Origin of the sequence: Salmonella sp. 32120201201600049SM (genome assembly GCF_017572835.1) — a bacterium.
Lineage (GTDB): Bacteria > Pseudomonadota > Gammaproteobacteria > Enterobacterales > Enterobacteriaceae > Salmonella > Salmonella enterica.
In genome coordinates this window covers 1-57360 of record NZ_JAGESA010000006.1, presented here as the reverse complement: position 1 = coordinate 57360, position 57360 = coordinate 1, and the positions used below count along the sequence as shown (strand labels likewise).

Here is a 57360-nt window from a genome sequence, read left to right as displayed (position 1 = left end):
GGCCTCACGCTTAATGGGCCGGGTGCGGAGGCGTTTGAACACACTGTCACGGTTATTCAAAACAGCGGGACGGGAAGTCCGGGCGTGATTTTTGGCAACGACCTGACCATTCGGACGCAGTCGGCGAATGCCGCGAATAATGGTAGAGACGTCGATGGCATCCGTACTCACGGCGCAAATACTCCGGATAACCCGGTATTTATTATTACCGGTGACCGTACCAACATCTACGTGGATGGTCAGGATGGTGACGGTATTAACGCCGGATATAACTCACTGGGCCAGGGTTGGACCGGATCGGCCAATATTTACGTCGGCGACGATCTGTATATCAAAACAACAGGTAGCCAGGGACGTGGAATTACAGCTAACGCCATGCGGGATGCGTCACGTGCCAAAAATACGATTGTCGTCGGCAATCGTGCACATATTGTTACTACCGGCGACAGTTCGGAGGGGCTGCGTACCGGACAAAGCGGTTCTTTGATTCGTCTGGGTGACGATGCAACCATCGAAACCTCCGGCGCATCCTCAACGGGGATTTACGCAGCATCCTCCTCCAGAACCGAGCTTGGCAACAACGCTACTATTACGGTGAACGGTGCCAGCGCACACGCGGTATATGCAACTAACGCTACCGTTAATTTGGGAGAGAATGCCACTATTAGCGTTAACAGCGCCAGTAAGGCTGCATCCTATAGTAAGGCTCCTGCCGGTTTATATGTCCTCTCCCGAGGCGCCATTAATCTGGCAGGCGGTGCGGCTATTACTATGGCGGGCGATAACAGTAGCGAAAGTTACGCCATCAGCACGGAGACTGGCGGCATTGTTGACGGTTCTTCAGGAGGACGTTTCGTCATCGACGGTGATATTCGTGCTGCTGGCGCCACCGCTGCCAGCGGTACGCTACCGCAGCAGAACAGTACGATTAAGCTCAATATGACGGACAACTCGCGGTGGGACGGGGCATCATACATCACCAGCGCTACGGCGGGCACAGGCGTTATCTCTGTACAAATGAGCGATGCGACCTGGAATATGACCAGCAGCTCAACGCTCACTGACCTGACGCTGAATAGTGGCGCAACCATTAACTTCAGCCATGAAGATGGCGAACCATGGCAAACGCTCACCATCAATGAAGATTATGTAGGCAACGGCGGTAAGCTGGTCTTTAATACTGTGCTCAACGATGATGATTCCGAAACGGACAGGCTGCAGGTTCTCGGCAATACTTCAGGCAACACATTTGTTGCAGTAAATAATATTGGAGGAGCCGGGGCGCAAACCATTGAAGGTATTGAAATTGTTAACGTTGCTGGCAATTCCAACGGTACTTTCGAAAAAGCAAGCCGTATTGTTGCCGGAGCCTATGACTACAACGTGGTGCAGAAAGGTAAAAACTGGTATCTGACCAGCTACATTGAGCCGGACGAACCGATTATTCCTGATCCAGTAGACCCTGTTATCCCTGACCCTGTCGTTCCCGATCCGGTGGACCCTGATCCAGTAGACCCGGTTATCCCTGACCCTGTTATTCCCGATCCGGTGGCCCCTGATCCAGTAGACCCTGAGCCAGTAGACCCGGTCATCCCTGATCCGACAATTCCTGACATAGGGCAATCTGACACACCGCCGATAACAGAACATCAGTTCCGTCCGGAAATGGGTAGCTACCTTGCCAACAACTATGCGGCAAATACGCTGTTCATGACGCGTCTCCATGACCGTCTGGGTGAAACCCAGTACACCGACATGCTGACGGGTGAGAAGAAGGTCACCAGCCTGTGGATGCGTAACGTCGGAGCCCATACTCGCTTCAACGATGGCAGCGGGCAGCTAAAAACCCGCATCAACAGCTATGTGTTACAACTGGGAGGCGATCTGGCACAGTGGAGCACTGACGGTCTTGACCGTTGGCATATTGGTGCAATGGCAGGTTATGCCAACAGCCAGAACCGCACGCAGTCGTCCGTGAGTGACTATCATTCCCGTGGTCAAGTCACCGGTTACAGCGTCGGCCTTTACGGCACCTGGTATGCTAACAATATCGATCGGTCTGGGGCTTATGTGGATACCTGGATGCTGTACAACTGGTTTGATAACAAGGTCATGGGTCAGGATCAGGCCGCTGAGAAATATAAATCCAAAGGAATTACCGCCTCGGTTGAAGCCGGTTACAGCTTCAGGTTAGGTGAAAGCGCGCATCAAAGCTACTGGTTGCAGCCCAAAGCGCAGGTGGTATGGATGGGCGTGCAGGCTGACGACAATCGCGAAGCCAATGGTACCCTCGTCAAGGATGATACCGCCGGTAATCTGCTAACCCGCATGGGCGTAAAAGCCTATATTAACGGCCACAATGCTATTGATAACGATAAATCTCGAGAGTTCCAGCCATTCGTGGAAGCGAACTGGATCCATAATACGCAGCCTGCCAGCGTGAAGATGGACGATGTCAGCAGCGATATGCGTGGTACGAAGAATATTGGAGAACTGAAAGTGGGTATTGAAGGACAAGTTACCCCGCGCCTGAACGTATGGGGTAACGTGGCGCAACAGGTGGGTGACACAGGTTATAGTGATACCCAAGGAATGCTGGGGATGAAATACAGTTTCTGATTCAGGTAACAACAGAGCCGCTGATCTTCAGCGGCTTTTACCCGGAAACGCTTTCATTTGGCTGATACGTTCCATGAACGGCTCCCAAAACAGCTTAATGTGTACAGAAAAATATCGGGCGTTTCCCGATGGTGAACATAAAGCCACGATGGCCCTGAGTCAGGATGGTGTAACTGATACTTTTCCCTGGATAGACATAAAAATCGGGTAAAACCGTCTCGATAACCGCATCGGACAGTGTTTCGTCACGCGTGACTTTGTTGATATCCGTCGATATAAAATGGGTGCTGTCTTTATTTTCACTCCATACATAGGAAACATCACGGCGGATCACGCCGCTCATTTTATTATCGACGTAATATGTTCCGCTGATGGAAACCACCCCAGTGCGTTTTTTCAGCGAATACATAAAGTCCAGCGTCAGGTTAGCCTGAGTATTGTTATAAAACACAATCACAGGCGCCGTACATTTCTCTGGATCCCGGTTCTTTTCCGTATACAAATGAAAAAGATGCCCAAGCCCTACTCCCAGAAACAGTAGCGTCAGGCAGGCTAACATCAGTGCCTTTTTACCCATGTGTCACCCCGCGGAAAAAAAGCGTCACGCAGCCTGTATCACCGCGCGTTTTATAAGGTTGCTGACAAATCAATGCCGTAACCGCTGGGGTGCGACTGCTGGAAGGGAAATAGACCCATGGGTATTTCTGACAATCCATACCGGTTTTTAGAATCATTGACTTATAGCTTGCAAAGCGGCTACCGCTTTCGATATCTTCATTCCGCGAGAAAAAATGACAGCCCTGAGTTGTTTCAACCAGCGTGTAGCGATCGTAAAAATCCTTATCAGGAACGGTTTGCCAGCTTATAGTGCCAAGCAAAATACCGACAGCAAATGTCCCGGTCATCCAAAGTACAGGTACATAATGTTTAAACCAACGCCCTGACATACGCGGTGGCGTCTCACCCTTTTTTTCTATTGTCTGAGCGAAGTCTTTGCGGATGGTCATGAGGCTCACGCCAGGCTCAATCTGAAAGCCTCTACGCGGAACCGTGATTATCAGCGTATCTTCATTTTCGCCAACGGTACGTAATCCGCGGCGAATAATGGAGATATTCTGATAAAGCGTATTTGCCGACACCACCATGCCGTCTTCTTCCCACACTTTTTGAAAGAATGTTTGTTGTGAGACGACGGAGGGGGCGTTTTCCAGCAGAAGGCGCAAGCAGCGGCTGGCGGGCGTTGTCAGAATAATGTTGAGATCTGGCCTCGATAATGACGCCAGGCGATTCATTTCTGGATTAAATTCAATATTATCGTTAATTATCCATAACATCGCATTGTTACCATGCCAAAACATAACGTAGTTGGAGAGGGTTAATAGACACCACTGAGTATAGTCTGATGCTGTGGCTGCGTAGCAGGACATGGATTGTCCCCTGCACATACCGATCATATAGAAGAGCGAGAGGCATAAGACATTAACAGGTAAGCGTAGACACCGCTTTTCTCATTATAGCAGACTCAGGGGTGAAAGTACGTTTGGTTTTCTTGTTCGTTAAGTCTCCTGTTTTGTATTGAGGTGAGAATATCACCTTTAATCAAGTGGCCAAATTTACTGTGCCACTACGCTTTAATATCTCATAGATAAATCATGAGAAAATATATCCTGACAATCTATATCATATGAAGGACAGGGTTTTATTGAACGTGTTCTCTATAATGGCTTGTAATATCCAAAAAAGCGCATTCGTTATGTAGGGATAGTTTCCAATTTATTAAGAGTTACAGTAGCCATACTTAATAGCAGCACGCTTCCCACTTAATATTTAAGCTGTGCTTTATATTATTTAAATATAAATGAGTTAACTCTTAATTGAGTTATTTCAAACTTATACTAAATAAGTTTAAAACTATCTATCAGAAACAATTTGTAGGGATATAGTCTGTTTTTTCAATAAATAATCCTCTCTGCCATGTAAAATAGAAACATTTATTCATAATATGAATATTGTTGTGATAACAGATTCGCGTGAAAGTAAATCGACTGAAGGTGATGCCGATGAATATTTCTTCAGAAAGAACTCAATAAGGTAATCCAGGATCGGCAACAGATTACTGTCATCAGCTTAAAAACGGAAATCGCCCCGGCGATTAATGACTTTAACACTGATAGTGACTATCAGTGAAAGGCAACAACAAGGAATGAATTATGTCTACACCCGCGAATTTTAACGGTCAACGCCCTGCCATTGATGCTAACGACGCAGTAATGCTGCTGATTGACCACCAAAGTGGCCTGTTTCAGACCGTCGGCGACATGCCGATGCCGGAATTACGCGCGCGCGCCGCGGCGCTGGCTAAAATCGCTACCTTATGCAATATGCCGGTCATTACTACCGCATCCGTACCACAGGGACCAAATGGTCCGCTGATTCCGGAAATCCATGCGAATGCACCCCACGCGCAATATGTCGCGCGTAAAGGGGAAATTAATGCCTGGGATAATGCCGATTTTGTACAAGCGGTAAAAGCGACAGGCCGTAAAACGCTGATCATCGCCGGTACTATTACCAGTGTCTGCATGGCTTTCCCAGCCATCAGCGCCGTCGCGGAAGGGTACAAGGTATTTGCGGTAATTGATGCCTCCGGCACGTACAGTAAAATGGCGCAGGAAATTACGATGGCCCGCGTGGTGCAGGCGGGCGTAGTACCAATGGATACCGCGGCGGTAGCCTCTGAGCTGCAACGTACCTGGAATAGGGAAGATGCCGCAGAATGGGCGGATGTATATACCAAAATATTCCCGGCCTATCAGCTACTGATTGAAAGTTATACCAAAGCGCAGGAAGTAGTAAAAAATAATGAACTGCTGGATTCTCAACGCGCATAAATAACGCCCTGAAGCGGCTAAATAGCCCCATTTAATGGGGCTATTTTACTTGCCATTTTGGTCCTGGGCAGAAAATCCTCACGTACTACGTGTACGCTCCGGTTTTTGCGCGCTGTCCGTGTCCAAACTGGCTGCGCCAATAACGCCTGGTGGGATAGGCTCTTAATCAAATACGCCATTAATAATCGCCGTGACCACCGCGGTACTGAGCGCGATCAGCACCAGATTATCCCCAACGATTTTCCACTCATAGCCCGGATAATAAGGTAATTGTCCCAGCATAGACGCCGGCACCGTTTTTTTAGCGATTCCCGGCGGCAGCGGTTTTCCTCTCGCCAGATTTTTCGCAATCCCCGGAGGTAAAGACTGATAACCCGTCAGCCCTAAATTCACTGCCAGTTGCCTGGCGACAGCGTAGCTAATGTCCGACTCGACGTGATCCGGTTTGCCGCCATTTTTACGGTGTTCCGTTTTTTGCCCGGCATTTCCTTTATGTCCGTTACCGTTATTACCCTGATTAGCCGCGTTATTACCATGTCCGCCGCCATTGCCATTTCCCGGATTCGCCAGCACAGGCGTAGCGCTCAGGGAAAACGTAATCAACGTCGCCAGGACGGCGGTTAAACCACGACGATTATTCATGATATTGCCCTTCTGATGTGGGATACCATGAAAATAGCGCCCCGCCATAAAAAGAACAACTACATCGATTCTTATTTTAAGCGGGGCTCGCCAACGGCAGCTTATCGTATCCAGATAGTCAGTAAAATCAGGATGATTGCTATCAGGACAACCTGATAAAAAATTTTGTCCAACCCTCTTTTTTGCATGGCGTCACCTCGTTAGAAAACGATTTGCCAGAGGGCTAAACACAACACCAACAGGCTAATCAGTAAAAATATCAGCGCGATGATTTTATCGGGTGAGCGATTCATCTGGGCGATCCTCAAACATTATTAAAACCACTGGCCAAAGCGTTTGATATAAAAGCGTTTCATGCCTTGCGCCACCAGACAGTAGCTCAATAGTGTCGCCACCAACCACGGGAAGTAGCTCAGCGGCAGCGGCTCCAGTCCAACCATCGCGCCCAGAGGTGAGAATGGAATATAAATGCCTATCGCCATAATCAAGCCGGTCGTCAATAATACCGGCAACGTCGCCCGACTTTGGATAAACGGTATTTTCTGCGTCCTTAGCATATGCACGACCAGTGTCTGCGAGAGCAGCCCCTCAATAAACCAGCCGGACTGAAAGAGCGCCTGCGCCTCTACGTTATTAGCCGCAAAAACGTACCACATCAGCGCAAAGGTTGTGATATCGAAAATAGAAGACGTTGGGCCAATCCATAGCATAAAACGACCAATATTTTTCGCGTCCCATTTCCGCGGCTTACGCAGGAACTCTTTATCCATTTTGTCCCACGGCAACGACAACTGCGAAATATCGTACATCAAATTCTGGATCAACAGATGAATCGCCAGCATCGGCAGAAACGGAATAAACGCGCTGGCTACCAGTACCGAAAAAACATTGCCGAAATTAGAGCTGGCGGTCATATTCAGATATTTAATGATATTGCCAAAGGTTTCCCGCCCTTTGATAACGCCTTCCTCAAGCACCATGAGATCTTTTTCCAGCAGAATAATATCTGATGACTCTTTAGCAATATCGGCGGCGCTATCGACGGAAATTCCCACATCCGCATCACGAAGCGCGGGCGCGTCGTTGATCCCATCTCCAAGAAAACCAACGGTATGACCATTTTTCTGTAGCGCTTGCAAAATACGCGTTTTTTGTAACGGCGTCAGCCGGGCGAATACTGCGCGTTTCTCCACTTCAGACGCCAGTTCGGCATCCGACATCGCCTCAACCTGGGTTCCGGTCAGGATATCGTGCGTATCAATACCCACTTCCAGACAGATACGCGCCGTCACGACCGGATTATCGCCGGTGAGGACTTTGACCGCCACGCCGTTATCCCGCAACGCGGCAATCGCTTTTCCGGCGCTCTCTTTCGGCGGATCGAGAAAAGTGAGCATCCCTTCGATGGTAAGTTCGGTCTCATCCTCCACACTTAATGTCGGATTGTTCCCGGAACCATCCAGCTTACGTGTCGCTATCAGCAATACCCGGAATCCCTGAGCATTGTAATCTTCGGTTTTCGCCAGCAGCAGCTCGCGGCGTGTTTCCGTCAGCGCCACCACACGATCGCCTTCGCGAAGATGGGTGGCTACCATCATCATCTCTTCAACGGCGCCTTTGCAGATCAGGCATCTGTCTCCATGCTGCGCATCCTCCACCAGGACCGATACCCGGCGACGTACAAAGTCGAATGGCAGTTCATCGCGTTTAATGAAGCGCGCTTTTGTCGATGGTGCGATTCGACCCTCGCCAAAACGCAGTATGGCGCGATCCATCACATTCCGGGCGCCGCTCTGGCTGCTACTATTCAGCCAGGCCAGCATCAATACCCGGCCGCTTTTTACACCGCTCACATCCAGATGATGCTCCAGAAAAATATTGTCCTGGGTTAAGGTGCCGGTTTTATCTGTACACAGCACATCCATCGCGCCGAAGTTTTGAATAGCGTTCAGGCGTTTGACGATCACTTTGCGCCGCGACATCGCAATCGCGCCTTTTGCCAGGTTGGAACTGACAATCATGGGCAACATTTCCGGCGTCAACCCCACCGCAACTGCCAGCGCGAACAGCGAAGCCTCTACCCAGTCTCCCTTACTGAAACCATTGATCAGCAGGACAACCGGCACCATGATCAGCATAAAGCGTATCAACAGCCAGCTCACGCTGTTGACTCCGCGATCGAAAGCCGTCTGGGTACGCGTACCCACAATGGATTTCGCCAGCGAGCCGAACCAGGTACGGCTTCCCGTCGCGACCACGACCGCTTGCGCTCTGCCGCTGGTTACATTGGTTCCCATCAGACAGATATTGCCCAAATCTAGCAGGCTTTTATCTTTATCAGGCAATTGCTCGCTGTCTTTACCTGCCACATCAGCCATAACATCGTATTTTTCTACGGGTAATGATTCACCACTAAGAATTGACTGACTGATAAAGAGATCGCGCGACGCCAGCAGTCGAACGTCGGCGGGCACCAGATCGCCTGCGGCCAGAAAAACCACATCGCCCGGCACCAGTTCTTCAATGGGAATCTCTTCCTGCACCGCGCCTATATTGCCCGGCCCACGACGCAACACCGTGGCGGTGGTGCGAACCATCTTTTTCAGCGCCTGTGCTGCTCTGTTAGTGCGAAACTCCTGCCAGAAACGCAATAACCCGCTCAAACTGACCATCGTCAGAATAATCAGCACGCCAGTGAGATCGGTCTCTTCGCCACGGCGTAACGGGAGCCAGTAATCCGTGATGAAACTGACCCCTGCCAATGCCATCAGAACGTAAATAAACGGGTTATTGAATGCCTGCAGAAGCTGAATCAGCGCCGGAGGAACTTGCTCATGCGCCACTTCATTGCGCCCATACACTTTCAACCGTTCGCTGGCCTCTTCTATCGTGAGGCCCTGACGATGGCTGTTCAGCCGCGCCAGTGTCTCCTCCGGGCTATGAAAAGCTTCCGCTTCGATCGGAAATACTTTTTTATGCTGCTTATCATTTTCTGACGCCGGGCGATTGAGTTTCCGGTTTTCAATGTTCATGTCAGTCATGATGAATCCCCAAAATTAAGGTGTAGTGTTTCCTGCATATCACGCCCAGGGAATAGCGAACTCACGATTTGAAGGTGAATGCCCCGGGAGAATTATCTATGCATAAAAAAGGTTATTGCTTACTCACTATTTTGAGTGGGTTTTATTTTATCGACTCGGGAATATCCATCATTCCCTCCTTATACGTCTGGCGTAATGTTGCAATTGAATAAAAAACTATTATTGACTATCAATGCTCCAGTGAATTGCGGTGATATTATCGTTATCACCTATTCTGGATATAATCAGTTCTCGCGTTTTACGATAATCAGCATGACCCACGAGCTCGGCACGAATTTCTTTATAGCCCTGTTCCTGAGCGGGGACCGAACCTAACCCTTGTAAACAGATCGCGGCCTCTTTTACGATATTCAGTAACCACTGACGAACCGCGCTCTCATCTTCTTTATTACAGGTTACTTTCAGGATATAACGTTTTTCTCCCTCGGCGGATACCGGGAGTTGATTTATACGCTGCGCCGCTTCACGCAATAAAATATTGGCACAAAGAATAATGATCGTCGCCGCCAGCGCATTTTTGAACTGCCCTAAGCCGCATAACACGCCGATGCCCGCCGAACACCATAGCGTTGCCGCAGTGTTCAGTCCGCGCACATTCATCCCTTCGCGCATGATGACGCCCGCCCCCAGAAAGCCAATACCAGAGACAATCTGCGCCGCAATTCTCCCGGGGCTGTCTGGCGATGTCGTCATGGAGCTCAGAATAAAAACGGCGGCGCCTGTCGCCACCAGCGCATTAGTGCGTAATCCCGCCATACGTTGACGCCATTGTCTTTCCGCGCCAATCAGTGCGCCCAACAGCATAGCGGCCAGTAAATTCAAAATATAAGGAAACATTAACATACGTTCCTCCATTTTTTCTGGAAGAATAAGTACGTGCTATATTTAGCACACGACAAATTTCTGCCCTGAGGCAATTAGCGTCGTGTTAACGGCGGAGGAAATAAAGCGTGTTTAAACATGAACATGACGATTACCTCGCGACAATGCGCGTGTTGTAACATTATTGGGATGACAATCGTCACAAGGGGAGATTGCTGCCCACCGGTTCGGCAAGCAGCGCAGGAATAGCGTGCGTTAACTTGCCAGATGATTTACGTAAAAGTGACTGTCCAACATATTACTCCTGCATGAATTTGCGCTTATTATAGTCAGTCAATATGTTCTGTAAAGTGCAAAGGCGGGGATAGTGACGATTTGTTTAAGTTTTTTTGATATTTTCCTATGACAAAAAAATGACAATATTATGTCAATAACAGGCTCGTCTGAAATCATTAAACAATAAATTCCTGCTTAATGCTGGCGATAGCTCTGTTATGATGCCTGCACGTAAAAAAATAAAACAACATGACGAGGAAAAAATGGGTTCCACCAGAAAAGGGATGCTCAACGTCCTGATTGCCGCCGTATTGTGGGGGAGTTCAGGCGTTTGCGCGCAGTACATCATGGAGCAAAGCCGTATGTCGTCACAGTTCCTGACGATGATACGTTTGTTATTCGCCGGGCTGATACTGGTGACCTTCTCCTTTATGCACGGCGATAAGATATTTTCGATTCTTAAAAACCGCAAAGATGCTCTGAGTCTGCTGATTTTCTCCGTGGTGGGCGCGCTCACCGTTCAGCTAACCTTCCTGCTTACGATTGAAAAATCCAATGCCGCCACCGCGACAGTGCTGCAATTTTTATCGCCGACCATTATTGTCGCGTGGTTTGCATTAGCGCGAAGAACACGACCAGGCATTCTGGTCTTAACCGCCATTCTTACATCGCTTATCGGCACCTTTTTACTGGTGACTCACGGCAATCCAACATCGCTGTCGATCTCTTCAGGCGCGCTGTTCTGGGGTATCGCCTCCGCATTTGCCGCCGCCTTTTATACGACCTGGCCTTCCAGGCTAATCGCCCAATACGGCACGCTGCCAGTGGTCGGCTGGAGTATGTCCTTTGGCGGCCTTATTCTGCTGCCCTTCTACGCTAAAGAAGGAACGCACTTTGCGGTGAGCGGCAGCCTGATTCTGGCCTTTTTCTACCTGGTGGTGATCGGTACGTCGCTGACGTTCAGCCTGTATTTGAAAGGCGCGCAACTGATTGGTGGCCCCAAAGCCAGCATTTTAAGCTGCGCGGAACCGTTAAGCAGCGCCCTGCTGTCGCTACTGCTGTTGGGGATTAGTTTTACCTTGCCGGACTGGCTGGGCACGCTGCTCATTCTCTCGTCAGTGATTCTGATCTCCCTCGATTCCCGTCGACGCGCGCGGGCCGCTTAACGCTGTTGATAATCACGATGACCGGGCGGAAGAGGGAAAAGTTTAATGGCGCTTTGCCTTAATCTCTTCGTCAGAAAGCCCGGTAATCATCAGCACAATCTCTCGCTCGATCCCCTGTTCCAGCATCGTATGCGCAATACGCAAGGCTTCCTCCTGCTTACCTTGATGTATACCTTGCTGTATGCCTTGTTGCACGCCTTCACGCTTACCTTTTCTGCGCCCCGATTCACGTATTCTGTCTACGATCGTCATTAATCTCTCCTTGTGTTGGGGAACACGACGCGCCACCTCGCGGATAAACTTGCCAAAACGAGGCGTGCTGCCATGCTGTATTAGCAAATAATTAAACAGCGCTTTTAGCTGACTGTCATTAGCGTTTCCCGTAATCAGAAGTACCGCTAAGCGCTCGACCAATCCCATCAGGTCGCGTTGACGTATATGCTTTTGTACCAGCTCCAGCATCGCGATACGTCGATGCTGCATAATCTCGTTATCCGGCACCACCGTAATGTCTACCAGTGGAAATGCCGTCGCATAAAGCTGACGCGCCAGCGCAGGATCGTCAAACTCATCCAGCCAGCACAGCGAAAAGGGATACGGGCTTTTCGCGCCATGGTAAAACAGCATGGGAATCACCAGCGGTAACGTTTTATGGCCAGCATCCAGATGGCGCTGCATCGCGGCAGTCGCGTAACGCATTAACCGGAACGCCATATGCGCGTCCGGCGTACTCTGATGCCCTATAACGACATAGATATAACCGTCGCCTTCACACGTTTTTAGTGACCAAAGGACATCGGAATAAAACGCGCGTAAATTTTTCTCGATAAAACTGTCCGGCGCCAGTTTCAACGTCGTCAGATCGCAACGTATTCTTAGCGAATGGGGAAGATGAATATTGAGAAAATCCCGCGCGGTATCCGGATGGCGTAAAAACGTTTTGAATACCGCATCATGAGGCGTGGACGTGGGGCTTTTTTTCATGGCGATCCGTCACCTGAGGAATAAGATGACGCCACTGTACTCGCCAAAAATACAGACAGCATTCAGGAAAATTTACCCCTGCGAGGAGGCTCGAAAGGGAATCACTGACGGCTGCAATACGTACATTTTTGCCCAGCCTGCTACGCATTATCGCCCAATAGCGTAACGCTAACCGGGCCTACAAATACACGTCATCTGTAGGCCAGGTAAACGTAGCGCTCTTCGGCGATAAATCTCACACCAGCGCTTTGACTATCTCCATCAACCGAATGACGTCTTCGGGGCGCGTATTGCCGGTTTGCGGATCGATAATCGAGCTGTAAACATGCGGCATGACGCGCGGCACGCCTGCTTCCAGGCAGGTTTGCAGGATAATACCGAAATTATCCAGTGAGATACCGCCGGTCGGCTCGATGAGCGTCATGCCATGGCGGGCGGCGGTTGTCGCCAGCGCATAGAGTTCCGGTAACGACTTTTCGCCGCCCATCGGGAAAAACTTCGCCGCATGTGCGCCCATATCCTGCATCATGCGTACCGCCGCTTCACAGGAAACGCGGGCTGGCGTTCCCTGGCTGCTGCTGACGCCGGTAGAAATCACCACCTCGCCAGGCGTTCCCGTCGGGCTGACCAGGGCGTTGATATGCGTTTGCTCGCCGCCCGTCGCCGCCAGCGCGCCCGCCGCGAAGCCGCTGCCGGTAAAGGTCTGGTTGACATGGGCCGGGTGAGTATGGGCGGCAATCATCGCCGCTTTGTAGTACTGCGCCGGGTCGCCTGCGCCCAGACCCACTGAGATAGACGGCACCTCCGCCATCCAGCGTTTCACCTCCGGCACGCCCTCTTCTACCGTAGCGAACTGCGCGGAAAGTACGCCAATGACCGCATGGCCTTCGGCGGCTTCATAGATAGCCTTCGCGTTGGCGATATCCTTTGCCAGTACGTTAATCGCTACCCGCTGACGATAAAAATTAATCTGCTGCATGTTCTGCAATCTCCCTGAGTCGCGCCACAATCAATGCCATTTCCCCTTCGGCTACCGTGCGTGGATCGAGGCTAAAAACCCCCTGATGAAGCTGATATTTGCGGGCGTAAATCGCTATCTCGCCGCCGCGCAACTGCGCTTCGACGTCCTGCGCGTTCAGCCCCAATTCAGATGCGTTCACCCGCACACGAATACGCCAGATTGCACGCCCGGCCTCATCCTGTTCGATATCGGCATAAAGCCCATGGATGGCGGAAATCGCTTCCGCGACCGGCTGTAACTGTGCTGCGGTCACGGTCGTCTGGCCCTGGTGGTAATTCTCCAGCGCATACACCAGCCCAACCATGTTTTCCTTGCCGATTTTCATTGCTCTGGCAATCCCCTGGTGCTGCGCTTTGCAGGCGGCAATCCACGTTTTCTTGCCAGTAATAAAGCCGGAGGTTGGCGCATTAAAGGCTTTCGCGCCGCTATAGATAACCATATCCGCGCCGCTCGCCACCCAGCCGCGCAAATCCTCTTCCGCCGCGGCATCGACAATCAACGGCAGGTGGTTGGCCTGCGCCACCTGTACAAAATCGTCAATGCTCAACATGCCTTTCTGTACGCAATGGTGTGATTTCACGTACAACAAGGCGGCAGTGTTCCCGGTAATCGCACTCTCCAATTGCCAGCGGGCGGAGAGGTTACTTGACCCGACTTCCACCACACGCCCGCCCCCCAGGCGAATCGCGCTGGTGATGGGCGCGCCGTAATCGACGTTATGCCCGCGCAGCATCACCACTTCATTGGCCATCCCGGCGCTGTCCGGCATCAGGGCGACGCGCGTCCGATCGCCGCGGGTGATGGCGGCAGCGACGGCAATGGCAATACCCGCCGAGGCGCACGAGGTGATATAGCTATCTTCAGCCCCCGTATAGCGCGATACCAGTTCGCCGGTTTTTTCCACCAGCGCGTCAATCTCGACGAAAGCTGAAGCCGCGCGCGCGGTGGCCTGCATGACCTCCGGCGCGACGCTTGAGACGCCCAGAATGGTCATTTTGCCGCAGGCGTTAATGACCTTTTTCAACCCCAGTTGTTGATAGATATTCGGCGTCATGATTTACAGCACTCCCAACAACGAACAGATTATGCTCAGTGCGACAATCGACAGCAAAATGGTGGTGTAGCGCGGCCCTTTTTTTACCAGATAGAAGTAGATGGCGAATACCGCCGCCAGTGGCAGTAAGCCCGGCGCGATAGAGTCGAGGATCTGCTGAACCACCACTTCAGATCCTTTCAAGGCGCTAATTTTTAACGGCGTGGTGATTTTGACGTAGCTGGCGGAAAGCGCGCCCATCATGATCAAACCCAGCACGTTGGCCCCGTAGATCAGTTCTTTGATTCGCCCCCCTTGCAGCAGGCCGATAATCGAATCACGCCCCAGCGTATATCCCTTGTGGACCATACCGTAGCTGATCGCCAGGGTGATCGCCGGGTAGAGAATCAGCGGGATAATACCGCCCATCGCGCTGCCATTTGCCGCGAACGGAATAAAGATCGCTATCAACAGCGGCATCACCGCCGCCCAGATAATCGAGTCGCCCATCCCGGCAAGCGGCCCCATCAGGCCCGTTTTAATGCCGGTGATAGACGAGTCGTTAATCGGCTCGCCGCGCGTTTTTTGTTCTTCCATGGCAATAGAGATGCCCTGAATCACCGCGCCGAAGGTCTGCTCGGAGTTAAAGAAGTTAAGGTGGCGTTTTAGCGCTTCTACCTGCTCCTCTTTTTGTGGGTAAAGTTTTTTGATGATCGGCGTCATCGAGGCGCAGAAAATCAGGCTTTGTAAGCGCTCATAGGAGCTGGAAACCTCGGCGCCCAGCCAGTAGATAAACCAGGCTTTGGTGATATCTGCTTTGGTCAGCGCCCCGCTTTCCCGCGCGCGCTCAACCAGTTCATGTTGCATTACGTCACTGCTCATCATGCTGCTCCTTCATTTTTCGCCAGGCCTTTAATCAGGAAGGCGACACAGGTGCCGAAGATGGCCATCGCCATGATGTCGACCTTGAGGTATAACACCGCGAAGAACCCGCCGATAAACCACGGCAACAGGCTCTTTTTACCGATCACCATAATGGTGATGGCAAAGCCCAGCGCCGGCAGAATGCCGCCCATGATTTCAAAGGAGTGGGTTAACCAGTGCGGCATCAGTTTAAGGAAACTTTCCACCACATCCTGGCCAAAGTAGTTAGCGGCAAAGACCACCGGGAAGCGCAGCACCAGCCCCAGCAATGCCGGGTAAAGAAAGGCGCAACGCATGATGCCCGCCATGTTTGCCGTTTCCGCGTGTTTATCCGCCATATGCACCCAGGCGGCGTTCAGCGTGCGCCTCAGCTGATCGAGAAACACGCCAATCACGCCAAACGGGATTGCCAGCGCGATCGCCAGGTTTGGGTCCATACCGGCCTTCACCGCGATAGGAATGGAGATACAGGCCGCCAGCGCCGGGTCCGACGGCACGTTGCCGCCCGGCGTTGAGGTCACGCCCAAATAAACGAGCTGCATCCCTGCGCCGATGATCATCGCGGTCTGCATATTGCCAAGCAAAAGCCCGACAAATACCGCGATCACCACCGGTTGTAACAGCATCGCGGAGAAGGTGTAGCCGAGGCGTAAACGGGCAAACCAGTAATACAACCCCATCAGGCTTGCAAAGAGTAAGGTATCCATAGTGTTATCCTATACACTTCATCCTTCAGGCTGCCTCTTTGTTGGCTGCCTTCGCTCACCCCAGTCACTTACTTTAGTAAGCTCCAGGGGATTCACTCAGTTGCCGCCTCGATGCATCCAGAATGATTTTGTGTCTATTAAAGGGTTAGAATTTTTTCAGGATATCGTCGAGCGGCTGCGGCTTATCTTCCGGAATGGTCTGGAAAAATACCTGAACGCCACGGTTTTTCAGGTCGTTAAGAATGCCGACGTCTTTTTCATCCAGCGTAATATTCTGAAAAACCGCTTTGCGGTTTGGCCCGCCGCCGAGACCGCCAACCTGAATGCGGGTGACGTCAAAGCCCAGTTGTATGGCGTCCTGCACCGCCGCCAGTGAGGGAAAAAGCACCAGCACGTTACCGTCGCCAAGCTGATTTTCTTTCCATGCAGCGGCAAAACTCTGGTTGCCGAAGCAATCCACTTTGATATTTGGCGGCGCCGCCATCAGGTAGATATTTTTCATAAACGGATCGGCGTCCAGTTCATCACTCACAACGGCTATCCGGTTCGCCTGAGATTGTCCGACCCACTTCGTGACAACCTGCCCATGAATGAGACGGCTGTCGATGCGGCATAAAACGATATTGGCCATGATGTTTTCCTTAGAGTGATTGTTGTAGCTGACGTACATGGGCGACCACATCCAGGCAGCTACTGCGCCCGGCCTCAACTAACTCATCCACGCAGGCGGTTAGCATCCCTTGTTCGCGCCTGTCCAGCGCTTCCAGCAGTAGCGACGCATTCAATCCGGCAATCACCGCCACCGGATAATCGGCGCTTAGCCGCGCCGCGACGTTGGACGTCGTGCCGCCGACAAAATCCGTCAGGATCAGCGAGCCTTCCGGCAGCGTTTTCACCACGGCCTCGACGCGTTGATAAAACTCGCCCAGCGTATCGACAGGCATTAGCGCGATTTCCGTCACGCCTTTAATTTCGCCCGTGACCATACGCAGGCTGTTGCAAAGCGGTTGTCCCCAGCCGCCATGCGTCAGCAGCAGGATGTGGGGCAACGGTTGTGTGGTAGTCAAAATAATGGCCTCCTGGCGCAATTACATGAGAACACCGGCATATATTGCCCGGTGGCACTGCGCTTACCGGACCTACAGGACACTCCCGGTAGGCCGGATAAGGCGTTTACGCCGCTATCCGGCATAACGCATCATCAGAAGAGCAAAGGTTGTGCCAGAATTTGTGTCACGCGAGGAAGAAGAAAGGTCTGGCGAGGCGCGAAGCCCCGCCAGTAAAAGGATTAGCTATAGAGCAGTTCGTAGATATAAAAATATTCCGCATCCGATAAACGGATGGCGTAGGCGTCTTCGATCGGCAGAAAAGCGGATTTGATGACACTAAACGCGCGCGCGTCCAGATTCGGCTGACTTTCCAGCGCCATCTGTAACGGTTTTCGGTTAATCACAATACGCTCTACCATACAGCAGCAGTGGATCAGGAAGCGCAGTGTCACCTGGCGGCTTGGTTTCAGGGAAAGCGAAGACGTCAGATGGTTAAAAACGCCCTCCATCTCTTTCAGAATACGCTGCGGGTTAAGCACAGAAATATGGTTGATGATGCTCTCCATCGTTAGCGCGCTGATAAAGCGCATCGCGCTGCGCTCCATCTCCAGACGGCGTTCAGCGTTGGACAGATCGGGCGTTAACAGGCTCAACACCAGTTCCGGCCCTTGTTCGGAGAAAAGCTCTTCCAGCGAAATAAACGGAATATCTGGCAGCCCCGGCTGGAAAGTGCCGACAATCCCCGCCAGCCGCTCGCTGGCATTCAATGCCTGCTGAACGCGCTCCAGACTACGTACCTCGTTATAATCAAGGATCACCATCCTGGTGTCCTGCGACATCAGTTCGCCAAAGCTCTCCTCCAGCACCTTTTTGATTTTTTCCGCCGTTCCCATGCCGGTAATACAGGAGATGACCAGCACTTTGCCGCCGTTCTCCTGCTGCGGCGTACAAAGCTGGCAGGGGATATTTTTACTCTGCAGGAGCGCCGTCAACTGTGGTAAGTCGCTGGTTTCATAGCTTAAATCCAGCCCGACTTCCAGCAGACTGGTCAGCGTGATGTTCGGCATGAGCAAAACATCTATCTGGAATAACTTACTGATCGTACTGCCGAAATGGATCAATGAACCGATGTCCACCAACAGGATAAGCCGCCGATATTGGCGGGTTTGAATCATTTGGGTCAGCGTTTCCAGCGTGTCATGCACCGACTGTTCAAACGGCATGTCGATGGCGCTGAACAGCTCGCGCTCCAGCACGCGGTTGACATATTGCGCCTGACTGGTGGCGGTGGTCGCGCCGTGGGCGATCAAAATGACCCCGCAGTCGGGGCTGGCATCGATACGCTGACGATAATGGCGGCACTCTTTCAGGAACAGGCATAGCCAGACCACTTCCGTCGCCGGACACTGTATATGCAGCAGTTCGTTGATTTTCCGACACAGCAGCGTGGCGTTGTCATATTCGTCTTTGCAGCGATCCAGGATCAAACTGGAAGAGTAAAGCTGCGGGATCAGGCCGCGCTGCACGTAGCCTATCAGCGCCAGGAAGTGTTTACGCAGTGGGTTAACCAGATTTTCCGGCAGCGAAAAACCCAACACCTGCTCTACGCAGCCAATCAGCAGCGTCACGCGCTCTTCAATCTGGTCGCCATAGCGCGGCGGATGCGCCACGCTGTCGCGGCTGTAGAGACCGTATTCAAAAATCGAGCTGAGTTTATTTTTCAGGATCGCCAGCGTCTCCGCCGGGGGGACGTTACTGTTGCGCAAATTAACATATTCGCGCGTCAGGAAACTGTAAAAGAGGTCGCTCTCTTCAATTTCCGCCCCGGTCGCCAGCGACGTCTTCAATGCGGGCAGCGTGCGCGCGTCTATATTTAGCCGCGCTTTACCGTCAAACAGAGTATCCACCAATAGACGCTGTTCCGGCGTTGGGTTAACCGACATCTCCGCCAGCCGCTTATCCAGCTGTAGCGTGTCGTTATGCTCGGTCATTCCCGATGCCCACGCCTGAGCGCAAAGAAACTGAATATCGCTTTTTAGCTGACCGATATTGCCTTCCAGGGGTTTATTCAGCAACCAGAGCAACAACGGTTTATCAATGCTGACCGTGCGTTCTATTTTGCGGCTTTCCCGCTGTAAGAACCCCACGATCAGTTCGATCTGTTCTTCAACGGAGCGCTGGCGAATGCCCGGCAAATCAATGCATACCTGAATACGCCGCTGGAAAGTACGTAACAGCGCCGACCCGACCGGCTCGGTAGTGGCGCAAATCAGGCGTACCGAAATTGATCGCGGCTGGCTGCTCACGCCAAGCGGACGGTACTCGCCTTTATCCAGAATAGAGAACAGCTTTTCCTGCCCTTCATAAGACAGACGGTGCACCTCGTCCAGCAGCAGATAACCACCGTCCGCCTGCTCCACGAGGCCTGTTTTATGTTCATTCGCGCCGGTAAACGCCCCCTGCCGATGACCAAACAGATGCGAGGAGAGCAGTTCCGGGTTATGGGCGTATTCCGCGCAGTTAAAGTAGACCAGCGGCGGGATAGCGCCGCTCGCCTGTTCACAGGCGAAACGGTGCATCAGTTCCGCAAAAAAGGTTTTACCGACGCCGGACGGCCCGGTAAGCAGAACGTGTAAACCGTGCGGATAGAGCACCGCCGCACGGCCTTTTTCTACCGCATCGCGCAGGCTGCGATCGTAACCAATCAGGCTGGTAAACGGATCGTCGGGCGCGTAATGCTCTTCATGCGGCAGCACATCCGCCACCGACCGCACCTCGCGTTCAGACTCTTCCAGCTGTCGTCCCAGCAACGTTTCCAGCGCCTGGCGATGCAGAAAATAGACCGGGCGGCCACGGCTTTTGATTGCCAGCCCGTCATTCCATAACTGATTGAGATCTTTGCTGACGGAGTTACGCGCCAGCCCAAGATTGAAACCTATCGCCTCCGCCGTAAACGCCGTCTCCTGCGCCAAATCGGCAAGACATAGCCCGCGCGTCAGCCGTTCCAGCTCTCCCAGTACGATCTCAATACGTCTCATTACACTACCGCTTACGAAATAAAAGAGTAGTCAGAACATACACTATTCTGCCACGCAAGAAAGTGAAGGCGCAGCGAGAAACCGCCTTCCCACTTTTGCCTGACTTCAACGCCAACGGATAGCACGCCCCGATGAGTGAACGTCGCACGGTCTACACTTACTCTTGAAAAAGTGCAAACCGATAAGGATACCGTTTATGAAACGAAAAACGCTTCTGCTTATTGCCACACTTGTCGCGCTACCGGGCGTCACGTATGCCGACTCTCCGTTTAGCTCACTCCAGTCGGTGCATGAAAAAAATACGATTTTAAAGGATTTGCGCAAAATGTGTACGCCCAAAGGCGCGCTAACCGATGAAGCCTGGGAGAAAAAAATCATGGCGAGCGAGGGGAACCAGCAGCATATTCGGGAGGCGATGATCGCGATAGAGCGCAACAATCAGCATAACTACTGGCAGGCTCTCGGCAAGGTGGAATGCCCGGAGATGTAGCACAGCTTTTCCGCTTTTTGGTCGCGAAAATGCGGACTGTAACCGGTTTCTGTTCGCCAAAACCACGTATTCTGGAGTGAATTTACGCGATCAAGGAGTACGACAATGCGATACCGTTTTCCCGATAACTTCTGGTGGGGCAGCGCCTGCTCAGCGTTGCAAACCGAAGGGGATAGTCTGAATGGCGGTAAAAGCCAGACCACGTGGGATGTGTGGTTCGAGCGCCAGCCTGATCGTTTTCATCAGGGCATCGGTCCAGCGGAAACCTCAACGTTCTATCGCCACTGGAAGCAAGACATCGCGCTACTGAAACAGTTAAAACATAACAGTTTTCGCACCTCACTAAGCTGGGCGCGGCTCATTCCAGACGGCGTAGGCGAGGTGAATCCACAAGCGGTGAGCTTCTACAATCACGTCATCGACGAGCTACTGGCGCAGGGCATCACGCCGTTTATTACGCTGTTCCATTTTGATATGCCGATGGTCATGCAGGAGAAAGGCGGCTGGGAAAATCGCGACGTCGTAGAGGCGTTTGGTCGGTACGCGCAAACGTGTTTTACCTTGTTTGGCGACCGCGTGAAGCACTGGTTTACCTTTAATGAGCCGATTGTGCCGGTGGAAGGCGGCTATTTGTACGACTTCCACTATCCCAATGTGGTGGATTTTAAACGTGCGGCCACCGTGGCGTACCATACCGTGCTGGCGCACTCGACCGCCGTGCGCGCCTGGCGCGCCGGGCGCTACGACGGTGAAATCGGCGTAGTGCTGAATCTGACGCCGTCCTACCCACGCTCGCAGCATCCCGCCGATGTGCAAGCCGCGCATCATGCGGATCTGTTATTCAACCGCAGTTTTCTTGACCCGGTATTAAAGGGAGAATACCCGGCGGAGCTGGTGGCGCTGCTGAAAACCTATAACCAGCTGCCTGCCTGTCAGCCAGGCGACCGTCAGCTTATTGCCGACGGCAAAATCGATTTACTGGGGATTAACTATTATCAGCCGCGCCGCGTGAAATGCCGTGATACGGCGGTGAATCCGCAAGCGCCGTTTATGCCGGAGTGGTTATTTGACTATTACGACATGCCGGGGCGCAAGATGAACCCTTACCGCGGCTGGGAAATTTACGCGCCAGGAATTTACGACATCATTACCAACCTGCGGGATAATTACGGCAATCCGCGCTGTTTTATCTCCGAAAACGGGATGGGCGTTGAGAACGAGCAGCGTTTTGTGCAAGCGGGACAAATTCACGATGATTACCGGATTGACTTTATCTCTGAGCATCTTAAATGGCTGCATAAAGGCATTAGCGAGGGCTGTCACTGTCTTGGCTACCACATGTGGACCTTTATCGATAACTGGTCATGGCTGAACGGCTATAAAAATCGCTATGGTTTTGTACAACTGGATTTAGCCACCCAAACGCGCACGGTGAAAAAAAGCGGAGAATGGTTTGCCGCCACCGCAGAGCATAACGGTTTTGATTAAGCATTTATTATTGCCAGATAACGACTAACGTCGTATCCGGCCTACAAATGGCAGCAATATCAACTCATTGGCGTAATACGGACTTTCGCCGCCACGACTAACGCCGTCAACAGCATCAGACCGCCGGAAAGCGCCAGCGGCGAAAGCAGCCCGAAATTGTCGAGCGCATAACCGCCCACTGCCGCGCCACAGGTATTTGCCAGTTGAATCACCGCGACCTGGATGGAACCGGCTTTTTCCGCCTGATCGGCAAGGGAACGAGTGATCCACGTTGACCATCCCACCGGCACCAGCGCAAACGCCAGTCCCCAGATAATCGCTATTGCCGCCGCCACGGTTTTGTCGCTTCCCCACACAATGAGCGTCAGCGCGCTCAGCGCCAGTAGCAGCGGCGCACCGGCCAGCGCCAGTTTTACCGAACGTTTCAGGACATAAGATGAGAAAGAAGTGCCAACGAAGCTGGCAATACCAAAACTGAGCAACACCAGCGTCAGACCATCAACGTCAAAGCCCGCCAGATTCATATAGACCGGGCGAATATAGGTAAAGAAAGCGAACTGCCCGGCAAAAGACATAAAGATGGCGATCATCCCGGCCATCACGCCAGGGCGTTGCAACAGGCTAAACATATTCTGTTTCTGGTGAGAAGGTTCGCCCGGCAGCGACGGCAGTGATTTCACCACCCAGATGACGCACAGTACGCCCATCACCGCAGCGGCGTTAAAGACATTACGCCAGCCAATAATACCGCCCAAAAAACTGCCCAGCGGCGCGGCGATCACTAACGCGATGGAAACCGCGCCAAAAATCACCGACAGCGCTTTCGGCACGGTACGCGCGGGAACCAGTCGCATGGTCAGCGACGCCGACATCGCCCAGAATCCGCCCAGCGCCAACCCAAGACAGGCGCGGCCCAGCAACAGCAGCGTAAAGCTGTTGGCAAAGGAGACCATCAGACAAGAAGCCGTCAGCAAAACAGCGAACAGAATAACGATATAACGCCTGTCGGTCGCCTGAATAATCTGGGTAATGAACAGGCTGGAAAACATCGCGACAAACGCCGTAACGGTGACCGACTGACCGGCGACGCCCTCGGAGATCCCCAGATCCTGCGCCATCGGCGTCAACAGACTAACGGGCAAAAACTCAACGGTAATCAGGCAGGCGACACAAAACGCCACGGCAAAAACGGCTGACCAGTTAGGCCTGGCAACCCCATCAGCGCGGAATTTTTCTGCGATATTTTCATTCATTGTGGTTACCTGCGTCGTTTTAGTGCGGAAAATCCACGCAGTGTAACATTACAAAATGTGATCTGATTAACATTTTAGCAACTGACATTGTTGCGCTGCATTTTGCGAGGCTGGTCGAGCGTTGAGAATTATCTTCTCTCGCTGCGTGTAAAACCAAAAGGTAAGACATAGTGTATCACCTGGCGCTATACTTTAGATTACAGGATGTCAACCTGATGCGAATCTTCAAAACCAGGTGGTTTAACAGAGAAGCGAAGTCCCACACGATAAAAGATGACGAGTTAAGCGAGGCCATCAACGCCGTACTGCAAGGAAAAGCAGATAATCTTGGCGGCGGAGTTTATAAAAAACGTCTCAATCAAAACCGCGATCGCGCAATCGTGTTGGCAAAGGGAGGCGAACATTGGTTTTACACCTTCCTGTATGCCAAACAGGATATGGCCAACATTAGCTATCGCGAACTCGCGGGTTTCCGTGAGTTAGCAAAACACTATGCTTGCCTGACCGAAGATCAGATAACGGCACTCATTAATAACAAAGAACTGGTAGAGGTGCGCCATGTCAGCAAAAACTAAATTCAAAAGCCCCGCCTTTGAAGCGATTCATAGCGCGGCATCTGGATTATTTAGCGTGGATGCCATTCCCCAGGAGACAATGCGCAGTTTTGACACGACCTGCTTAAGCAGCATCAAAGACCTGCAGCCACTTGAAATAAAAGCGTTACGAGAAGAACTCAACGTTAGCCAGCCGGTTTTCGCTCGGTACCTGAATACCAGCGTATCAACGGTTCAAAAGTGGGAAAGCGGCGCCAAGCGTCCCAGCGGGATGTCACTGAAACTACTTAATGTTGTCCAAAAACACGGGCTAAAGGTGCTGGTATGAGGGTTTTACCGATGGTCTGTTAAGGCTATTCATACGATAATGAGTGCAGGAAGCCTCTACAACTTCCTGCGCCGTTTGACGGGAATTGCACTATACTGACTCACCAAAGCCATCAGCAAATGCAGATTTTAATTCATCCATAAAAGCCAGTTCATCCTGTCCATCACAAATTAAATCAATCATTGTGTTTCCCTTTACGCCAGCCCCCAAAATACTCATCATTCCTTTAATGGGAATTTCTTTGTCATTATTAACTAGCGTTAATGAAGACTGGTATTTTTTGACAATTTTCGCAAGTGTAGCGGCTGGCCGCGCATGAAGCCCCGTACTGTTCATAACGCGTACTTTTTGTCTAATCATATATTTTCCTTAAGAGACTTTGCGGAATGCTGAGTGATTTTTATTCATCATCTTAATTTTAGAATAAACATCATCCTCAACTGCCTGTTTTGCGTTCGCCATGACACGCGCCAGATTAGCCTCGTTGTTATTATTTACCCAAGCCTTACCAACAGTAGTAATAAAGGCTTTGCGCAAATCACTCGCAATATTCACTTTGGCTACTTTGTAATTAACAAAGCTACGAAGAATATCCGCGTCAATACCAGAACCTCCATGAATAACCAAAGGTACCGGACTGACAGACGCGATGCGTTGTAATAGCGGGATATCAATGCGTGGGATATCTTCAAGACCATGTACATTACCAATTGACACTGCCAGCATGTCGCACCCTGTCTCCTCAACAAAGCGCTGAACCTTCTCAGGTTCAGTTTTGCAGTCAGCCTCGCTGACATGATCATCTTCCTTACCCAGAATAGCGCCTAATTCCGCTTCGACGGGAACACCAAATGATTTACAGAAATCGACGGCTTCTCGGGTAAATGCAATATTTTCTTCGAACGGTAGCGCCGCGCCATCAATCATTACTGAGGTAAATCCGGCCCGGACAGCCTGCTTAACATCTTCCAGAGTTTTCCCATGATCCAGATGCAGGCTGACAGGAATATCCATTTTGTCGGCATGTCGCTTAACTATTTCATAAATGTAATCGTAACCTGAAAGCTGTGCATTAGTAGGAGCAATTTGAATAAAATTGGGCAATCCGGAACGTTCTATTGCATTAAGAATGGAAATTGTTGTCTCCAGGTTCGTTGTATTAAATGCCCCCGCAAGGACATGTTTTTCCTGAATACAATTGAGCAGGATCCTACCATTGACTAAAGGCATATTAACTCCAGATATTTATGTGAGCAGTGTAAGTAAATTATCGAACTATTGAGTTATCACAGTTATTCACCAATAAGCGCCCCTTCTTGCCGCAGTTTAAATTGATAAAATGACAGCCATTGCTGCTGATATATTTTCAACTTTGCAGAACGAACCGCGTCAGGAAAATATCGCTCAGCCACAGGAACAGTCGGGGGGACAACATTCGGACAGGCTATCAACAATGCTCCAAGGGAGACGGTTTCATCAAAAGCAATGGCCTCAATTGGACACTGGAGGATGTCAGCCTTCAACTGGAGCCAGTATGGGTTTTTCACCGCAGGGCCAATGACTTTTACTGTCCTGCCCGCCGGGATATTAAAGCACCCGTGACAGTGTGCAAACTCCATCGCCAGGCCGATAAAGACACTCTCAAGCAGAGACTCCGGAGGAAGTGAATCCGTCAGACCAAAAAGCAGGCCACGGGTGTGCCGATTTTTATTTGGCGAACCCGAGCCCCGCAAATGAGGAATAAATACCGGCACATGCTCGACAGACCAGGAAGGTTTGAGGTATTGCTCCATGGCTTTTTCCAGGCCTGTGCTTATTTCCTTATCAGTTAAACGAAAGGTTTTTTTCACCCATTCAAGCGCATAACCGCCGACAGGCAGAGAAGCGAAAAGCGTGAAAAATTCACCATCGGAGTAACAACCATTTGCCAGCTTATTCCTGCGAGCCTGCACATCAAGCGTTGGCTGTGTATTCAGCAGTAAAATACCCTCTGTCGTGCCGGTAGAATTCAGCACATCGCCCGGTTGCATCTGTAATGCGCGGGCACCGACCATATGATCGTGTCCAGCGAGTGTGACTTTTACCTCATGAGAGAAGCCCAATTCCTCTCTAAGCGTTGCCGTCATCCATCCGGCCACTTCACCTGGCTTTATCAACGGAGCCAGTACACCGAACGGTATGCCGAGAATCCCGGCAGCATTACGAGACCAGGTACGGCGAGCAATGTCCAGACACAACGTTCTACTGGCCAGGGATATTTCCGTCTTTTTCGCACCTGTCATTCGCCACAACAACACTTCTGGTGCATGTAACCAGCAGATATCTTTTCTTTCATGCAAGGAGTAGTTATCAAGTAACCATCTCATTTTAAATGCTGAGTAATTACTGTGAGGTGGCAATCCCGTTATAGAATACAGTTCTTCAGCCTCTGCCTTGCTTAATGACGAGAGATAAGATTCACCACGTCGATCATACCAGGCCAGCATCGGGGTAAGAATGACGCCCTCCTTATCCACAAAGACGCCAGACTCACCGAAACTCGCAATACTGATATTTTTTACCGGAAACGGTACTGAAGCCACCAGTTCAGCCATTACCAGTCGCAGTGCCTGCCACAGCGCTTCGATATCGAAATCTACCTCGCCTTTGTCCGACGATATTGTTGGCGTCGGAAACTTGCGGACTTCCAGAACTGACACGTCATGACAGGAATAACAGCTGACTTTGCAGTTAGTTGTGCCAATGTCAATGACAAGCGCTGCGTGGTAATCAGGCATAGACCGTTCCTTTTGTCAGGCGAAAAACACCATAAATAATCAGCGCAAGCACAGGAATCAGCCCGATAGCAATAATATTTCCGTTGAATATTTCAAGCAGCCAGAAACGGAAGGGGTTACCGCCATCAAGGAAGCTTGATACCTGACCACTTGACCCCTCAGCCATTTTGAAATTGACATCCTTAGCCATACTGGTAATAAATGGCGCAATTTTGGTCGCAATCCACAAGTCGGCGACAATAACAGGAATTGCGGTTATCACAGCCCGGAAAATATTGCCACGACATGCCAGTACAATCATGGAAGCCATGACTGCCAGGTTCGCAAGGTCTCCGAGTGGCAGGACTTTATTGCCAGGAAGAAGGAATGCAATAAAGACAGAGATGGGTGTCAGAATCAGTGCTGTAGATATAATGGCTGGGTTACCTACTGCTACCGCGATATCCAGTCCGATAAAGAGATCATCACGGCCAGGATATTTGGCATTCAAATATTTCTTAATGGCTTCAGACAGAGGTAATAAACCTTCCATCAAAATTCGTACCATACGCGGAAGAATGAACATGACACCGCCAATGCTGATCCCCAGCAATAGGATATGTTTAAAGTCATACCCGGCAATGATGCCCAACAAGACCCCCAGAATAGTACCCACCATCATAGGCTCACCGAAGATTCCCATTTTTTTCTGAACGTTTTCCGGATCAATATGAATACGGTTAACGCCAGGGATTTTGTCGATAATTTTGTCGAACAGCAATCCAATCGGAAAGAAGACGACAGATGACAGGGTCGGAAGTGAAATACCTTCCAGACCGAAGTACTTTGCCACTAATGGCGCAGACCAGTCCGCCAGTTTGAGAACCACGATCGCGGCAATAGCGGCTGCGGACAGACCCAAAACAAAACTCCCTGTGCTGTAGTAAACCAGCGTTCCAGCCAGGGCAAAGTGCCAGTAGTTCCACATGTCGACATCAACAGTACGTGTCTTATTCAGAGCCAGCATGGCGACATTAATCAGCATCGTCAGCGGAATGACAAAGGGTGCGATTGGTGAGCCCCAGGTAATTGCGGCCAATGGTGGCCAGCCTAAATCGACAACAGGAAGACTAATACCAGTTCGCTCAACCATTGCCTGTGCAGCCGGGCCTACGTTGCTGGTAAGTATGTCAAAGATGGCATAAATTCCGACAAACCCTATTCCGACAATTAACGATGAGCGAAGTGCTTTAGCGGGTTTTACTTTGAAGAACAATGCCAGGAAAAAAAGGACCAGCGGCAATAAAACCGTTGGGCCAAATCCCAGGACATATTGCACAACGGTATAGAGAGTATGTGCTATATCATTCATATCCGACCTCTTATTCAGATGTGACCAGACCTCGCGTTAGCGCCTGGGTAATTTATCTGTTTTTTATTTATGAAATCAGGCTTGGCCTTTAAGGATTGAAACTATTTTTTCAAGAACTTTATCTTCACCTACTCCGGTAATGATTGGCAGGCCACTAACAACCGGAATATCCAGTTCATAAGGAACTTTCGTTGTTGATACAACCAAAGCTGCACCATCGGTATTGTTTGGCAATGAGGCTACATTAGTTTGGGAATAATTAACATCAAGCCCATTGTCTTTACAATATTCCATTACTTTTTCTGCCACAGCCGTGGAAGTAGCAACACCCGTTGCGCAAACAAATAGTATCATTTTACTCATACTTCACCTCTTTCAGATATGCGTGTGTAAATTGACTGATAAATTTCATCATCATTCATGACCAGTAACTGCTGCATAAAATCCTCATCCTGGATCACATCCATAATCCAACCCAGTACGTTGAGCTGCTTATTGCTTTCACCTAAAGCAAGCATAAACACCACCCTGACAGGTACGGGATCTGGTTCCCCGCCCATATCTTCGAAATTGACGGGTTCTGCCAGTATTCCAACGCTAATGGCGTTTTGGCGAACATACCTGTGATCAGTATGTGGAATAGCGACACCTACAGGCTCAACCGGTAGACCCGTTGGAAAATTCTGTTCTCGCGTAATGACGTGATCGGCAAAATCAGATACAACCATACCATCGTTAATTAACGGACTGGCAAGAGCCTTGATTATGTCATTCTGACTCACCTCTTTAGGGAGGTGGCGAACATAATGACGGCGAAAATGAATATCCTGCATAGATTCCTCTTTGCTAGTCAGGCATCCAGGCGCTGTAAAATAGTGCCAAGATAATATTTATTACCTTTTAACCAGACGTTACCAAAATCAATGGCCAATCCTCTAGAGAAAAATACCAACTGTTCCAAATGCAAAACAGGTGCGTCTTCACCAATATCAAGATAATGGCCTCGCTCATTACCAATTAATTTAGCTGCGTAACGGCTTTCAGAAAAACTTATTTTCTTATCAGATAATCTTTCTATTGCTGAAAATAAATTCTCCCTGGTAAAATCTACATCAATAATACCGGGGCAGAGATCAATGTTGATACGATTTTCAATCAACATGACTTTTTCATCGCCAATACAACGAAGGCGTTTAAGAAATAAAACATCTTGTCCCGGTTTGATACTCAGTTTCTCTGCTACAAAGCGGTTAGCGGGCTCCAGTCGGGAGGTTATAACACTGGTTGTGAAGTTTATCTTCTGGCTGGCTAAGGCTTCAGCAAAGGAGAGCAAACCTTCACCCAGTGGGTAAGCAACATTTTCCTTCTTTACGAAAGTTCCTTTACCCTGCACTTGCACAAGAACACCTTCCCGGACAAGTTGGTCAACCGCTTTTTTAACGGTACCGCGACTCACCTCCAGCATATCCATGATTTGAAACTCTGAAGGTATCCGGTCATCCTCAACCAATTCTCCGCTATAAATACTTTCCCTTATCCACTCCACAACCTGTTGATACAGTGGGATGTGTGAACTTTTACTCAATGTTTTCATGGTGCGCGCCTAAACATTTAGAGTTGTCTATAGACAATCATGTACAACTTCGAGTTTATGATAAGAAATTTTGAGACAGGAGGTATGGCAAGGAGTCACAGTTTTAGTGTTCAAAACAAGATCACATTTCCGTGATATATGTCACGGAAATGATGAGCTATAAGTCTCTGACGTTTTGGCGTCGTTAGCGGTTATTCGGTGCGTTACTTCTGTGGTTCACCCTTAGCAAATACGATGGCGGCTACGCTTTATTTGGCTAACGATGAATCGCGCCATCTGGCCGTTAATCGTGGCTCTCCGCCCTTGCCAGCCTCATTCATCTCGTCTTTTGTTAACGAGATAGTGAAGAGTATCAATGCAGCCAGTGGACACCCTCTTCCGGCTGAAAAAAGGCGTTATAGCGCAGTTGAAACGCGTTGATCTCCTGCATATCGGGTTCCATTTCGCGCAAAAAGCCCAGCGCCAGCCGTACCTGTGTGTCGGTGATCGGCGCGGCTAAACGCGCTTTTTGCAGCAAGCGATGCCACCGCTGCAAATTCTGATCGCCGCCATCGACAATCACCATTTGCCAGATAAGTAACACCTGAGCGGCATTTTGCAAATGCGACTCATCAGGGCGATGCAGATACTGTAAAAATTCACCGCCCGCCGTTTTACCCATCTGATCAATCATCGATTCTATCGGCACTACATCAATATTCAGACGTTCGCTCAGGCGGCGAATCGCCCGGCGGGTATCCGATGTCAGCACCCGAAAACCCACAATAAACACCACCACAAACGTGGCCAGAATCAACCAAATCATGCGCACATCCATCACCAAACAGGATGCCCATCATAACGGTAAATTTATAACTGTCGACGTTCTGGCCTGTCAGGATGTGATTTATTAACGCCTGTCTTCATTCACGCCAGACGCCGGATGTCCTGTCTGACGAACGCAAGGCATAAAAAAGCCCGGCGTTAAGCCGGGCAAAACGTTACCAAATGCACACATTTAAGCGATATTAACTTGCTGAATTTTTTTCTCACGGCGGATTTTGCGCTCTTCCATCACGGCGACCATCGCCATCAGGCAGATACAGCCGATCGCGGCGGCGTCCAGCGCGGCGAAGGTGCCCGCCCAGCCGGTCAGACCAAAAACGGGGGTGCCGTCGGCAATCATGCCCAGACCCAGCTTGGCAAAGCTATCGCCGATAAGATAAGCGAAGGTTCCTTTGATACCGTCCGCAGCGCCGATGGCTTTTTTCGGTACGAAACCGACTGCCGCCACGCCAATTAATAGCTGCGGCCCAAACACCAGGAAACCGAGCGCGAACAGCGAGGCCAGATAGACATACTGGTTGCTGGCGTGCTGGTAGACGCCGAGGGTGGCGATGATTAACGCCAGCGCCACACAGGCTACCAGCGCACGACGACCGTTCGCCAGGTCAGAGAGCCAGCCCCACAGCAACGTGCCGACCAGCGCGCCCACTTCAAACAAGGTAAAGCCCTGAATCGCCACCTCTTTAGAAAGTTTCAGTTCCTGGAAGGCGTAGACGGTTGACCACTGGTCGATACCAATACGTACCACATACAGGAAGATATTGGAGAAGCACAGCAGCCAGATCACTTTGTTTTTCAACACATATTCAACAAAGATCTGCCACTTGGTCATTTCGTTTTCTTCAGTCTCTTTATCCTCTTCGCTGATCTCTTCGCCGAACAGTTCTTCAGCTTTACCCAGACCGTAAGACTCCGGGGAGTCGCTGCCAAAACGCAGACCGATAAAGCCAACAATCAGCGCGATAATCGACGGGAAGATAAACATGCCGATGACGTGACCGTCGAACAGGTAGTTGGCGCCGAACAGCGCCACGCCTGCCGCGCCCGCGCCGCCGAGGTTGTGGGAGATATTCCAGAAGCCGAGAAAGGTGCCGCGTTTACGACGCGGAGTCCATTTGGTGATGGTCGAGTAGCTGCACGATCCGCCGGTACTCTGGAAGAAACCGCTCAGGGCATAGAAAGCGATCATCAGAAACAGACTGGTTGACCCCGCGCCCATGCTGGCGCTGAAGCCGAGCATACAGATAGCGGAGAGGATCAACATAAACGGTAGAAACTGCTTGGTATTTTTACCGTCAGCGTAGTAGGAAACCAGCGTTTTCCCCACGCCATAGGTGATCGAGAAGCCCAGGCCAATCATCCCCAGCTCGGTCATGCTCAACCCGTAGGTAGAGATCATGTCGTTCTGCGCGATGTTAAAGTTTTTGCGGATCAGGTACATGGTCAGGTAGCCGATAAAAACCACCAGATAGGACTGCATGAACGGCTTGAACCACATTTTACGCCGCACATCGAGCGGCAGATCCAGGGTCGGCTTACGCACCTGGTTTAAGAAGGCCAGCATGGATTACTCCTGAGCTAATTTTTATACCTGCGAATGGCAGGCATTGTAAAAATCCACAGGAAAAGTGGCCTGCGACAGCGTCCAGGCAAAACCGGGAAAATTTCTTAGTTTTGCCCCATTCAGCGCAAAAAGGTGAGGTGCATCACGCTTCGCTGGTCTCGCGCGGGGCCTGAGCGTTCAGAAATGGCAACAGCAATAGCGCGGAGATCCCCGCCGCGATGGCGATGACCGCAAAAAAACCGGTCCAGTGCCAGATCTCCAGCACTTTCGCTAACGGCCAGCCGGAAAGCGACGCGCCGAGATAGGCGAACAGGCCGACAAAGCCGGTGGCCGCGCCCGCCGCCTCTTTATGCGAGCACTCCGCCGCCGCCATGCCAATGAGCATCTGCGGGCCGAAGACAAAGAAACCGGTGGTGAAGAAACAGGCCGCCTGCATCACGTAGCTGGCGAACGGCATCAGCCACAGCGAACCCACAGAGAGCAGAATCCCGGCAGCGAAGATTAAATTCATCGGTCCGCGGTTGCCGTTGAAGAGTTTGTCCGAGCCCCAGCCCGCCACCAGCGCGCCGATAAATCCACCCAGCTCAAACATCGATACTGCCGTGTTGGCCGTGACCAAATCCACGCCCAGCGTCTCGGACATATACAGGTTGCCCCAGTCGTTGATCGCCGCGCGCACCACGTACACTAAGACATAACATAGCGAAAGCAGCCAGATATAGGGATTCAACAGCACATATTTAGCGAGGATTTCTTTGCGACTTAGCCCCGCGCCCTCTTGCTGTTGGGCGACCTCCAGCGCATCGTGCCGCCAGTCGCCTACCGGCGGTAAACCAATCGCCTGCGGACGGTCGCGCAGCCGCCAGCAGAGGACCATGCCCACCCCGATGGCAAGCAACCCGGCCACCATCATTCCGACGCGCCAGCCATAATGCAGGGCGACAGCGGCCATAACGAGAGGGATCAGCGCCCCGCCGACATTGTGCGCGGTGTTCCATAACGCCCACCAGCCGCCGCGCTCGGTACGCGAGTACCAGGCGGTCAGCAAACGGGCGCAAACCGGCGATCCAAACCCCTGGAAAAAGGCGTTCAGCGCCCATAGCAGAGCAAAGGCCCACAGCGAGGTCGAGAAGCCGAACAGAATATTCACTACGCCGGTCGCAATCAGCCCGATGCCCATAAAATAGCGAGCGTTAGAGCGATCGCTAACGATGCCGGAGACAAATTTCGACACCCCGTAGGTGATGTAAAACAGCGTCGCCAGCAGGCCGATATCGCTGCGGGACAGAATGCCGCTAGCAAGGATTTCCGGCGCGGCGGCGTTAAAGCTTTTACGGGTGAAATAGAACAGCGCGTAACCCAACCAAATGGTGATCAGGATGTGCCGCCGCCAGTAGCGATAGCGGGCGTCAACCTCGTGCTTATCGGTGATGAGCGGCGCGTTGGCCGGGGCTTTTAAAAACGAAAGCATTATCCTTCCTTAAACGTAACGCTGGGGCAACGAGACGCTCACCCGCGTACCGTGGGTACAAGAGATGGTTAGCGTCCCGCCGAGCGCCGACACGCGTTCGCGCATTCCGGTCAGGCCGAAGCCCTGCTGGTGAGAGCCCGGCGGCAGGCCGCTGCCGTCATCCTCAATCACCAGCATCAGCCGCTCATCCTGCTGCCAGCCCTGGAGCGTCACCGCGCTGGCATTGGCATGTTTTACGATGTTATTCAGCCCTTCCTGACAGACGCGAAACAGCGTCACGCGCTGACTTTCACTCAGCGCCGTTTCGTCAATTCGCCAGTCGAGGTGACTGACAATACCGCGGCTTTCCAGCTCCATTTCGCGCAGCAACGAACGGATGGCCTGCGCCAGCGTTAAGTCGTCTAGCTGACGCGGGCGCAAGCGCCCCAGCAGGCGACGCACGGCGTCATACACACCCAGCGAAAGCTGCTCGATAAGTTGCCCGCTCTGCTTCACGCCGCCGTTATCCGCCGCCAGTCGTTGCACAATGCCCGCCTGGGTACGAATCGCGGTGATGGTCTGTCCGATGTCATCGTGCAGCTCACGCGCAACATCGCGCCGCACGCTCTCTTCGGTCTCCAGAAGACGCTCCGCCAGCCGATGGTTGCGCGCCAGCTCCTTTTGCAACGACTGGTTCAGCTCGCGCAGACGCTGAATGCCCGCGCCAAGCAGTAGCCCGGTCAGGCTTTGCGCCAACAGCGAAAGTAATAAATCGACGGGATGATCGTGCCAGGTCTGACTGGCAATCAGCGCGATAGCATTCATCAGTGTGGCAATGAGCGCGCCCTGCCAGCCATAATGCCAGGCGAGCGCGATAATCGGCAACGCCAGGCAGAACGGCGTAAAGCGCGAAAGTTCAGCAGGTAAACCCAGTTGCAGCCACAGACTGACGATAAACAGCAGCAGATACCAGATCAGATGCCGCCCGCGCCAGTTTACCGGCTGCGATACCAGCGATGGTCCCAGCGGCAGCCAGGTAGTGCTGGTGAGATAGTGCCAGAAAACCAGGCAGATGGGGGCCAGCGTCAGACCACCCGTGAGGGTCAGCAGTAGCGCGTTCCATGCCGCTTCCCCCTGCCCCAGCCAGGGCAGGGATTGCAGTAGCGCCGCGGCGGTGAGGGCCGCGCCCTGAAGCAATAACGTGCGCCAGTCGCGCTGATGGCGGTAACGCGAAGTCAGCGCCACGGGCAGTAGCGTCAACACACCACCGATCATCAAAAGCGGCAGATGGGCCAGCGCAACTTCCTGCGCCAACCAGTACACCAGCAGCCACTCCGCGCCCAGCAATACTGGCCAGTATCCGCGCGGGCATTGCAGCATAAGTCCCAGGCGCAGGCCGAAGGGAAAGAGCAGCGCCGCCAGCTCCGGGCGCTCTACCAGATGCAGGCTGATGCTCCACAGGCAGAACCACGCGGCGGAGAAAATAAAAAAGCAGGCAGCAACGGTGATTAAACGGGAAAAAAAGGTGTTCATTACCAACCGTCAAACATGCGATGCGCCAGTTCAACGTCATTGCTGACGCCTAATTTTTCCAGCAGATTCGCGCGATGGACATGCACCGTTTTTGGCGACAGCCCCAGCTCGGCGGCAATCTCTTTTACCGCCATACCCTGGGCGAGTTTTTCCGCCACCTGACGCTCGCGTTTGGTTAGCGGATCTTGCCGACCCGCCGCCAGTTTCACGGCAATATCGGGGGTCAAATAGCAGCCGCCCGTCGCCACCGTATGCACCGCGGCGATCAGTTCATCCGGACTACAGCGTTTAGAGAGGAAACCGCGCGCGCCGGCGTTCAACGCCTGTTCCACCAGCGCCGGGCTATCGTGAACCGAGAGCATGATCGTCGCCATCCCTTTTGGCAGTTGGCTTAGCAGCTCCAGTCCGGAAATATCCGGCATCGAGATATCGCAGATACACACCTGTACGCCGCGCCCCGGTAAGCCTGCCAACGCTTCGCGCCCGGAACCAAACTCGGCGACCACCTGCAAATCAGGTTCCAGCCCCAGTAGCTGTGCAAAGCCGGAGCGGACGATAAGGTGGTCGTCGATAAGGGCAACGGTGATCATGGGTTCTGTCCTGATGGATAAAAAAAACGCGCTTACCTTAACGATAAGCGCGCGGCTGTTCAAGCCTTGAGCGGTCAGACAATGCCTGTCGTGACGGTGAACGTCCGGGTTTGCTGCGGTTCCAGTTGAAGCAAGGTTCCATTTCGCTGCGCCGCGAGAAAACCTTCAGGCCGACAGGTCGCGGGCAGGGCAAAGGCGGCAACCTGCTGATCGCCGTTATAAAGAATCCAGCGGGTCACGTAATTGAGCTCCGCGCTGGCGAAACGTGTCACGAACGTGGTGCCATCCGGGGCGATCATACTGAATTCCGGGGTATCCGTGTATCTGTCCAGTTCATCGGCGAAGAAGACGATTTCCGGGTCATAAAAGCCAGGCTCGTTGAGCGTTTCCAGCGAGGCTTCACCCTGCAAAAGCCGTTGATTAAACGCCAGCCACTGCGCCGTGGGTTTGACATGCGCCGGCACCGACTCGCGTAGCTTCAGCGCGGTATCCGGGATATTCTGGCGGAACGTGGCGTTCGGCACATAGGCATAGTTCATGTGGCACATGTACTGTAGCGGCATGGTGACTGAAGCCAGGTTAGTCACTGTCATCTGAATATCAAACAGCGCGCTTGCTTTACGCATTACCACCGCAGGTTGCGCCTGATAATGATGACCGAACCCCATCACATACTCGTAGCGCCCGGTCACGCGCAGACTGTCGCCCTCTAACTCCAGCCAGGCGTCGTCCATGGCAGCGCAGGGCATTTCGCCGTGCAGCGGATGTGTATCTTCCGGCGACGGGCAGCCATTCGCCAATAGTCCGGAATGGAAAGCAAAGCAACCATACGTTGCCACCACTTCCGCAGCCGGCTTCGGCTGGCGGAACATGTTGCGCATAGTCAGATCATGACCGTCAAACTGCGCGTCCCAAATCATCTGCCCCATCCAGGGCAGAATCACCAGATGACCGCGGCTGTTTTGTATTTTCAGTCCTTCCACGCCGCTGGCGTAACGAAACGCCGTAACCGTAAAATCATCATTTTCCAGCAAGATACGCGGCTGCTCGCTAAAAAGCTCCCGCCATAATGTAATACGTGTTGTCATGGTTGATCTCCTCAGGACGCGGCGACTTCAGCCAGGTTGCCGCGCACTTTGCTTTCGCGCCAGAAGTAAACGCCAACGTAAACAAAGCACAGCATGGAAACCAGGAATGAGAGCTGTAGCGAGTGGAACATGTCCGCCACGTAGCCCTGAATCGCGGGAACCACCGCCGCGCCGACAATCGCCATCACGATCACCGCCCCCGCCATTTCGGTATGCTCGTTATCGACGGTATCGAGCGTTCCGGCATAAATGGTCGCCCAGCAGGGGCCAAACAGAACACTGACCAGCACCGCCACGTATACCGCGCTAAAGCTGGGCGCCAGCGCTACATAGGCCAGGAACAGCGCGCCGATAACGGAGTAAAGGATCAGGACTTTTTCCGGGTTAAAGCGTGTCATCAGAATGTTGGCGATAAACTTGCCGATAAAAAAGCAGGCGAAGCTGTAGACCATAAAGGTTGAGGCATCGCGCTCATTGATATCGCCTAACTCCAGCGCCAGACGGATAGTGAACGACCAGACCGCCACCTGCATTCCCACATACAGGAACTGCGCCACAATACCGCGACGGAAACGGGCGTTGCTGGCGAGATAGCGTAACGTATCCAGCGCCGAGGGGCGTTTATGACTCGCGGTTTGCGCGACTTTACAGGTCGGGAAACGCGTCAGCAGGAACAGTACCATCACCACTACCAGAACCATAATCATGTACTTATAGGGTTCCAGAGTGTTTTCCAGCATCAGCACCTTGAAGTTGTGGACTTGCTCGGCATTCATGCCCGCCATCTGTTTTTCCAGGCTTTCCCCTTCGGAAAAGACCAGATACTTACCCAATAAAATGCCTGCCGCCGCGCCGATCGGATAAAAGGTCTGGCTGATATTCAGCCGCAGCGTGGCGTAGGCTTTCGGCCCGATCATCGAACTGTAGGTGTTCGCCGCCGTTTCCAGGAAACTCAGGCCAATCGCAATGGCGAAAATCGCCGCGAGGAACATGGTGTAGGTCGCCATGTGCGACGCCGGGAAAAAGAGCGTACAGCCGACAATGTATAGCGTCAGGCCGATAAGTATCGCCACTTTATAACTGGTTTTTTTAATGACCAGCGAGGCCGGAATAGCAATTAAAAAATAACCGCCATAAAAGGCGCTTTGTACTAATGCCGAAGCAAAGTTGCTCAGCGAAAATACACTTTTAAATTGCGTAATCAGAATATCATTTAACGCGGCTGCGCATCCCCATAATGGGAATAAACAGGATAACAAAATAAACTGGAACAGAGGTGTCTTATTCAGATACCCGTCGGGCATCTGAACGATGTTTTTATCGTTCATAGTGCTACCTTTAACAGTGCAGGGTGATTGTTATTCGTTCAACGAAAGATACTCATTAAATTGCTCAATACTTGGATAAGAGGATTGGGTGCCTTTCCCGGTGACGCTGAAAGCGGCAAAGAGGACGGCTTTTTTCATGGCGGCTTCCACATCCCCGCTCTGGACGTAGTAATGCGCGAAACAGCCGATAAAGGCATCGCCCGCGCCGCTGGTATCAACAGCGTTCACTCTAAACGCCGGAACATGGACTTCCTGGTCACGCGTCATCCACAGCGCGCCTTTCTCGCCCATGGTGACAATAATATTGTTCAGCCCTTTATCTACCAGCGAACGTGCCGCTGCGCGAATATGGTCATAGGTATCCACTGGCATACCGGTTAATATTTCCAGCTCGGTTTCATTGGGTACAAAGAAATCGCATTTACAGGCATAAGACATATCTAATTCCCGTAATGCTGGCGCAGGGTTTAATAACACTTCAATCCCGTGTTTCTTGCCAAATTCTATTGCGTGATAAACCGTTTCAAGCTGAACTTCCAGTTGCAGAACAATAAGCTGGCATTTTTTTAAATCTTCCGCCGCGCGATCGATATCTTCCGGCGAGAGAAACTTGTTAGCGCCTTTGATGATCAGAATGCTGTTGCTGGAGTTGGTGTTGACGAAAATCGGCGCTACGCCGCTGCTGGTACACGGTACTTTTTCTACATACGTCGTATTGATCCCCCAGGATTCGAGATTACGAATGGTGTTGTCGGCAAAAATATCGTCGCCCACTTTGGTCAACATCAATACTTTTGAATTGAGCTTAGCGGCCGCCACGGCCTGGTTCGCCCCTTTTCCGCCGCAGCCGATTTTAAACGCCGGCGCTTCCAGAGTTTCCCCTTCTTTAGGCATCTGGTTGGTGTAGGTGATAAGGTCCACCATGTTAGAGCCAATAACCGCGATATCCATTTTACTCCCTCTCAGAAATCGTCACACGACAATGATATTAAAATAACATTATCATGTTACTTCCGTATCATTTGTGACTATGATCGCGATTAGAGGATCATTTTGCCATTTACTGCGTGAACAATCCCTGGCGGAACAAATCATTTTTAGGGTTACAATTTACTGAAAATTAACTATTTATTGTTATAAAACGCGAATAAACCCACTTTTATTTCCTGACGGCCAGACGTATAGTAGTGCCACACTGTAATGTTCTCAGAAACACATAAATGTTACTGATGGAACATAACAACATGATTTGCGGAGAGGGTGAATGGAGACCAAGCAAAAAGAACGTATCCGACGCTTGATGGAGTTACTGAAAAAGACCGATCGAATCCATCTGAAAGACGCCGCGCGGATGCTGGAAGTTTCGGTGATGACCATTCGCCGCGATCTCAGCCAGGATGATGACCCTTTACCGCTGACGCTGCTCGGCGGCTATATCGTCATGGTAAATAAGCCTGCATCTTCAACCAATATGCCGCTGCCGGCGAAAAAAACGCATCATCGGGACGACCTTCCCGTTGCGATCCTGGCCGCCGGCCTGGTGCGTGAAAACGATCTGGTTTTTTTTGATAACGGTCCGGAAATGCCATTAGTCATCAGCATGATACCGGATGATATTACCTTTACCGGGATTTGCTACTCGCATCGGGTATTTATCGCGCTGAATGAAAAGCCTAATGCCACGGCGATTTTGTGCGGCGGCACCTATCGGGCCAAGAGCGATGCCTTTTATGATGCCAATAATCCTTCGGCGCTGGATTCGCTCAATCCGCGCAAAGTGTTTATTTCCGCCAGCGGCGTACATGAACATTTTGGCGTGAGCTGGTTTAACCCGGATGATCTTGCCGCCAAACGTAAAGCGATGGAGCGCGGTCTGCGCAAAATTTTGCTGGCGCGTCACGCCCTGTTTGATGAGGTCGCGCCTGCCAGCATTGGTCCGCTTTCTGCCTTTGATGTCCTGATTAGCGATCGCCCATTACCGACAGATTATGCCGTTCACTGTCGGAATGGTTCCGTCAAAGTCATCACGCCTGATTCGGAAAGTGAATAACTTACTCAAAAAAGACGGCAATTTTATTGAACATGGTGGGATCGGACTGGTTTCGTACCACCTTCGCCACATCTTCCAGTTTATCGATCTGACTGATCATCTGTTCAAGCCGCTGATCGTCATTGACCAGAAGCCAGATGCGGCTCTGATCGCTACCCTGAATCGGTAAACAGAGAATACCCTCAACGTTGAAAGCGCGTCGGGCGAACAGCCCGCAGACGTGGGTCATCACGCCAGGATGGTTGCGAACGGTCAGCTCCAGAATAACGTTATCATGTGATTGTTTCTGCATGGCTTATTCCCCCACCATCTCTGTATTTGCCGCGCCCGGCGGCACCATCGGATACACTTTTTCTTCTGCATCAATGCGCACATGGATCAACGCCGGTCCAGGACGACGAATGATAGCCTGCAACGCCGCCTGCGGATCGGCTTCGTTATTCAAATCACAGGTATCCAGACCAAACCCGGCGGCAATCTGCATAAAGTTGATGCTCCCCGGATAGGTTGCCGCAAAAACGCCCTGTTTATAGAACAGACTCTGTTGCTGATGTACCAGTCCCAGCGCGTCGTTATTCATCAGGATAATTTTCACATCCAACTGGTTTTCGCTGGCGGTAGCCATCTCCTGAATATTCATCATCAAACTACCGTCGCCGGAAAAACACAGCACCTTGTTGCCCGGATTCGCCAGCGCCGCGCCAATCGCCGCGGGCAGACCAAACCCCATGGTGCCCAGCCCGCCGGAAGTCAGCCACTGACGCGGACGGTTGAGCGGATAAGCCTGCGCGGTCCACATCTGATGCTGACCTACGTCAGTGGTAATAATCGCGTTGTCGTCCACACAGGCGGCGACCGCGTTAATCAGCCCATAGTGACTAAGCGGGTTATTTTCCTGGGGAATACTGCAAGGGAATTCTTGCTGCAAGTCCGCCACCAACTGATGCCATGCTTCCCGCGGCTGTGCCTCGATATGGGGAATTAACTGTGCCAGTACATCATCGACATCCGCCTGAATAGCCACATGCGGCTGCTTAATTTTGCCTAACTCGGCGCGATCGATATCCACATGGATGATTTTGGCGTTCGGACAAAACTGCTCCGTTTTGCCAATCGCCCGGTCATCAAAACGCGCGCCCAGGACAATCAGTAAATCGGCCTCTTGCAGAATAAAATTGGTACTGCGCGCGCCGTGCATTCCCAGCATTCCTAACGACAGCGGATGCGCCTTAGGCAGCATTCCCAGCGCCATTAAGGTCATTGTCGTCGGCAGTTGCGCTTTTTCCGCCAGTTCGCGCACGCGTGTCGGCGCATTGATCACGCCGCCGCCCAGATACAGCACCGGACGCTTCGCCGCGTTAATCATTGCGGCGGCCTCGCGGATACTCTCCGCGCTAAACTCCGGCGGGGGTGATTTTTCCGCCGGCGACGGCAACGCATCCAGCTCAATTGTCGCCGTCTGCACATCTTTAGGAACGTCTATCCACACCGGGCCGGGACGCCCCGACTGCGCCAGACGAAAAGCATCGCTCATCACCTGAGGCAACTCATTGATATTTCTGACCAGATAGTTGTGCTTGGTGATGGGGATAGAGATACCGTAGGTATCCACTTCCTGAAACGCGTCAGTACCGATCATGGACGCCGGAACCTGCCCGGTAATGCAGATTAACGGAATGGAATCCAGGCGCGCATCGGCAATAGCCGTGACCAGATTGGTCGCGCCCGGTCCGCTACAGGCCATACAAACAGCAGGTTTACCCTCCGTTCGCGCCATCCCCTGCGCAATAAACCCCGCGCCTTGTTCATGGCGCGCCAGAATATGACGGATTTGCGTGCTTTGGCTTAACGCGTCGTAAACGGGGAGGATCGAACCGCCGGGAATGCCGGTGACGATACGAATCCCCTGGCGCTCCAGAAAATGAACAATAAATTCCGCGCCCGTAAAGCGCTGAGGTGTAGATGTTGTGCCCGAACTTGCCATGCTCCATTCCTTTTATTCTGAGCCGACGTTCCGGGAAGGTGTCTTAAACAAAAAACCCCGCCCGGTTTGCGCCGGCGGGGTTTTGGAATCGTGTGTGTTCCGGACCCTACGGCGCATTGCCGACGACCACCACCACACGCACGACGACCACTGCGCGAGATGGCGCAGTTGTTAGTAGGGTCGCGTTCAGCATGGAAGGGTTCATTAGGGGCCTTGTCTGTTTGTTATTAACACGTTTTATACAAGCACAGCGCTTTCAGCATGACAACGGAAAAATTTTCATCTGCACAAAAATGCGTCAGCGATCACATTTTTCTACGAATTTACACGTTTTGAGTATAGGCGTAATAAGCGTAGCGCCCTCCGGTAATCGCCGGGATTGATGATTACGCGTTTCACAATGCCGGAAAACAAAAAACCTCGCCGAAGCGAGGTTCTTACAGCGTAATGCGGGTGGTAGCCGCGAAGCACACTGTGTTATGTCAACAGCAGAAGTATACGCGTTCTGTGCAGAACGCGCAATTTCGGCGCGAATTTTGATGAATTTGAGTATGGATCAGAAGCTTCGTTCTGTCTATAAATTACTGTTAATTTATACAGTGCTTAACTATAATGTCTTTGACACAATGTGTTATGCGGGGGCCGCATCGTAAACCGGCGCAACGAAGTCCTGGCTGAAACGGGTGGTGCCGTCAGCGCCTTAACCCCCTCGTGAGCACACTGTGTTATGTCAACACGCACACTATTCCTCGCAAAAGGGATCGCGTGCGCAACAGCTGACAACAGGCAGCGGAAAGGTACGTCGGCTGGCAGTGCTCCTTAACCACAGGAGACGCGTATGAGCGTAGTGGATATCACCATTCTTATCCTGAAACTCATTGTTGCAGCACTGCAACTGCTTGATGCTGTTCTGAAATACCTTAAGTAATTCAGATTCAAGCCGCACCGAAGGGGAGCGGGCAACCGCTCCCCTTTCACCTTATCCGCTGGTCTTTCGCTTCCCGGGTATGTTACGTTTTTATGACACCCTCAACGACGCCTGACGCTATGACCCTTTCCGTTTTCTGCATTTTGCTGTTCGCCGCGCTGCTACATGCCAGCTGGAACGCCATTGTCAAAGCGGGAAACGATAAGCTCTACGCCGCGATCGGCGTCAGCGGTTCCGCGGCGGTCATGGCATTGATCCTTTTGCCCTTCTCGCCGCAGCCAGCTCACGCCAGTATCCCTTTTTTAGCGGCCTCTACCGCGCTCCAGGTGGTGTATACCGTCCTGGTGGCGAAAACCTATCAGGTCTCGGACATGAGCCAGACCTATCCTCTTATGCGCGGCACCGCGCCGCTGCTGGTGGCGCTCATTAGCGTTCTGTTTCTTGGCGACAGCCTGTCGTCGATGGCCTGGGTCGGCATCGCAGTGATCTGCATGGCGATACTTGGGATGGCCTGTAATGGCCGCGCCAGCTCTCAACGTGGTGTCGTGCTGGCATTAACTAACGCCTGTTTTATTGCCGGATATACGCTGGTGGACGGGGCCGGCGTAAGGCTCTCCGAAACGGCGCTGGGCTATACGCTATGGTCATTTTTTCTCAACGGCGCCTGCCTGTTAACCTGGGCGATGATTGCGCGGCGGCGGGAAGCGTCGCGTTATCTGGCGCAACAGTGGAAAAAAGGCATTTTTGGCGGGATTGGCACTATGGGATCTTATGGGCTGGCGCTATGGGCCATGACCCAGGCGCCGCTGGCGGTGGTCGCCGCGCTGCGTGAGACGTCGATTTTATTCGGCGCGCTGATAGCCTGGCTGTTGCTTAAAGAGAAAGTGGCCGGGCTACGTCTGGTGGCGGCAGGCGGGATTGCCCTCGGGGCGATTTTACTCCGTCTGTCATGATTGCCCAATAACAGCCACAGACGTAACACATTCTCGGCAACATTTGTTGCCGCTTTTGTTTACATATCCTGCCGTTCCTTCGTCTGCCATTGCTGGTTGCTGTCTGGCCTTCTTTTTCTGGTGTGATAGATTCCTCTCGCATTTATGGGAATGCGCAGCAAGTTATTCTTATTTTTTCTTTTTTTGAAAAGTAATCAGCGAAATGAAAAGGCAGAGAAACGTCAATTTGTTGTTGATGTTGGTGTTACTGGTGGCCGTAGGGCAGATGGCGCAAACCATTTATATTCCCGCCATCGCCGATATGGCACAAGCGCTAAACGTCCGGGAAGGCGCCGTCCAGAGCGTAATGGCTGCTTACCTCCTGACCTACGGCGTCTCGCAACTGTTTTACGGCCCGCTTTCCGACCGGGTTGGGCGCCGCCCGGTAATCCTCGTCGGCATGTCTATTTTTATGGTAGCGACTCTGATCGCCATGACCACGCATAGTTTGACGGTGTTGATTGCCGCCAGCGCCATGCAAGGGATGGGAACCGGCGTTGGCGGAGTAATGGCGAGAACGCTCCCGCGCGATCTGTATGAAGGAACGCAACTTCGTCACGCCAATAGTCTGTTAAATATGGGGATTCTGGTCAGCCCGCTGTTAGCGCCGCTGATTGGCGGTCTGCTGGATACCCTGTGGAACTGGCGCGCGTGTTACGCTTTCCTGCTGGTGCTTTGCGCTGGCGTCACCTTCAGCATGGCGCGCTGGATGCCGGAAACCCGCCCCGCCGGCGCGCCGCGCACACGGCTGATCGCCAGCTATAAAACGCTGTTTGGTAACGGCGCATTTAACTGTTACCTGCTGATGCTAATCGGCGGGCTGGCTGGCATTGCGGTCTTTGAAGCCTGTTCCGGCGTGCTGATGGGGGCAGTATTAGGTCTCAGCAGTATGGTGGTAAGCATTCTGTTTATTCTGCCGATTCCGGCGGCGTTCTTCGGCGCCTGGTTTGCCGGACGCCCGAATAAACGCTTCTCAACCCTGATGTGGCAGTCAGTTATCTGCTGTCTGCTGGCAGGCCTTATGATGTGGATTCCCGGCTGGTTTGGCGTGATGAACGTCTGGACGCTACTCATCCCCGCTGCGCTGTTTTTCTTCGGCGCCGGGATGTTATTTCCACTGGCCACCAGCGGCGCGATGGAGCCGTTTCCGTTCCTCGCAGGCACCGCTGGCGCGCTGGTCGGCGGGCTGCAAAATATTGGTTCCGGCGTACTGGCGTGGCTTTCGGCAATGTTGCCGCAAAACGGTCAGGGCAGTCTGGGACTGTTGATGACCCTTATGGGATTGCTGATCCTGGCGTGCTGGCTGCCGCTGGCGTCACGGATATCGCATCAGGGACAGACGGTTTAACGTTCCCCTCGCCCGGCTTTTTGCCGGGCGTTTCACATTCCGGCGCGATCATCGCATTGAGCAGGGGCTCCTGCGCCGGACGCCACGCTCCTTCTTCGCCGTCATAAAACTGAGTATCCGCGTTTATCGCATACGGGATATGCGCTTTTTTCAGCTCGCAGGCCATAAAACGGGCAAACGCGAACTGTGAAGCGACCGGCGTCATTTTTATCGACTCTCCCGGCGCCCATCCTCCCACCCAGCTTGCATGGCCGGTCTTATGCTGCCAGCGAACCGCAGCGTTAATCCGTGCCCGAATCGCCGCTTTTTCCGCCGCCGTGCCTGACGTCCACGGATATTTACCGCCGCTTTTCAGGGGTCCCCACGGGAAGATGTGCCACTCCGCCAGTACATAGTTCTGGCTTTGCGCCGGCAGTTTAAGCGCCGACAAATCCTCCGGCGCGGCGCGCATGCGGGGGGCAACGAAAATCATCCGCTGTGGGTCAATGGCGTGAATCAGGCTGATGGTTTTGTCATATACGCGATTCAGCGACGCCATATTATGATTAAGTTTGTCGGCAGGCTCATAAATGAGATCGAACCCCAGAAGCGGGGATGTCTGACCAAAATAGCGCGCGACCACGCTCCACCAGTTGATCAGCTCCTTTTCATGGCTGGCGCTGGGATCGGTTTTATACGCATCCGCCTGATAGGCAATAATGGGTATGACGCCATAGTATTCGCAGGCCTCTACCAGCTTACGCAAATGGATGAGGCGCGCTTCCGTCGGCGCGCCTGCCACACGGATACGGACATGCGTTAACCCTTTTGCCTTAAAATCCCGCACGACCAGCGGATCAAACTCGCGGATACCCCGTTCCGTTCGCGCCCAGTCAACATCCATCCCAACGCCAAGCTGCTGCGCATAGCGCGCCGCCGTCAAAGGCATCGGTTTCGCATAGACGACCGCGCTGGTCAGCATGAGAGAGGCAATAAGCGGTTTAAACACGACGCCCCCTAAAATTTTTACCACGGTGATAGCACGTATTTAGCATATTCACTCCCGGCAGGTGTAGCGACAAAGCGTAATAAATCTTCACACCTGTTCCTGCAACCAGCGAATAAATGCCTCGATTTTCGGCCACTGCCTGCCAGGCAGAGTGGTGACATAATAATGCTGATGACATTTCAGCCTCATGTCACCAAAAGGCGCAATCAGTTCTCCGCTGTCGAGACGCTTTTGCACCAGCCGTTTACGCCCCATCGCCACGCCAATGTGGTTCATCGCGGCAATCACCGCTAAATCAGAACGATCGAAGCCAATGCCGGATGAATCCGGCAAATTTACTGCAAAATGCTGCGCCCAACTGTGCCACTCATCGGTGCCCGAATCGTTACTCCACGCCTGTCTGTCGTGTAAGAGCGTACAGTGCCGCAGGTTATTCAGGTTGTCCTGCAAGGCGAAACGATGGGCGTAATCCGGGCTGCAAACGGGCAAAATCGCCTCATCCATTAAAAAATGGTGCGTGAGCTGCGCCGACGGCGCATCGTCAAAATAGATAGCCAGGTCAATGCCGGCACGCTGTAGGTTAACGTTATCGTTGCCGGTCAGCATAGTGAGAGAAATTGACGGATAGCGACGGGTAAAGTCCCCCAGCGCGGGCACCAGCCAGCACTGGGCGATAGAGGGACGGGAATACACGGTCAACGTGCCGGACAGTTCCTGATTTTTGATATCGAGGATTTCCTGATTCAACGTATCCAGCGACGATTTCAACGCCCAGAATACCCGTTTGCCTTCATGGGTAAGCTCCACTTTACGGTGAGAGCGGACAAATAGCTGGATTCCCAACTCGGCTTCCAGTTGATTGATACGATGGCTTACCGCACTTGGGCTTAACGACAGCTCATCTGCCGCCAGAGCAAAGGACTGGTGTCTGGCCGCGACTTCAAAAGTATAGAGTTTGGATAACTGCCAACCGTTGAGTAAGCGGTTTCGGGTATCGCGAAGGGGTTCCATGGCAACCTCAGTCATCTTTTAATTTCCCGAAGTGTAAAAAAACACGCTGAAAAAATCCGCACATAGATGAAGCAAAATGAACCATATCGCAAAATAAAGGCAATATTAGATGGAAATCACATAGTTGATTCAATTTACATCATGTGAATGGCAAATTATATCGTTTGTCAGGAGGTGCTGTTTTTCTGTCCAATAAGAACAGATTAATCACAGGGTAGGTGAGATATGCACGCTCAAATCTGGGTAGTGAGCACGCTGCTGATCAGCATCGTGTTAATCGTATTGACCATCGTGAAGTTTAAATTCCACCCCTTCCTGGCGTTACTGCTCGCCAGTTTCTTTGTCGGCGCGATGATGGGCATGGGGCCGCTGGAGATGGTCACGGCGATAGAAAACGGAATAGGCGGTACGCTCGGTTTTCTGGCCGCCGTTATCGGTCTTGGCACCATCCTCGGCAAAATGATGGAGGTTTCCGGCGCGGCGGAACGCATCGGGCTTACGCTCCAGCGCTGCCGCTGGCTCTCTGCTGACGTGATCATGGTACTGGTGGGGCTGATTTGCGGTATCACGTTGTTCGTGGAAGTGGGCGTCGTGTTGCTCATCCCACTGGCGTTTTCTATCGCTAAAAAGACCCATACCTCGCTGCTGAAGCTGGCCATTCCGCTGTGTACCGCGCTGATGGCCGTCCATTGCGTGGTACCGCCGCATCCGGCTGCGCTGTTTGTCGCAAATAAACTGGGGGCGGATATCGGCTCGGTGATTGTCTACGGTCTACTGGTCGGGCTGATGGCATCATTGGTCGGCGGTCCGCTGTTCTTAAAGTTTCTGGGTAATCGTCTGCCGTTCAAGCCCGTACCGACAGAGTTTGCGGATCTTGAAGTGCGCGCCGAAAACACCCTGCCGTCGCTGGGCGCAACGCTGTTTACCGTTCTGCTGCCGATTGGCCTGATGCTGGTGAAAACCGTCGCTGAACTGAATATGGCGAAAGACGGCACGTTGTATACGCTGCTGGAGTTTATCGGTAATCCGATCACCGCAATGTTTATCGCTGTCTTTGTGGCGTATTACATACTCGGTCTGCGCCAGCATATGGGTATGGGCACACTACTTACCCACACCGAAAACGGCTTTGGCGCCATTGCGAACATCCTGCTGATTATCGGCGCGGGCGGCGCGTTCAACGCCATTCTCAAAAGTAGCGGGCTGGCGGACACGCTGGCGGTGATCCTCTCAAATATGCATATGCACCCGATTCTGCTGGCATGGCTGGTAGCGCTGATTCTGCACGCGGCGGTCGGATCTGCGACGGTGGCGATGATGGGCGCCACCGCGATTGTTGCGCCCATGCTGCCGCTCTATCCTGACGTCAGCCCGGAGATCATTGCGATTGCCATTGGTTCCGGCGCCATTGGCTGCACGATCGTGACCGATTCCCTGTTCTGGCTAGTCAAGCAGTATTGCGGCGCTACGCTGAATGAAACGTTTAAATACTATACGACGGCCACGTTTATCGCATCTGTCGTTGCACTGGCTGGCACATTCCTGCTTTCCTTTATCATCTGATCGTAAAGAGACGTACTATGGAAAACATACAAAAGCTCATCGCCCGGTATCCTTTGGTCGAGGATCTGGTCGCCCTCAAAGAAACCACCTGGTTTAACCCGGGCGCCACCTCTCTTGCACAAGGTCTACCGTATGTCGGCCTGACGGAGCAGGACGTAAACGCCGCCCATGACCGTCTGGCGCGCTTTGCGCCGTATCTGGCGAAAGCGTTTCCGCAAACCGCTGCCGCTGGCGGCATGATCGAATCTGACGTGGTCGCTATTCCGGCCATGCAAAAGCGGCTGGAAAAAGAGTATGGGCAAACGATCGACGGTGAAGTGCTGTTAAAAAAAGACAGTCACCTGGCAATCTCTGGTTCCATTAAAGCGCGCGGCGGCATCTACGAGGTGCTAACGCACGCGGAAAAACTGGCGCTGGAGGCGGGTCTGTTAACCACCGACGATGACTATAGCGTGTTGCTTTCGCCGGAATTTAAACAATTCTTCAGCCAGTACAGTATCGCCGTCGGTTCAACCGGCAATCTGGGGCTATCGATCGGTATCATGAGCGCCTGCATCGGTTTTAAAGTGACGGTACATATGTCTGCCGACGCCCGCGCCTGGAAAAAAGCGAAGCTGCGTAGCCACGGCGTGACGGTCGTAGAATACGAAGATGATTACGGCGTGGCGGTTGAGCAGGGCCGTAAAGCAGCGCAATCCGATCCAAACTGTTTCTTTATCGACGATGAAAACTCTCGCACGCTATTTCTGGGCTATGCGGTAGCGGGTCAGCGTCTGAAAGCGCAATTCGCTCAACAGGGACGCGTCGTTGACGCCAGTCACCCACTGTTTGTTTATCTGCCGTGCGGCGTTGGCGGCGGCCCTGGCGGCGTCGCCTTTGGCCTGAAACTGGCGTTTGGCGACAACGTCCACTGTTTCTTTGCCGAACCGACCCATTCACCCTGCATGTTACTCGGCGTTTATACCGGTCTGCACGATGCCATCTCAGTACAAGATATCGGTATTGATAACCTGACGGCGGCTGACGGCCTGGCGGTAGGTCGCGCTTCGGGCTTTGTTGGGCGGGCAATGGAGCGTCTGCTTGACGGCCTTTATACCTTAGACGATCAAACAATGTATGACATGCTGGGCTGGCTGGCGCAGGAGGAAGGAATTCGACTGGAGCCATCAGCTCTGGCGGGGATGGCCGGACCACAGCGCATTTGCGCCGCCGCCGCGTATCAGCAAAGGCATGGATTCAGTCAGACGCAGCTCGGCAACGCGACGCATCTGGTATGGGCAACCGGGGGCGGCATGGTGCCGGAAGATGAAATGGAACAATACCTGGCAAAAGGACGCTAATACTCACTCAGTGCCGGAAAGACGGCAGCGCCATCCGGCACGCCATCGCCTGATGGCGCTACGCTTATCAGGCCTGTGACGTTAACGCAGCATCGCCATCAACTCCTCCGGCGAGCGATGCTGCTTCAGTAAATCCCGCATCACCCGCATATGCGGCGAGGAGTAGTTAAAAAAGGTCTGGTAGCCCTCGCAAAGCTGATTTTTCCCCTGGCTATCCCGATGCTCAGGGCATCCGCCGCCGCAAAATCGTAATAAAGAGCACTTCTGACATTCAGCGCTTAGCGGCACCTTGTCCGGCGCTTCAGCGCCATTCCTGCCGCCGCACCACTGCTGTAGCGTCTCATCAAAAAGGCGAACCGAGATACGCTGAATATCTTCACGTACCCAAATATCAAATACGCTATTTAAAAACCGCCCCCAGTCTGCTGAACACAATGAATCCTCGGTCAACATTCCGTTCCGGTCATGTTCCAACAATGGGATAAAATGGACATTGCGAATGCCGAGCCGTTGTAAGTTACGGTACAGTTGCTGAGGGCGCTGGCTATTCTGGCGATTTACGACGACCTGAATCTGGTCATCACTCACGACAATGTCCTGACGTCCTGTCATATAAAATTCCCGATAAATGCAATAAGTTGGCGAATATGGGTAACAGCAAACAGGATTGCGAGCGACAACACCGCGAGGGAGATCAAAAATTTGTCACGCACGACATGAGTTTCGGAAAAATCGCTATGCGCGACATCCATCAAATTACGACTCAGGGTATAACGCCAAAGAATCACCGCCACTATCGCCAGAACGCTGATCGACACCCAGAACAAGAACCCCGCCTGATGCCAGTGGTGCCTGACGGCTAACGCCATTAACGCCCCGTATCCCAGCAGCGTGCGAAACCAGGCCAGCGACGTACGCTCCGGTTGCAGTCCCGGATCGTTCTGCCGACGGGCTTTACGACTATCCGGCATACAGTACCAGCCCCATTACAATCACCGCGACAATCATCAAAATAACGCTGATGATCAACAGGCTATGGGTATAAGGCAAATCCTCTTTCAGACGCATCGCTTTTTCATTACGTAACCAGCGTAGATAGCCATAAATCGCCAGGCCGCCCGCAAACAGACACAACAGTAGCGCCAGCAGTTCACGGATCACCGGCGTGGCAAAATCCGGGGCGAGCTGATCAAGACCGACGCCTGCCGCCAGAAATCCCAGCGAGGTGCGAATCCACGCCAGAAAGGTGCGCTCATTTGCCAGTGAGAAGCGATAATCCGGCGCTTCTCCGAGGCGGGAAATCTTCATGACGACTCCTTTTACGTTCTTATGTATTCCCGTTCGTTTTCAGAATACCACTCACGTTGTTGCTGATATGCTTCACATTATCCCGCAGCAAGGGAATCTTATTGCAAAATAACTGTAGTTCACTGGTGATGCGTTTTGGCGCAACCACGCTCATTCCCGCTATTTTTCATTTCAGTTGCGACCTTTTTCAACGCCACCGCCAGGAAAGGCATTATTGCCGAATTAAAAGCTGAAAAACCACCCGTCGCGACGAAAAAAAAGGCGATGAAGATTGATAACTAACTGAAAAAAATTGGAATTATGCTCGTTGCCATTACGCTGATTAGCGCGTTCATTGAGGAAGAAGATAAGAAGAAGAGCAGAAGTGTGGCCGGTGCGGCGCGCGTTATCCAGCCTGGATTTAACACAGTGCATAGGCCGGATAAGCAACGCGCCATCAGGCGCTAACCCATTCCCCAAAAAATCACCGCCAGCAGTTGTGGCGTGATAATACGCAGGAACATCACTAACGGATAGACGGTCGCGTAAGAGAGCGCCGCCGCGCCGCTGGTGGCATGAAGATTGTTGGCAAATGCCAGCGCTGGCGGATCGGTCATCGAACCGGCCAGCATCCCGCATAGCGTCAGATAGTTCATTTTGGCAAAAATCCGCGCCAGCAAACCGACGGTAATCAACGGAATTGCGGTGATGAAAATACCGTAGCCAATCCAGCTTAATCCTTCGCCCTGTGTCAGCGTATCGACAAAATCGCCGCCGGATTTCAGCCCAACGACCGCCAGAAACAAAACGATGCCTAATTCACGCAGCGCGAGGTTGGCGCTCGGCGGCATAAACCAGTACAGCTTACCGATGCTGCCGATACGCCCCAAAATTAGCGCCATGATCAGCGGCCCGCCAGCCAGCCCCAGTTTTAACGCGACCGGGAATCCTGGCACAAACAACGGGATTGACCCAAGCAGAACCCCTAATCCGATGCCGATAAACACCGGCAGCATCTGCACCTGCTGGAGTTTTTGCTGCGCGTTGCCGACCACATTGGCTACCGCATCAATCGAGGCAGGACGCCCCACCAGATTGAGAATGTCGCCAAACTGCAGGCTAGCGTCGCTGCTGGCGACCAGCTCAACGCCCGCGCGGTTAAGGCGGGAGATAACCACGTCATAACGCTCTTTAAAGTGCAAATCGCGGATACGTTTGCCGAGCACTTTTTCGTTGGTGACGACCACACGCTCGACGCGTAAATCCGTGCCGCGCGTCGACAACGAGGTGTCCACTTCCTTGCCGATCACCAGTTGCGCGTTATGCAGGTCGGTAGATTGGCCGACGAGGTGCAGCAGGTCGCCTGCCTGGATAATCGTCCCCGGCGACGGCACCATCAGCGTGTCGTCGCGTTTCAGGCGTGAGCAAATGATTTTATCGCTGTTCAGGATCGGCACATCCTGAATAGCCATATTATTGAGGTTCGGATTCTCGACACGGATATTCATTGTTTGAATTAATGAATGACCGTTAGCGAGAGAGGATTCATGCTTCTGCGCCTCCGCCTCAACGTTAACGCGAAAAATCAGCCGCATCAGCCACATGGTGAGCAAAATACCGCAGATGCCAAACGGATACGCCATCGCATAGCTCATCCCCATCTGATCTACCAGATCCACTGGCGTTCCCAGATCGCGCAGGATTTGCTGACCCGCCCCTAACGCAGGCGTATTGGTGACTGCGCCGGAGAAAATTCCCAGCACCACCGGCAGCGGAATAGCGAAAATTTTATGCAGAATCGCGGTGACCAACCCGCCCATAATCACAATCAGAACAGCAAACAGATTGAGACGCAGCCCGGAAACGCGCAGCGAGGCGAAAAACCCCGGCCCCACCTGTATGCCGATGGTATAAACAAAAAGGATCAGGCCGAATTCCTGGATAAAGTGCAGCATATCGCCGCTCAGCGTCACCCCAGCCTGATCGACGAAGTGGCCGACGATAATACCGCCGAACAGAACGCCGCCAATACCAAAGCCGACACCGCGCACTTTAATGTTGCCGATCCATAAACCGACAACCGCCACCAACGCCAGAACGCTGACCGTCAATGCGATATCACTCATCTTTTCTTCCCTGTGAGTAACATTTCAATTTATAGGGATTATGACTGAACCGTTAAGGCATATATACAGCATGGCGCACATTCTCATGTTACAAAACCGCCCAGACGTCCTGACTTCGGCAGCGTCTTACCCTTTTTCGTGGCACAAAAAAGCCCCGCCATCTCTGGCGGGGCAAGGCAAGGAGCTCATTAGCTATTTAATGCGGAGCGTTCGTTAATGGCGATACGCTGCGGCGCAATGGTTTCCGGCTCGTTGCGGGTTAAATCAATATGCAGCAGGCCGTTGGTAAACGTCGCGCCGGAAACTTCCATATTCTCAGCCAGCGTAAAGCTCAGGCTAAAAGGCTGCATGACCAGGCCCTGATGTAACCATTTGGGCTCGTTTTCCGGCTGTTCCGGCGTACCTTTCACCGTCAGGCGCGTGCCTTCCAGTTGAATATCCAGATCTTCCTGACGGAAACCGGCTAACGCTAAGGTAATGCGATAATGGTTATCGTCGCTTTTTTCGATGTTATAGGGCGGGAAGCTCTGGCTTTCGCCGCTGTTTTGCAGCGCATTGGCCAGCTTGTCAAAACCGATCCATTGACGCAGCAGTGGGGATAAATCGTAGTTACGCATAATCATTTCTCCTTCTAAGAAGCGAGTTTTACCTTCACACTTTACGTGCGAATATGCTCCCTGACGGCGAGCATGGGATGACAGGCCGCGCAACGCGACCCGACGGAATCAGTTAATTTCGATACGGCGCGGTTTGTTCGCTTCCGGAATCACGCGCTCCAGTTCGATATACAGCAGCCCGTTGACCAGGTTTGCGCCGCGAACGTGAATGTTCTCCGCTAACTGGAACTTACGCTCAAAGTTACGCTCGGCAATGCCCTGATACAGGTAAGTACGTTCTTTCTGCTCGTCCGCATGAGCGCCTTTTACCACCAGTAAATTATCCTGGGCGGTAATCTCCAGTTCGCTTTCCGCGAAACCGGCAACGGCAATGGCGATGCGGTAGTGGTTTTCGTCTACCAGCTCAACGTTATACGGAGGGTAGCCGCCATTACTTTGGCTTTGGTTATTTTCAAGCAGGTTAAACAGACGGTCAAAACCAATGGCAGAACGGTACAGCGGGGATAAATCAAAGTTACGCATAATCATAAACTCCTGAAATCAGCGAGAATGTCAGACCTTCCATCATGGACAGGCCAGGATTGCCAGAACACCCATCAGGCGTGCCCTTCTATTCACTACGTCTTATAAATGGGTCTGAATACGTACTTTTCAAGTATTTTAATCCGACTTTTTTTTGCAGTTTATTGGCTATTGCATAGACTGGTTGGGACAGCACTGATTGTTAAAGTGCGATTACCGCCACAGTGCCACGTACTGGTGATGTTATTTTTAGCAACGGATCGCTATAACTCATCATGCAAATAACGACAACCAACAGATGAATGAGTGATGATAAAAAACGTGTGGTTAACGCTGATAATATGGAATGGGATGCTTTTATTAGGCGGTTGTTCAAGCGTCATGTCGCACACCGGCGGTAAAGAGGGTACTTATCCTGGCACGCGCGCCAGCGCTACGATGATCGGTAACGATGAGACAAACTGGGGCACAAAATCGTTGGCCATCCTGGATATGCCGTTTACCGCCGTGATGGATACGATCCTTCTGCCGTGGGACATCTTCCGCAAAGACAGTTCGGTAAGATCGCGCGTAGAGAAAAGCGAGGAGGAGACGAAAATGACCAATGCCGTCATCCCCCCGGCGAAGATGCCTCCTCCCTGATTTATCGCCCGGTTTCCGTCACCCATAGCTGACGGAACCCTTTCACCTCTTCCATCCATGCGACGTGTCGCCCATCCGGTGAAAAAACGACGGCATCCGCAGACGGCGGGTTGTCGTGCCTGGCGGTTAAGAAGTCGATCCTCCCACTTTGTGCGTCGCAGCAGGCAATCCGGTTTTCCAGCACCAGTCCCAGCCATTTACCCGACGGATGCCAGTTAAACGCTGACTGTACGCCGGTCGCATGATGCGTTAACTGCCGGGGCTCGCCTCCCTGAGGCGATATCAGCCACAGTTGCGCTACGCCGTTATCGTCCCGCATCAAAAAGGCGATCGCCGTCGCCTGCGGATTACTGCGGACCCAGTGGCGTGGTTCGTTAGTGAGTCCAGGATAAACACGCTGGTGAGTAAAGGTAAGACGCCGCTGAACTACGCCCAACGGCGGCGATGGCATTGTTGATTCGGTTCCCGTCAGCGGCGTGTCGCCTGCCTGTTTCCAGCCGTTTTCATGACACGGTAAATCGACAATAAACAGCTCCGGGACTTTTTGGCCCGTCAGCGACAGCGTATCGCCAATAAAGGCGATCTGGCTGTTGCCCACCCAGCCCTCTTCATAGGCGCGGTTAATGTCATCGCTGCCAGGTCTCGGCGCAGGCGTCGTGCGGCTAACCAGTACGCACCAGTAGCTACCGCTGTATTCGCGCGGATGCTGAACCGGCACCGTAACCGGCCCATACGGCACGGCCACGCCGACATTACGCAGATCCAGCGCCGGATCTCGCTCATGCAGAACGTGGTCATTATAGGTAAAACTCACCAGCTCGCCGTTCGGGCTAAACACATGGACGTGGCTGCCGCCGCGCAGCGCGCCGGGAGTATACGGCGCAGTAATATCCATCGCATCGAGGTTAGTCACGCCCCCCGGCGTTGCAATAACGCCCCGGCGGTGGTGAAAATCGTAATGCCACGTCTCATCAGGGTTTTCAGGGCCATGAATAAACACATAGTGATTGTCGGCAGGATGCACCGTCACCACACCGACATGCGCGCCCTGCACGGCGCGATAAATCACCTCCACGTCGCCGGTATGCACATTGACACGCTCAATAGTCTTGCCCGTAAATGACGCGCCTGAAGGCCGCACATCAAAGACCAGCCACTGGCTGTCAGGTGTCCAGGTATTGGTGTTGGTAAGCTGGTGATGGCGCGGCGTAAAGGTGATTTGTTTCATGGGATGTCCTGATAAGAGACGATGCTCGTCATCATACTGCACACGGGCTTCACTTTCAGGCTTTAGCGTATCGTTGGGATAGCCAGGCCCGATGGCGCCACGCCACCGGGCCGTCAGGGTCTTATTTCTCCTGCGCCAGCCGGATACTGCGCTCTATCACCGCCCGCCGGGCGTCACCCGCCGGCAGCAGCTTCAGCATCATCTCCCAGGCCGCCACCGCCTCGCCAAAGCGCTGCTGCTCAAAGGCG

General features: G+C 52.4%; 57 protein-coding genes, 2 pseudogenes and 1 other annotated feature (1 of these 60 only partly in view). Of the genes and pseudogenes, 15 read left to right on the top strand and 44 right to left on the bottom strand.

All coding sequences use genetic code 11. From position 1 onward, the window contains the following. Nucleotides 1–2619, top strand: the 3' portion of a protein-coding gene (misL, locus tag J4650_RS14210) for an intestinal colonization autotransporter adhesin MisL (protein ID WP_023993460.1). 249 nt of this gene lie to the left of the window's left edge; only the last 2619 of its 2868 coding nucleotides appear in the window; its start codon lies beyond the left edge, outside the window; the stop codon is at nt 2617–2619. A gap of 94 nt (nt 2620–2713) precedes the next feature. On the opposite strand, the gene J4650_RS14205 is transcribed toward misL, so the two are convergent. After that, nucleotides 2714–3178: a hypothetical protein gene (locus J4650_RS14205; RefSeq protein ID WP_001521985.1), complete on the bottom strand. Its 465-nt coding sequence runs from the start codon at nt 3176–3178 to the stop codon at nt 2714–2716. Nucleotides 3179–3188: 10 nt separating this feature from the next. Beyond that, nucleotides 3189–4046 (bottom strand): transcriptional regulator, encoded by an 858-nt coding sequence (locus J4650_RS14200; protein ID WP_001278065.1) that lies wholly within the window; start codon nt 4044–4046, stop codon nt 3189–3191. A gap of 783 nt (nt 4047–4829) precedes the next feature. On the opposite strand from J4650_RS14200, the gene J4650_RS14190 reads away from it, so the two are divergent. Beyond that, entirely contained in the window at nt 4830–5510 is a 681-nt protein-coding gene (locus J4650_RS14190; RefSeq protein WP_000106461.1) for an isochorismatase family protein, read from the top strand. A gap of 162 nt (nt 5511–5672) precedes the next feature. Here J4650_RS14190 and cigR read toward each other — a convergent pair whose 3' ends face one another. From cigR to J4650_RS14170, 5 genes are all read right to left on the bottom strand, one after another. Next, a complete protein-coding gene (cigR, locus tag J4650_RS14185; protein WP_001065324.1) occupies nt 5673–6152 on the bottom strand; it encodes an anti-virulence regulatory inner membrane protein CigR in 480 nt (159 codons plus the stop codon). Nucleotides 6153–6253: 101 nt separating this feature from the next. Then, nucleotides 6254–6340 carry a magnesium transporter protection protein MgtU gene (gene mgtU / locus J4650_RS22950; RefSeq protein ID WP_252515021.1) on the bottom strand — a complete coding sequence of 29 codons (87 nt, stop codon included), beginning with the start codon at nt 6338–6340 and terminating at the stop codon, nt 6254–6256. A 12-nt stretch (nt 6341–6352) separates the two neighbouring features. Next, nucleotides 6353–6445, bottom strand: a complete 93-nt coding sequence (gene mgtR / locus J4650_RS14180) for a protein MgtR (protein WP_001082117.1) — start codon at nt 6443–6445, stop codon at nt 6353–6355. Between the two features lie 21 nt (nt 6446–6466). After that, entirely contained in the window at nt 6467–9193 is a 2727-nt protein-coding gene (gene mgtA, locus J4650_RS14175; protein WP_000131285.1) for a magnesium-translocating P-type ATPase, read from the bottom strand. A gap of 219 nt (nt 9194–9412) precedes the next feature. Then, nucleotides 9413–10108, bottom strand: coding sequence for an MgtC family protein (locus J4650_RS14170; RefSeq protein WP_000392699.1), 696 nt, complete (start codon nt 10106–10108; stop codon nt 9413–9415). Between the two features lie 506 nt (nt 10109–10614). Between J4650_RS14170 and J4650_RS14165 the strand changes: the two genes are divergently transcribed. After that, complete coding sequence (locus J4650_RS14165; RefSeq protein ID WP_000535970.1) at nt 10615–11517, top strand: EamA family transporter; 903 nt, start codon at nt 10615–10617, stop codon at nt 11515–11517. A gap of 42 nt (nt 11518–11559) precedes the next feature. On the opposite strand, the gene J4650_RS14160 is transcribed toward J4650_RS14165, so the two are convergent. The 8 genes from J4650_RS14160 to dagR form a co-directional block, all read right to left on the bottom strand. Further along, nucleotides 11560–12501, bottom strand: a complete 942-nt coding sequence (locus J4650_RS14160) for an Rpn family recombination-promoting nuclease/putative transposase (protein ID WP_023993459.1) — start codon at nt 12499–12501, stop codon at nt 11560–11562. Nucleotides 12502–12736: 235 nt separating this feature from the next. Beyond that, nucleotides 12737–13480 carry a 2-dehydro-3-deoxy-phosphogluconate aldolase gene (locus J4650_RS14155; protein ID WP_001186147.1) on the bottom strand — a complete coding sequence of 248 codons (744 nt, stop codon included), beginning with the start codon at nt 13478–13480 and terminating at the stop codon, nt 12737–12739. Next, the gene (gene dgaE, locus J4650_RS14150) at nt 13467–14576 is read right to left on the bottom strand and encodes a D-glucosaminate-6-phosphate ammonia lyase (protein WP_020838466.1); all 1110 of its coding nucleotides are present in this window, start codon (nt 14574–14576) and stop codon (nt 13467–13469) included. Before dgaE ends, J4650_RS14155 begins: the two co-directional genes overlap by 14 nt. A gap of 3 nt (nt 14577–14579) precedes the next feature. Continuing rightward, nucleotides 14580–15440: a PTS system mannose/fructose/sorbose family transporter subunit IID gene (locus J4650_RS14145; RefSeq protein WP_001519740.1), complete on the bottom strand. Its 861-nt coding sequence runs from the start codon at nt 15438–15440 to the stop codon at nt 14580–14582. Continuing rightward, complete coding sequence (locus J4650_RS14140) at nt 15437–16186, bottom strand: PTS sugar transporter subunit IIC (RefSeq protein WP_000380259.1); 750 nt, start codon at nt 16184–16186, stop codon at nt 15437–15439. Before J4650_RS14140 ends, J4650_RS14145 begins: the two co-directional genes overlap by 4 nt. 145 nt (nt 16187–16331) lie before the next feature. Then, a complete protein-coding gene (locus tag J4650_RS14135; protein WP_001284295.1) occupies nt 16332–16817 on the bottom strand; it encodes a PTS system mannose/fructose/N-acetylgalactosamine-transporter subunit IIB in 486 nt (161 codons plus the stop codon). 10 nt (nt 16818–16827) lie between these two features. Next, a complete protein-coding gene (locus tag J4650_RS14130; RefSeq protein ID WP_000214106.1) occupies nt 16828–17253 on the bottom strand; it encodes a PTS sugar transporter subunit IIA in 426 nt (141 codons plus the stop codon). A gap of 221 nt (nt 17254–17474) precedes the next feature. Continuing rightward, on the bottom strand, nt 17475–20273 hold the full coding sequence (gene dagR, locus J4650_RS14125; RefSeq protein WP_001252672.1) for a transcriptional regulator DagR: 2799 nt from the start codon (nt 20271–20273) through the stop codon (nt 17475–17477). Nucleotides 20274–20469: 196 nt separating this feature from the next. On the opposite strand from dagR, the gene J4650_RS14120 reads away from it, so the two are divergent. Continuing rightward, nucleotides 20470–20763, top strand: a complete 294-nt coding sequence (locus J4650_RS14120; RefSeq protein WP_023138298.1) for a YicS family protein — start codon at nt 20470–20472, stop codon at nt 20761–20763. Nucleotides 20764–20868: 105 nt separating this feature from the next. Then, a complete protein-coding gene (locus J4650_RS14115) occupies nt 20869–22251 on the top strand; it encodes a glycoside hydrolase family 1 protein (RefSeq protein WP_023993458.1) in 1383 nt (460 codons plus the stop codon). 59 nt (nt 22252–22310) lie between these two features. Here the strand turns inward: J4650_RS14115 and nepI are convergent, their stop codons facing one another. After that, nucleotides 22311–23504 carry a purine ribonucleoside efflux pump NepI gene (gene nepI, locus J4650_RS14110; RefSeq protein ID WP_001004798.1) on the bottom strand — a complete coding sequence of 398 codons (1194 nt, stop codon included), beginning with the start codon at nt 23502–23504 and terminating at the stop codon, nt 22311–22313. A gap of 215 nt (nt 23505–23719) precedes the next feature. Between nepI and J4650_RS14105 the strand changes: the two genes are divergently transcribed. Both J4650_RS14105 and J4650_RS14100 read left to right on the top strand, forming a co-directional pair. Beyond that, nucleotides 23720–24079, top strand: a complete 360-nt coding sequence (locus tag J4650_RS14105; RefSeq protein ID WP_001217953.1) for a type II toxin-antitoxin system RelE/ParE family toxin — start codon at nt 23720–23722, stop codon at nt 24077–24079. Beyond that, nucleotides 24063–24386 (top strand): DNA-binding transcriptional regulator, encoded by a 324-nt coding sequence (locus J4650_RS14100; protein WP_001274846.1) that lies wholly within the window; start codon nt 24063–24065, stop codon nt 24384–24386. The genes J4650_RS14105 and J4650_RS14100 overlap by 17 nt, the downstream gene beginning before the upstream one ends. A 90-nt stretch (nt 24387–24476) precedes the next feature. Here the strand turns inward: J4650_RS14100 and J4650_RS14095 are convergent, their stop codons facing one another. From J4650_RS14095 to rbsK, 15 genes are all read right to left on the bottom strand, one after another. Continuing rightward, nucleotides 24477–24746 carry an HPr family phosphocarrier protein gene (locus tag J4650_RS14095; protein ID WP_000621026.1) on the bottom strand — a complete coding sequence of 90 codons (270 nt, stop codon included), beginning with the start codon at nt 24744–24746 and terminating at the stop codon, nt 24477–24479. Between the two features lie 9 nt (nt 24747–24755). Beyond that, nucleotides 24756–25616: a class II aldolase gene (locus J4650_RS14090; RefSeq protein WP_001131798.1), complete on the bottom strand. Its 861-nt coding sequence runs from the start codon at nt 25614–25616 to the stop codon at nt 24756–24758. Nucleotides 25617–25678: 62 nt separating this feature from the next. Beyond that, nucleotides 25679–27163 carry an FGGY-family carbohydrate kinase gene (locus J4650_RS14085; RefSeq protein ID WP_023993457.1) on the bottom strand — a complete coding sequence of 495 codons (1485 nt, stop codon included), beginning with the start codon at nt 27161–27163 and terminating at the stop codon, nt 25679–25681. Further along, entirely contained in the window at nt 27156–28514 is a 1359-nt protein-coding gene (locus J4650_RS14080; RefSeq protein WP_000997827.1) for a PTS galactitol transporter subunit IIC, read from the bottom strand. Before J4650_RS14080 ends, J4650_RS14085 begins: the two co-directional genes overlap by 8 nt. A 75-nt stretch (nt 28515–28589) precedes the next feature. After that, nucleotides 28590–28877, bottom strand: coding sequence for a PTS sugar transporter subunit IIB (locus J4650_RS14075; protein ID WP_000041396.1), 288 nt, complete (start codon nt 28875–28877; stop codon nt 28590–28592). Next, nucleotides 28874–29347, bottom strand: a complete 474-nt coding sequence (locus J4650_RS14070; protein ID WP_001152237.1) for a PTS sugar transporter subunit IIA — start codon at nt 29345–29347, stop codon at nt 28874–28876. Before J4650_RS14070 ends, J4650_RS14075 begins: the two co-directional genes overlap by 4 nt. Before the next feature lie 17 nt (nt 29348–29364). Further along, nucleotides 29365–30108, bottom strand: coding sequence for a GntR family transcriptional regulator (locus J4650_RS14065; protein WP_000854956.1), 744 nt, complete (start codon nt 30106–30108; stop codon nt 29365–29367). A 352-nt stretch (nt 30109–30460) separates the two neighbouring features. After that, nucleotides 30461–30913: a DUF1198 domain-containing protein gene (locus tag J4650_RS14060; protein ID WP_001519640.1), complete on the bottom strand. Its 453-nt coding sequence runs from the start codon at nt 30911–30913 to the stop codon at nt 30461–30463. A gap of 192 nt (nt 30914–31105) precedes the next feature. Beyond that, the gene (gene uhpT / locus J4650_RS14055; protein ID WP_000879181.1) at nt 31106–32497 is read right to left on the bottom strand and encodes a hexose-6-phosphate:phosphate antiporter; all 1392 of its coding nucleotides are present in this window, start codon (nt 32495–32497) and stop codon (nt 31106–31108) included. A gap of 142 nt (nt 32498–32639) precedes the next feature. Continuing rightward, the gene (locus J4650_RS14050) at nt 32640–33968 is read right to left on the bottom strand and encodes an MFS transporter (RefSeq protein WP_000948164.1); all 1329 of its coding nucleotides are present in this window, start codon (nt 33966–33968) and stop codon (nt 32640–32642) included. A gap of 9 nt (nt 33969–33977) precedes the next feature. Then, nucleotides 33978–35480, bottom strand: a complete 1503-nt coding sequence (gene uhpB, locus J4650_RS14045) for a signal transduction histidine-protein kinase/phosphatase UhpB (RefSeq protein ID WP_023202929.1) — start codon at nt 35478–35480, stop codon at nt 33978–33980. Continuing rightward, the gene (gene uhpA / locus J4650_RS14040) at nt 35480–36070 is read right to left on the bottom strand and encodes a transcriptional regulator UhpA (protein ID WP_000633672.1); all 591 of its coding nucleotides are present in this window, start codon (nt 36068–36070) and stop codon (nt 35480–35482) included. The genes uhpB and uhpA overlap by 1 nt, the downstream gene beginning before the upstream one ends. A gap of 74 nt (nt 36071–36144) precedes the next feature. Beyond that, the gene (locus tag J4650_RS14035) at nt 36145–37158 is read right to left on the bottom strand and encodes an aldose 1-epimerase family protein (RefSeq protein ID WP_023993456.1); all 1014 of its coding nucleotides are present in this window, start codon (nt 37156–37158) and stop codon (nt 36145–36147) included. Between the two features lie 11 nt (nt 37159–37169). Next, nucleotides 37170–38486 carry an L-fucose:H+ symporter permease gene (gene fucP, locus J4650_RS14030; protein ID WP_000998359.1) on the bottom strand — a complete coding sequence of 439 codons (1317 nt, stop codon included), beginning with the start codon at nt 38484–38486 and terminating at the stop codon, nt 37170–37172. 30 nt (nt 38487–38516) lie between these two features. Then, entirely contained in the window at nt 38517–39437 is a 921-nt protein-coding gene (rbsK, locus tag J4650_RS14025) for a ribokinase (protein WP_023993455.1), read from the bottom strand. Between the two features lie 313 nt (nt 39438–39750). Here rbsK and J4650_RS14020 point away from each other — a divergent pair, with 313 nt between their 5' ends. After that, nucleotides 39751–40536, top strand: a complete 786-nt coding sequence (locus J4650_RS14020; RefSeq protein WP_000448638.1) for a DeoR family transcriptional regulator — start codon at nt 39751–39753, stop codon at nt 40534–40536. A 1-nt stretch (nt 40537) separates the two neighbouring features. Here the strand turns inward: J4650_RS14020 and ilvN are convergent, their stop codons facing one another. From ilvN to ivbL, 3 genes are all read right to left on the bottom strand, one after another. After that, the gene (ilvN, locus tag J4650_RS14015) at nt 40538–40828 is read right to left on the bottom strand and encodes an acetolactate synthase small subunit (RefSeq protein ID WP_001171826.1); all 291 of its coding nucleotides are present in this window, start codon (nt 40826–40828) and stop codon (nt 40538–40540) included. A gap of 3 nt (nt 40829–40831) precedes the next feature. Next, entirely contained in the window at nt 40832–42520 is a 1689-nt protein-coding gene (gene ilvB / locus J4650_RS14010; RefSeq protein WP_000168439.1) for an acetolactate synthase large subunit, read from the bottom strand. Nucleotides 42521–42626: 106 nt separating this feature from the next. Continuing rightward, nucleotides 42627–42725: an ilvB operon leader peptide IvbL gene (ivbL, locus tag J4650_RS14005; RefSeq protein WP_001541152.1), complete on the bottom strand. Its 99-nt coding sequence runs from the start codon at nt 42723–42725 to the stop codon at nt 42627–42629. A 522-nt stretch (nt 42726–43247) separates the two neighbouring features. Between ivbL and J4650_RS14000 the strand changes: the two are divergent. The 4 genes and pseudogenes from J4650_RS14000 to emrD all read left to right on the top strand — a co-directional run bounded on the left by J4650_RS14000 (nt 43248) and on the right by emrD (nt 45788). Beyond that, a pseudogene (locus J4650_RS14000) lies at nt 43248–43362 on the top strand (hypothetical protein). Continuing rightward, nucleotides 43359–43448, top strand: a complete 90-nt coding sequence (tisB, locus tag J4650_RS13995; protein WP_000117642.1) for a type I toxin-antitoxin system toxin TisB — start codon at nt 43359–43361, stop codon at nt 43446–43448. The pseudogene J4650_RS14000 and the gene tisB overlap by 4 nt, the downstream one beginning before the upstream one ends. A 92-nt stretch (nt 43449–43540) precedes the next feature. After that, nucleotides 43541–44401, top strand: coding sequence for a DMT family transporter (locus J4650_RS13990; protein ID WP_072102951.1), 861 nt, complete (start codon nt 43541–43543; stop codon nt 44399–44401). 202 nt (nt 44402–44603) lie between these two features. After that, complete coding sequence (gene emrD, locus J4650_RS13985) at nt 44604–45788, top strand: multidrug efflux MFS transporter EmrD (protein ID WP_000828743.1); 1185 nt, start codon at nt 44604–44606, stop codon at nt 45786–45788. Here emrD and J4650_RS13980 read toward each other — a convergent pair. Both J4650_RS13980 and dsdC read right to left on the bottom strand, forming a co-directional pair. After that, entirely contained in the window at nt 45715–46800 is a 1086-nt protein-coding gene (locus tag J4650_RS13980) for a cellulase family glycosylhydrolase (protein WP_124234978.1), read from the bottom strand. The genes emrD and J4650_RS13980 overlap by 74 nt on opposite strands. A 63-nt stretch (nt 46801–46863) precedes the next feature. Continuing rightward, entirely contained in the window at nt 46864–47787 is a 924-nt protein-coding gene (dsdC, locus tag J4650_RS13975; protein ID WP_001522218.1) for a DNA-binding transcriptional regulator DsdC, read from the bottom strand. Nucleotides 47788–48012: 225 nt separating this feature from the next. Between dsdC and dsdX the strand changes: the two genes are divergently transcribed. Together dsdX and dsdA are read left to right on the top strand one after the other, a co-directional pair. Beyond that, entirely contained in the window at nt 48013–49350 is a 1338-nt protein-coding gene (dsdX, locus tag J4650_RS13970) for a D-serine transporter DsdX (protein WP_000543314.1), read from the top strand. Nucleotides 49351–49367: 17 nt separating this feature from the next. Continuing rightward, nucleotides 49368–50690 (top strand): D-serine ammonia-lyase, encoded by a 1323-nt coding sequence (gene dsdA / locus J4650_RS13965; protein ID WP_000427993.1) that lies wholly within the window; start codon nt 49368–49370, stop codon nt 50688–50690. An 81-nt stretch (nt 50691–50771) separates the two neighbouring features. Here dsdA and J4650_RS13960 read toward each other — a convergent pair whose 3' ends face one another. From J4650_RS13960 to ibpA, 6 genes are all read right to left on the bottom strand, one after another. Next, nucleotides 50772–51302, bottom strand: a complete 531-nt coding sequence (locus J4650_RS13960) for a radical SAM protein (protein WP_000147832.1) — start codon at nt 51300–51302, stop codon at nt 50772–50774. Then, a complete protein-coding gene (locus tag J4650_RS13955; protein ID WP_001113454.1) occupies nt 51299–51661 on the bottom strand; it encodes a DUF202 domain-containing protein in 363 nt (120 codons plus the stop codon). Before J4650_RS13955 ends, J4650_RS13960 begins: the two co-directional genes overlap by 4 nt. Further along, nucleotides 51651–51998 carry a YidH family protein gene (locus tag J4650_RS13950; RefSeq protein WP_000703964.1) on the bottom strand — a complete coding sequence of 116 codons (348 nt, stop codon included), beginning with the start codon at nt 51996–51998 and terminating at the stop codon, nt 51651–51653. Before J4650_RS13950 ends, J4650_RS13955 begins: the two co-directional genes overlap by 11 nt. A 443-nt stretch (nt 51999–52441) precedes the next feature. Further along, a complete protein-coding gene (locus J4650_RS13945) occupies nt 52442–54103 on the bottom strand; it encodes a putative transporter (RefSeq protein WP_001279793.1) in 1662 nt (553 codons plus the stop codon). A gap of 188 nt (nt 54104–54291) precedes the next feature. After that, nucleotides 54292–54720, bottom strand: coding sequence for a small heat shock chaperone IbpB (ibpB, locus tag J4650_RS13940; protein ID WP_001246919.1), 429 nt, complete (start codon nt 54718–54720; stop codon nt 54292–54294). 108 nt (nt 54721–54828) lie between these two features. Next, nucleotides 54829–55242: a small heat shock chaperone IbpA gene (gene ibpA / locus J4650_RS13935; RefSeq protein ID WP_001532742.1), complete on the bottom strand. Its 414-nt coding sequence runs from the start codon at nt 55240–55242 to the stop codon at nt 54829–54831. Then, nucleotides 55236–55309, bottom strand: a sequence feature (ROSE (Repression Of Heat Shock gene Expression) occurs in the 5'-region of heat shock genes and acts as an RNA thermometer to modulate expression.). Its footprint overlaps the gene before it by 7 nt. Before the next feature lie 242 nt (nt 55310–55551). On the opposite strand from ibpA, the gene J4650_RS13930 reads away from it, so the two are divergent. After that, entirely contained in the window at nt 55552–55884 is a 333-nt protein-coding gene (locus tag J4650_RS13930; RefSeq protein WP_001675643.1) for a YceK/YidQ family lipoprotein, read from the top strand. Between the two features lies 1 nt (nt 55885). Here the strand turns inward: J4650_RS13930 and J4650_RS13925 are convergent, their stop codons facing one another. Next, nucleotides 55886–57112, bottom strand: a complete 1227-nt coding sequence (locus J4650_RS13925; RefSeq protein WP_000809946.1) for a DUF3748 domain-containing protein — start codon at nt 57110–57112, stop codon at nt 55886–55888. A 121-nt stretch (nt 57113–57233) separates the two neighbouring features. Then, nucleotides 57234–57360: pseudogene (locus J4650_RS13920) on the bottom strand (cytochrome C biogenesis protein); the annotation flags it as partial.

Bases quoted from the DNA above. Each gene is read 5' to 3' on its own strand.
- J4650_RS14205 (WP_001521985.1), bottom strand. From the start codon at position 3,178: ATGTTAGCCTGCCTGACGCTACTGTTTCTGGGAGTAGGGCTTGGGCAT.
- J4650_RS14200 (WP_001278065.1), bottom strand. From the start codon at position 4,046: ATGTCCTGCTACGCAGCCACAGCATCAGACTATACTCAGTGGTGTCTA.
- J4650_RS14190 (WP_000106461.1), top strand. From the start codon at position 4,830: ATGTCTACACCCGCGAATTTTAACGGTCAACGCCCTGCCATTGATGCT.
- cigR (WP_001065324.1), bottom strand. From the start codon at position 6,152: ATGAATAATCGTCGTGGTTTAACCGCCGTCCTGGCGACGTTGATTACG.
- mgtU (WP_252515021.1), bottom strand. From the start codon at position 6,340: ATGCAAAAAAGAGGGTTGGACAAAATTTTTTATCAGGTTGTCCTGATA.
- mgtR (WP_001082117.1), bottom strand. From the start codon at position 6,445: ATGAATCGCTCACCCGATAAAATCATCGCGCTGATATTTTTACTGATT.
- mgtA (WP_000131285.1), bottom strand. From the start codon at position 9,193: ATGACTGACATGAACATTGAAAACCGGAAACTCAATCGCCCGGCGTCA.
- J4650_RS14170 (WP_000392699.1), bottom strand. From the start codon at position 10,108: ATGGAGGAACGTATGTTAATGTTTCCTTATATTTTGAATTTACTGGCC.
- J4650_RS14165 (WP_000535970.1), top strand. From the start codon at position 10,615: ATGGGTTCCACCAGAAAAGGGATGCTCAACGTCCTGATTGCCGCCGTA.
- J4650_RS14160 (WP_023993459.1), bottom strand. From the start codon at position 12,501: ATGAAAAAAAGCCCCACGTCCACGCCTCATGATGCGGTATTCAAAACG.
- J4650_RS14155 (WP_001186147.1), bottom strand. From the start codon at position 13,480: ATGCAGCAGATTAATTTTTATCGTCAGCGGGTAGCGATTAACGTACTG.
- dgaE (WP_020838466.1), bottom strand. From the start codon at position 14,576: ATGACGCCGAATATCTATCAACAACTGGGGTTGAAAAAGGTCATTAAC.
- J4650_RS14145 (WP_001519740.1), bottom strand. From the start codon at position 15,440: ATGATGAGCAGTGACGTAATGCAACATGAACTGGTTGAGCGCGCGCGG.
- J4650_RS14140 (WP_000380259.1), bottom strand. From the start codon at position 16,186: ATGGATACCTTACTCTTTGCAAGCCTGATGGGGTTGTATTACTGGTTT.
- J4650_RS14135 (WP_001284295.1), bottom strand. From the start codon at position 16,817: ATGGCCAATATCGTTTTATGCCGCATCGACAGCCGTCTCATTCATGGG.
- dagR (WP_001252672.1), bottom strand. From the start codon at position 20,273: ATGAGACGTATTGAGATCGTACTGGGAGAGCTGGAACGGCTGACGCGC.
- J4650_RS14120 (WP_023138298.1), top strand. From the start codon at position 20,470: ATGAAACGAAAAACGCTTCTGCTTATTGCCACACTTGTCGCGCTACCG.
- J4650_RS14115 (WP_023993458.1), top strand. From the start codon at position 20,869: ATGCGATACCGTTTTCCCGATAACTTCTGGTGGGGCAGCGCCTGCTCA.
- nepI (WP_001004798.1), bottom strand. From the start codon at position 23,504: ATGAATGAAAATATCGCAGAAAAATTCCGCGCTGATGGGGTTGCCAGG.
- J4650_RS14105 (WP_001217953.1), top strand. From the start codon at position 23,720: ATGCGAATCTTCAAAACCAGGTGGTTTAACAGAGAAGCGAAGTCCCAC.
- J4650_RS14100 (WP_001274846.1), top strand. From the start codon at position 24,063: ATGTCAGCAAAAACTAAATTCAAAAGCCCCGCCTTTGAAGCGATTCAT.
- J4650_RS14095 (WP_000621026.1), bottom strand. From the start codon at position 24,746: ATGATTAGACAAAAAGTACGCGTTATGAACAGTACGGGGCTTCATGCG.
- J4650_RS14090 (WP_001131798.1), bottom strand. From the start codon at position 25,616: ATGCCTTTAGTCAATGGTAGGATCCTGCTCAATTGTATTCAGGAAAAA.
- J4650_RS14085 (WP_023993457.1), bottom strand. From the start codon at position 27,163: ATGCCTGATTACCACGCAGCGCTTGTCATTGACATTGGCACAACTAAC.
- J4650_RS14080 (WP_000997827.1), bottom strand. From the start codon at position 28,514: ATGAATGATATAGCACATACTCTCTATACCGTTGTGCAATATGTCCTG.
- J4650_RS14075 (WP_000041396.1), bottom strand. From the start codon at position 28,877: ATGAGTAAAATGATACTATTTGTTTGCGCAACGGGTGTTGCTACTTCC.
- J4650_RS14070 (WP_001152237.1), bottom strand. From the start codon at position 29,347: ATGCAGGATATTCATTTTCGCCGTCATTATGTTCGCCACCTCCCTAAA.
- J4650_RS14065 (WP_000854956.1), bottom strand. From the start codon at position 30,108: ATGAAAACATTGAGTAAAAGTTCACACATCCCACTGTATCAACAGGTT.
- J4650_RS14060 (WP_001519640.1), bottom strand. From the start codon at position 30,913: ATGATTTGGTTGATTCTGGCCACGTTTGTGGTGGTGTTTATTGTGGGT.
- uhpT (WP_000879181.1), bottom strand. From the start codon at position 32,497: ATGCTGGCCTTCTTAAACCAGGTGCGTAAGCCGACCCTGGATCTGCCG.
- J4650_RS14050 (WP_000948164.1), bottom strand. From the start codon at position 33,968: ATGCTTTCGTTTTTAAAAGCCCCGGCCAACGCGCCGCTCATCACCGAT.
- uhpB (WP_023202929.1), bottom strand. From the start codon at position 35,480: ATGAACACCTTTTTTTCCCGTTTAATCACCGTTGCTGCCTGCTTTTTT.
- uhpA (WP_000633672.1), bottom strand. From the start codon at position 36,070: ATGATCACCGTTGCCCTTATCGACGACCACCTTATCGTCCGCTCCGGC.
- J4650_RS14035 (WP_023993456.1), bottom strand. From the start codon at position 37,158: ATGACAACACGTATTACATTATGGCGGGAGCTTTTTAGCGAGCAGCCG.
- fucP (WP_000998359.1), bottom strand. From the start codon at position 38,486: ATGAACGATAAAAACATCGTTCAGATGCCCGACGGGTATCTGAATAAG.
- rbsK (WP_023993455.1), bottom strand. From the start codon at position 39,437: ATGGATATCGCGGTTATTGGCTCTAACATGGTGGACCTTATCACCTAC.
- J4650_RS14020 (WP_000448638.1), top strand. From the start codon at position 39,751: ATGGAGACCAAGCAAAAAGAACGTATCCGACGCTTGATGGAGTTACTG.
- ilvN (WP_001171826.1), bottom strand. From the start codon at position 40,828: ATGCAGAAACAATCACATGATAACGTTATTCTGGAGCTGACCGTTCGC.
- ilvB (WP_000168439.1), bottom strand. From the start codon at position 42,520: ATGGCAAGTTCGGGCACAACATCTACACCTCAGCGCTTTACGGGCGCG.
- ivbL (WP_001541152.1), bottom strand. From the start codon at position 42,725: ATGAACCCTTCCATGCTGAACGCGACCCTACTAACAACTGCGCCATCT.
- tisB (WP_000117642.1), top strand. From the start codon at position 43,359: ATGAGCGTAGTGGATATCACCATTCTTATCCTGAAACTCATTGTTGCA.
- J4650_RS13990 (WP_072102951.1), top strand. From the start codon at position 43,541: ATGACACCCTCAACGACGCCTGACGCTATGACCCTTTCCGTTTTCTGC.
- emrD (WP_000828743.1), top strand. From the start codon at position 44,604: ATGAAAAGGCAGAGAAACGTCAATTTGTTGTTGATGTTGGTGTTACTG.
- dsdC (WP_001522218.1), bottom strand. From the start codon at position 47,787: ATGGAACCCCTTCGCGATACCCGAAACCGCTTACTCAACGGTTGGCAG.
- dsdX (WP_000543314.1), top strand. From the start codon at position 48,013: ATGCACGCTCAAATCTGGGTAGTGAGCACGCTGCTGATCAGCATCGTG.
- dsdA (WP_000427993.1), top strand. From the start codon at position 49,368: ATGGAAAACATACAAAAGCTCATCGCCCGGTATCCTTTGGTCGAGGAT.
- J4650_RS13960 (WP_000147832.1), bottom strand. From the start codon at position 51,302: ATGACAGGACGTCAGGACATTGTCGTGAGTGATGACCAGATTCAGGTC.
- J4650_RS13955 (WP_001113454.1), bottom strand. From the start codon at position 51,661: ATGCCGGATAGTCGTAAAGCCCGTCGGCAGAACGATCCGGGACTGCAA.
- J4650_RS13950 (WP_000703964.1), bottom strand. From the start codon at position 51,998: ATGAAGATTTCCCGCCTCGGAGAAGCGCCGGATTATCGCTTCTCACTG.
- J4650_RS13945 (WP_001279793.1), bottom strand. From the start codon at position 54,103: ATGAGTGATATCGCATTGACGGTCAGCGTTCTGGCGTTGGTGGCGGTT.
- ibpB (WP_001246919.1), bottom strand. From the start codon at position 54,720: ATGCGTAACTACGATTTATCCCCACTGCTGCGTCAATGGATCGGTTTT.
- ibpA (WP_001532742.1), bottom strand. From the start codon at position 55,242: ATGCGTAACTTTGATTTATCCCCGCTGTACCGTTCTGCCATTGGTTTT.
- J4650_RS13930 (WP_001675643.1), top strand. From the start codon at position 55,552: ATGATAAAAAACGTGTGGTTAACGCTGATAATATGGAATGGGATGCTT.
- J4650_RS13925 (WP_000809946.1), bottom strand. From the start codon at position 57,112: ATGAAACAAATCACCTTTACGCCGCGCCATCACCAGCTTACCAACACC.